The 56,562-nt window shown below is 73.9% G+C and carries 48 protein-coding genes and 2 pseudogenes (2 of these 50 only partly in view); 24 read left to right on the plus strand and 26 right to left on the minus strand.

Annotated elements, in window-relative coordinates:
- A protein-coding gene (locus ACH4K1_RS22450; protein WP_398091049.1) for a HEAT repeat domain-containing protein crosses the window boundary here: on the plus strand, positions 1-631 show its 3' portion. Its footprint begins 44 nt before the window's first position; only the last 631 of its 675 coding nucleotides appear in the window; its start codon lies beyond the left edge, outside the window; its stop codon occupies positions 629-631.
- 33 nt (positions 632-664) lie between these two features.
- Here the strand turns inward: ACH4K1_RS22450 and ACH4K1_RS22455 are convergent.
- Positions 665-1,158, minus strand: a pseudogene (locus ACH4K1_RS22455) (class I SAM-dependent methyltransferase); the annotation flags it as partial.
- 1,185 nt (positions 1,159-2,343) lie between these two features.
- On the opposite strand from ACH4K1_RS22455, the gene ACH4K1_RS22460 reads away from it, so the two are divergent.
- The gene (locus ACH4K1_RS22460; RefSeq protein WP_398091050.1) at positions 2,344-2,865 is read left to right on the plus strand and encodes a hypothetical protein; all 522 of its coding nucleotides are present in this window, start codon (positions 2,344-2,346) and stop codon (positions 2,863-2,865) included.
- Between the two features lie 127 nt (positions 2,866-2,992).
- Here the strand turns inward: ACH4K1_RS22460 and ACH4K1_RS22465 are convergent, their stop codons facing one another.
- The 3 genes and pseudogenes from ACH4K1_RS22465 to ACH4K1_RS22475 form a co-directional block, all read right to left on the minus strand.
- The gene (locus tag ACH4K1_RS22465; RefSeq protein WP_398091051.1) at positions 2,993-3,811 is read right to left on the minus strand and encodes an SAM-dependent methyltransferase; all 819 of its coding nucleotides are present in this window, start codon (positions 3,809-3,811) and stop codon (positions 2,993-2,995) included.
- A gap of 83 nt (positions 3,812-3,894) precedes the next feature.
- A pseudogene (locus ACH4K1_RS22470) lies at positions 3,895-4,143 on the minus strand (DUF397 domain-containing protein); the annotation flags it as partial.
- Entirely contained in the window at positions 4,140-5,006 is an 867-nt protein-coding gene (locus ACH4K1_RS22475) for a DUF5753 domain-containing protein (protein WP_398091052.1), read from the minus strand. The gene ACH4K1_RS22475 and the pseudogene ACH4K1_RS22470, both read right to left, overlap by 4 nt.
- Before the next feature lie 377 nt (positions 5,007-5,383).
- Between ACH4K1_RS22475 and ACH4K1_RS22480 the strand changes: the two genes are divergently transcribed.
- The 3 genes from ACH4K1_RS22480 to ACH4K1_RS22490 all read left to right on the plus strand — a co-directional run bounded on the left by ACH4K1_RS22480 (position 5,384) and on the right by ACH4K1_RS22490 (position 8,259).
- The gene (locus ACH4K1_RS22480; protein WP_398091053.1) at positions 5,384-5,782 is read left to right on the plus strand and encodes an ATP-binding protein; all 399 of its coding nucleotides are present in this window, start codon (positions 5,384-5,386) and stop codon (positions 5,780-5,782) included.
- Positions 5,783-5,846: 64 nt separating this feature from the next.
- Positions 5,847-6,227: a hypothetical protein gene (locus ACH4K1_RS22485; RefSeq protein WP_398091054.1), complete on the plus strand. Its 381-nt coding sequence runs from the start codon at positions 5,847-5,849 to the stop codon at positions 6,225-6,227.
- Positions 6,228-6,291: 64 nt separating this feature from the next.
- Positions 6,292-8,259, plus strand: a complete 1,968-nt coding sequence (locus ACH4K1_RS22490; protein ID WP_398091055.1) for an acyl-CoA dehydrogenase — start codon at positions 6,292-6,294, stop codon at positions 8,257-8,259.
- Between the two features lie 96 nt (positions 8,260-8,355).
- Here the strand turns inward: ACH4K1_RS22490 and ACH4K1_RS22495 are convergent, their stop codons facing one another.
- A complete protein-coding gene (locus ACH4K1_RS22495; RefSeq protein ID WP_398091056.1) occupies positions 8,356-8,952 on the minus strand; it encodes a TetR/AcrR family transcriptional regulator in 597 nt (198 codons plus the stop codon).
- 205 nt (positions 8,953-9,157) lie between these two features.
- Here ACH4K1_RS22495 and ACH4K1_RS22500 point away from each other — a divergent pair, with 205 nt between their 5' ends.
- Together ACH4K1_RS22500 and ACH4K1_RS22505 are read left to right on the plus strand one after the other, a co-directional pair.
- Complete coding sequence (locus tag ACH4K1_RS22500) at positions 9,158-10,129, plus strand: oxygenase MpaB family protein (protein ID WP_398091057.1); 972 nt, start codon at positions 9,158-9,160, stop codon at positions 10,127-10,129.
- Between the two features lie 218 nt (positions 10,130-10,347).
- A complete protein-coding gene (locus tag ACH4K1_RS22505) occupies positions 10,348-12,627 on the plus strand; it encodes a PQQ-binding-like beta-propeller repeat protein (RefSeq protein WP_398091058.1) in 2,280 nt (759 codons plus the stop codon).
- Positions 12,628-12,786: 159 nt separating this feature from the next.
- On the opposite strand, the gene glpK is transcribed toward ACH4K1_RS22505, so the two are convergent.
- The 4 genes from glpK to ACH4K1_RS22525 form a co-directional block, all read right to left on the minus strand.
- On the minus strand, positions 12,787-14,304 hold the full coding sequence (glpK, locus tag ACH4K1_RS22510) for a glycerol kinase GlpK (protein ID WP_398091059.1): 1,518 nt from the start codon (positions 14,302-14,304) through the stop codon (positions 12,787-12,789).
- A 28-nt stretch (positions 14,305-14,332) separates the two neighbouring features.
- The gene (locus ACH4K1_RS22515) at positions 14,333-15,178 is read right to left on the minus strand and encodes an MIP/aquaporin family protein (RefSeq protein WP_398091060.1); all 846 of its coding nucleotides are present in this window, start codon (positions 15,176-15,178) and stop codon (positions 14,333-14,335) included.
- A 241-nt stretch (positions 15,179-15,419) separates the two neighbouring features.
- Positions 15,420-16,520 carry a hypothetical protein gene (locus ACH4K1_RS22520; protein ID WP_398091061.1) on the minus strand — a complete coding sequence of 367 codons (1,101 nt, stop codon included), beginning with the start codon at positions 16,518-16,520 and terminating at the stop codon, positions 15,420-15,422.
- A gap of 105 nt (positions 16,521-16,625) precedes the next feature.
- On the minus strand, positions 16,626-17,207 hold the full coding sequence (locus tag ACH4K1_RS22525; protein WP_398091062.1) for a TetR/AcrR family transcriptional regulator: 582 nt from the start codon (positions 17,205-17,207) through the stop codon (positions 16,626-16,628).
- A gap of 175 nt (positions 17,208-17,382) precedes the next feature.
- On the opposite strand from ACH4K1_RS22525, the gene ACH4K1_RS22530 reads away from it, so the two are divergent.
- The 8 genes from ACH4K1_RS22530 (at position 17,383) to ACH4K1_RS22565 (ending at position 24,890) form a co-directional block, all read left to right on the plus strand.
- On the plus strand, positions 17,383-17,961 hold the full coding sequence (locus ACH4K1_RS22530) for a 2Fe-2S iron-sulfur cluster-binding protein (protein WP_398091063.1): 579 nt from the start codon (positions 17,383-17,385) through the stop codon (positions 17,959-17,961).
- Positions 17,958-18,950: an FAD binding domain-containing protein gene (locus ACH4K1_RS22535; protein ID WP_398091064.1), complete on the plus strand. Its 993-nt coding sequence runs from the start codon at positions 17,958-17,960 to the stop codon at positions 18,948-18,950. Before ACH4K1_RS22530 ends, ACH4K1_RS22535 begins: the two co-directional genes overlap by 4 nt.
- Positions 18,947-21,097 (plus strand): xanthine dehydrogenase family protein molybdopterin-binding subunit, encoded by a 2,151-nt coding sequence (locus tag ACH4K1_RS22540; RefSeq protein ID WP_398091065.1) that lies wholly within the window; start codon positions 18,947-18,949, stop codon positions 21,095-21,097. Before ACH4K1_RS22535 ends, ACH4K1_RS22540 begins: the two co-directional genes overlap by 4 nt.
- Positions 21,090-22,247 carry an XdhC family protein gene (locus ACH4K1_RS22545; RefSeq protein ID WP_398091066.1) on the plus strand — a complete coding sequence of 386 codons (1,158 nt, stop codon included), beginning with the start codon at positions 21,090-21,092 and terminating at the stop codon, positions 22,245-22,247. Before ACH4K1_RS22540 ends, ACH4K1_RS22545 begins: the two co-directional genes overlap by 8 nt.
- Positions 22,248-22,623: 376 nt before the next feature.
- Entirely contained in the window at positions 22,624-22,848 is a 225-nt protein-coding gene (locus ACH4K1_RS22550) for a hypothetical protein (protein ID WP_398091067.1), read from the plus strand.
- A gap of 41 nt (positions 22,849-22,889) precedes the next feature.
- Positions 22,890-23,606 (plus strand): HemK2/MTQ2 family protein methyltransferase, encoded by a 717-nt coding sequence (locus tag ACH4K1_RS22555; RefSeq protein ID WP_398091068.1) that lies wholly within the window; start codon positions 22,890-22,892, stop codon positions 23,604-23,606.
- A 13-nt stretch (positions 23,607-23,619) separates the two neighbouring features.
- Positions 23,620-23,853 (plus strand): CDGSH iron-sulfur domain-containing protein, encoded by a 234-nt coding sequence (locus tag ACH4K1_RS22560; protein WP_398091069.1) that lies wholly within the window; start codon positions 23,620-23,622, stop codon positions 23,851-23,853.
- Positions 23,850-24,890 carry an iron-containing redox enzyme family protein gene (locus ACH4K1_RS22565; protein ID WP_398091070.1) on the plus strand — a complete coding sequence of 347 codons (1,041 nt, stop codon included), beginning with the start codon at positions 23,850-23,852 and terminating at the stop codon, positions 24,888-24,890. Before ACH4K1_RS22560 ends, ACH4K1_RS22565 begins: the two co-directional genes overlap by 4 nt.
- A gap of 51 nt (positions 24,891-24,941) precedes the next feature.
- Here the strand turns inward: ACH4K1_RS22565 and ACH4K1_RS22570 are convergent, their stop codons facing one another.
- From ACH4K1_RS22570 to ACH4K1_RS22595, 6 genes are all read right to left on the minus strand, one after another.
- Positions 24,942-25,478: a cysteine hydrolase family protein gene (locus ACH4K1_RS22570; RefSeq protein ID WP_398091071.1), complete on the minus strand. Its 537-nt coding sequence runs from the start codon at positions 25,476-25,478 to the stop codon at positions 24,942-24,944.
- Positions 25,479-25,509: 31 nt separating this feature from the next.
- Positions 25,510-26,304 (minus strand): SigB/SigF/SigG family RNA polymerase sigma factor, encoded by a 795-nt coding sequence (locus ACH4K1_RS22575; protein ID WP_398091072.1) that lies wholly within the window; start codon positions 26,302-26,304, stop codon positions 25,510-25,512.
- Positions 26,305-26,549: 245 nt separating this feature from the next.
- Positions 26,550-27,218: an HAD family hydrolase gene (locus ACH4K1_RS22580; RefSeq protein WP_398091073.1), complete on the minus strand. Its 669-nt coding sequence runs from the start codon at positions 27,216-27,218 to the stop codon at positions 26,550-26,552.
- 49 nt (positions 27,219-27,267) lie between these two features.
- Positions 27,268-27,729 (minus strand): DUF5709 domain-containing protein, encoded by a 462-nt coding sequence (locus tag ACH4K1_RS22585; protein ID WP_398091074.1) that lies wholly within the window; start codon positions 27,727-27,729, stop codon positions 27,268-27,270.
- Positions 27,730-27,779: 50 nt separating this feature from the next.
- Entirely contained in the window at positions 27,780-28,106 is a 327-nt protein-coding gene (locus ACH4K1_RS22590; protein ID WP_398091075.1) for a plasmid stabilization protein, read from the minus strand.
- A gap of 373 nt (positions 28,107-28,479) precedes the next feature.
- Positions 28,480-29,217: a GAF and ANTAR domain-containing protein gene (locus ACH4K1_RS22595; RefSeq protein WP_398091076.1), complete on the minus strand. Its 738-nt coding sequence runs from the start codon at positions 29,215-29,217 to the stop codon at positions 28,480-28,482.
- Between the two features lie 559 nt (positions 29,218-29,776).
- Here ACH4K1_RS22595 and ACH4K1_RS22600 point away from each other — a divergent pair.
- The 5 genes from ACH4K1_RS22600 (at position 29,777) to ACH4K1_RS22620 (ending at position 37,264) form a co-directional block, all read left to right on the plus strand.
- Positions 29,777-30,505, plus strand: a complete 729-nt coding sequence (locus ACH4K1_RS22600; protein ID WP_391770742.1) for a GAF and ANTAR domain-containing protein — start codon at positions 29,777-29,779, stop codon at positions 30,503-30,505.
- A 204-nt stretch (positions 30,506-30,709) separates the two neighbouring features.
- Complete coding sequence (locus ACH4K1_RS22605) at positions 30,710-31,966, plus strand: cation:proton antiporter (protein WP_398091077.1); 1,257 nt, start codon at positions 30,710-30,712, stop codon at positions 31,964-31,966.
- A 180-nt stretch (positions 31,967-32,146) separates the two neighbouring features.
- Positions 32,147-32,716: a PadR family transcriptional regulator gene (locus ACH4K1_RS22610; RefSeq protein ID WP_398091078.1), complete on the plus strand. Its 570-nt coding sequence runs from the start codon at positions 32,147-32,149 to the stop codon at positions 32,714-32,716.
- Between the two features lie 88 nt (positions 32,717-32,804).
- Positions 32,805-34,541, plus strand: coding sequence for an acyl-CoA dehydrogenase family protein (locus ACH4K1_RS22615; protein WP_398091079.1), 1,737 nt, complete (start codon positions 32,805-32,807; stop codon positions 34,539-34,541).
- A 152-nt stretch (positions 34,542-34,693) separates the two neighbouring features.
- The gene (locus ACH4K1_RS22620) at positions 34,694-37,264 is read left to right on the plus strand and encodes an ATP-dependent Clp protease ATP-binding subunit (protein WP_398091080.1); all 2,571 of its coding nucleotides are present in this window, start codon (positions 34,694-34,696) and stop codon (positions 37,262-37,264) included.
- 67 nt (positions 37,265-37,331) lie between these two features.
- Here ACH4K1_RS22620 and ACH4K1_RS22625 read toward each other — a convergent pair whose 3' ends face one another.
- On the minus strand, positions 37,332-39,674 hold the full coding sequence (locus ACH4K1_RS22625; protein WP_398091081.1) for an FdhF/YdeP family oxidoreductase: 2,343 nt from the start codon (positions 39,672-39,674) through the stop codon (positions 37,332-37,334).
- Between the two features lie 256 nt (positions 39,675-39,930).
- Between ACH4K1_RS22625 and ACH4K1_RS22630 the strand changes: the two genes are divergently transcribed.
- Together ACH4K1_RS22630 and ACH4K1_RS22635 are read left to right on the plus strand one after the other, a co-directional pair.
- Positions 39,931-40,575 carry a DUF1345 domain-containing protein gene (locus ACH4K1_RS22630; RefSeq protein WP_398091082.1) on the plus strand — a complete coding sequence of 215 codons (645 nt, stop codon included), beginning with the start codon at positions 39,931-39,933 and terminating at the stop codon, positions 40,573-40,575.
- Positions 40,576-40,762: 187 nt separating this feature from the next.
- A complete protein-coding gene (locus ACH4K1_RS22635) occupies positions 40,763-42,631 on the plus strand; it encodes a protein kinase (RefSeq protein ID WP_398091083.1) in 1,869 nt (622 codons plus the stop codon).
- A gap of 50 nt (positions 42,632-42,681) precedes the next feature.
- Here ACH4K1_RS22635 and ACH4K1_RS22640 read toward each other — a convergent pair whose 3' ends face one another.
- From ACH4K1_RS22640 to ACH4K1_RS22680, 9 genes are all read right to left on the minus strand, one after another.
- Positions 42,682-43,452, minus strand: a complete 771-nt coding sequence (locus ACH4K1_RS22640) for an FkbM family methyltransferase (RefSeq protein WP_398091084.1) — start codon at positions 43,450-43,452, stop codon at positions 42,682-42,684.
- The gene (locus ACH4K1_RS22645) at positions 43,449-43,667 is read right to left on the minus strand and encodes a Trm112 family protein (RefSeq protein ID WP_398091085.1); all 219 of its coding nucleotides are present in this window, start codon (positions 43,665-43,667) and stop codon (positions 43,449-43,451) included. Before ACH4K1_RS22645 ends, ACH4K1_RS22640 begins: the two co-directional genes overlap by 4 nt.
- Positions 43,668-43,731: 64 nt before the next feature.
- Positions 43,732-44,625 (minus strand): hypothetical protein, encoded by an 894-nt coding sequence (locus ACH4K1_RS22650; RefSeq protein ID WP_398091086.1) that lies wholly within the window; start codon positions 44,623-44,625, stop codon positions 43,732-43,734.
- 4 nt (positions 44,626-44,629) lie between these two features.
- Positions 44,630-45,355, minus strand: coding sequence for a class I SAM-dependent methyltransferase (locus ACH4K1_RS22655; RefSeq protein ID WP_398091087.1), 726 nt, complete (start codon positions 45,353-45,355; stop codon positions 44,630-44,632).
- Positions 45,352-46,680, minus strand: a complete 1,329-nt coding sequence (locus ACH4K1_RS22660; protein WP_398091088.1) for a condensation protein — start codon at positions 46,678-46,680, stop codon at positions 45,352-45,354. Before ACH4K1_RS22660 ends, ACH4K1_RS22655 begins: the two co-directional genes overlap by 4 nt.
- Entirely contained in the window at positions 46,680-51,095 is a 4,416-nt protein-coding gene (locus tag ACH4K1_RS22665; protein WP_398091089.1) for an alpha-(1->3)-arabinofuranosyltransferase family protein, read from the minus strand. Before ACH4K1_RS22665 ends, ACH4K1_RS22660 begins: the two co-directional genes overlap by 1 nt.
- Positions 51,092-51,811 (minus strand): class I SAM-dependent methyltransferase, encoded by a 720-nt coding sequence (locus ACH4K1_RS22670; RefSeq protein ID WP_398091090.1) that lies wholly within the window; start codon positions 51,809-51,811, stop codon positions 51,092-51,094. The genes ACH4K1_RS22665 and ACH4K1_RS22670 overlap by 4 nt, the downstream gene beginning before the upstream one ends.
- Positions 51,808-52,998 (minus strand): glycosyltransferase family 4 protein, encoded by a 1,191-nt coding sequence (locus tag ACH4K1_RS22675; protein WP_398091091.1) that lies wholly within the window; start codon positions 52,996-52,998, stop codon positions 51,808-51,810. Before ACH4K1_RS22675 ends, ACH4K1_RS22670 begins: the two co-directional genes overlap by 4 nt.
- 228 nt (positions 52,999-53,226) lie before the next feature.
- The gene (locus tag ACH4K1_RS22680) at positions 53,227-54,210 is read right to left on the minus strand and encodes a DUF3068 domain-containing protein (protein ID WP_398091092.1); all 984 of its coding nucleotides are present in this window, start codon (positions 54,208-54,210) and stop codon (positions 53,227-53,229) included.
- Between the two features lie 183 nt (positions 54,211-54,393).
- On the opposite strand from ACH4K1_RS22680, the gene ACH4K1_RS22685 reads away from it, so the two are divergent.
- Both ACH4K1_RS22685 and ACH4K1_RS22690 read left to right on the plus strand, forming a co-directional pair.
- Positions 54,394-54,546 (plus strand): hypothetical protein, encoded by a 153-nt coding sequence (locus ACH4K1_RS22685; RefSeq protein ID WP_398091093.1) that lies wholly within the window; start codon positions 54,394-54,396, stop codon positions 54,544-54,546.
- The gene (locus ACH4K1_RS22690) at positions 54,543-55,748 is read left to right on the plus strand and encodes a helix-turn-helix domain-containing protein (protein WP_398091094.1); all 1,206 of its coding nucleotides are present in this window, start codon (positions 54,543-54,545) and stop codon (positions 55,746-55,748) included. Before ACH4K1_RS22685 ends, ACH4K1_RS22690 begins: the two co-directional genes overlap by 4 nt.
- Positions 55,749-55,807: 59 nt before the next feature.
- On the opposite strand, the gene ACH4K1_RS22695 is transcribed toward ACH4K1_RS22690, so the two are convergent.
- Positions 55,808-56,562, minus strand: partial view of a 3-oxoacyl-ACP reductase gene (locus ACH4K1_RS22695; protein ID WP_398091095.1) — the 3' portion only. Its footprint extends 31 nt past the window's final position; 755 of the gene's 786 nt are visible here — the last part of the coding sequence; its start codon lies off the right edge, out of view; it ends in the stop codon at positions 55,808-55,810.

Below are 56,562 nucleotides of genomic sequence, written 5' to 3' on the forward strand. Positions count from 1 at the left end.
GGCCGACGCCCTGAGCGCCGAGGACCCGTCGGTCCGGCTCAAGGCCGCTATGGCGATCGGCTCGGCCCCCGACCCCGCGCTCCTGGAGACGCTGGTCGAGCGGTGCGGGGTCGAACCCGACCTCTTCGTACGGGACACCCTGTCCTGGGCGCTGATGCGTTACGCGCCCGAGGTCACCCTGCCCCGGATCCGCCGGGAGCTCGACTCCGCGTCCGCCCAGGCCCGCAGCCAGGCGATGCACACGCTCTCCAAGATCGGCGACAAGGCCGCGTGGGACTGGATCACACGCGACATGCTGCACGACGTCGACGACGAGACCGCCCGGACCGCGTGGCGCGTCGCGGTCTCCCTCGTACCCGAAGCCGAGGAGAGGTGGCTGACCGCCGAACTCGTCAAGGAGCTGGGCCGCGGCAACCGCAGTCTGCGGATGAGCCTGAGCCGGGCCCTGGTCGACCTCGGCGACGTGGTCGAGCCCGCCCTGGCGAAGGCCGCGGCCGCGACCGACCCGGCGGTGGCCGAGCACGCCGCCGCGACCGAACAGCTACTGCGGAGCCGGCGGGCCGACCTCGAAGCCGCCGCCGAGCGGGCGAAGCGCGTGGCGGCACCCGCCGAGGGCGCCATGGAGCGCTGACCGGCGCTCCGCCCGCCGTGTATGCGCCGGCGGCTACCGCCGGGTCCTGCTCGCGAACACCCAGCGGTTGCCGGCCAGCGCGTCGTTCGGCTCGGGCAGCGGGCCGCGCCCGTGCAGACGGGTGAAGTCGAACGGCGTGCGGACCTGGACCAGCCGTGGTCCGTCAGCCGCCCCGCCGAGTCGGGCCGCGGCTCCAAGTCGGACAGCTCCAGCAGATCGATGCCGATCTGCTGTTTCGTGGCGGTGTGGAGCGGGCTGTCGCGATACATCAGCAGGTCCTTCTCCAGCTTGACTTCGAAGGCCGGCGCGCTGCCCGTGGTGCTCAGCCGGTCCACCGTGTCGATGAGATACGTCTCCGCGGCGGGCGGCAGATAGAACAGCGGCCCCTCGACCAGCCAGATGCTCGGCGCGGCCGGATCGAAGTCCACGCCGGGCAGGGCGCCGGCCCAGTCGTCGCGCAGATCCATCGGGGCCGGTACCCGGGCCGCCTCCGAGGTGGCCGAGAGGCCGCCGAGCACCTGGTGCTTCCGCCCCGCACCGGCGGGGCACTACTACCGGCCGCTGTGGTTCCGGGTCCGGGTCCGGAAGATCGAGGACCGCTCCACCGGCCCGCGCGACGTCCCCTGGATGCGCGCCCAGTGGGCCGGTGGCACTCTGTCAGGGATTTACTTCACCAGCGTCGTCGCCATGAGGCGGGCTACCGACCAGGACCTGTCGCCATGGGCCCCGGTCCCCAGCGAACTCCTGCGGATGCCCACGATCGAGGACTACTCTTCGCCTTTCGATGAAGCCCCCGAAGAGGACCGAAGCGTCCGACTGGCGAACACACGGAACTCCGACCTCCGGCAGGAGGATGTCGTTGGTCGGTGCCGGGCAGTAGCACTCGAGCAGGAGCCGCATTCCTCCTGGGCACGGTCGCGGCGGCGGCCGTCGGTCACGACGGTGCCCCGGTCCCCGCAGTCCCGTCACCGGGGCAGGCTCCGGCAGGTCGTCTATCTCCCGCACCCACGCGCAGCGCCTGGAGGTCGACGGCCGTGAGCCCGGCGGCCGCATCGACTCCGTACGGCAGCAGGGGCCCGACCGTGTCGTACGTCCTCCTCGCTGCGCTGCGGACCGCCTGCGCGTGGTGGTCCCCGGCCCGCACCCAAGCCACCGGACGGTCGTGGGTCTGTGCCCACGACGCGATCTCCTCGGCTCGCCGGCCAGGTCGTCCTCCGCGTACGCGGGGCAGAAGGGCCGGGGTTGCCCGGTCGGCACCAGGATGCCAGGTGGCCGCCGCTCGCGAGGTCCCTTTCGTGCGCATTCCGGCCCCGGCGATCCAGGGCTCGGACGGGTCCGCCTGCATGCCCGCCGCCGCACCCGCAACGCGCTCGTGCGGCGAGGGACGCCGACGCTTCCGGCGCCCCGCGCCACCGTCGGGGCGTCCGGCCCTGATCCGCCGGCCGTCCTCCGGGGCCGGGAATCCCTCTGGCCCCCAGCGCCCGGCGGAGTCTGGCCCGGCCGCGGGACGCGTGGGCCCGCCCTCACCGCCGGACCGGCTGAGGGCCGGCTCGTGGGGTCTCCTCCGTCGCACGGGCGACCGACGCGCCTGTGTGCCATCCGCCGCTCCCTCGAACGCCCGTGACCTGCTAGGTCGTTGATCGTTTCTGTAGCCGTCGGGCGTTGAAACGGCGCCCGGACCGCCCCGACCCCCGTGCAAGGAGCCCTGCCCCATGTCTCTTTCGCGTACCGCCCGGCGCGCCGCCGTCACCGCGGCCCTCGTCTCCGTCTCCGCGCTGGCGCTCCCCTCCACCGCGCAGGCGGCCCCGCTGCCGCCCGCGTGTCAGGAGGCGCTGCTCGAAACGCTCGACAAGTTCCCCGTCGTGGACTTCACGGTCCCCGACAAGGTCAAGAACACCATGATGGGCCAGGTGCTGGGGCTGAGCGAGGCCGAGCAGGCGGTGTTCACCGAGGTGGCGTGCGCGGCCTGGAACACCTGGGCGACCCAGAACGGCCAGGCCGTCGCGGCCGACCTGGACACCCGCTACCGGAACGCCGCCGGGCCGGTGTGCAACAAGTTCGCCAGGTCCTCGCTGGCGACGCTCAAGAAGTACGCCCCCAACGTCCCCGCCGAGACCCGGGAGCTGGAGAAGCTGGCCAAGAAGGTCTGGCGCGACTCCATGGAGAAGCTGGTCGCGGAGGCCACCAACGCCGACTGCCGTACGGCCTACGACGCGGTGAAGGCCGGCTGGTAGCGGGGGGCGCCCTCGTTCGGCCCGCACCCGCCCGAAGGCCCCGCACGCCCCCCTGGGGCCGCACCCGCCCCAAGGCCCCGGTTCCGGCTTTCCGACGCCGTGACCGGGGCCTTTCGCGGAGGAGCCCTCAGCGCTTGATGCCGACGCCCGCCAGCAGACTGATCTGAGCGTCCGGGATCTCCTTCCCGTCCGCGTCGAGCCCGGCGGACCGCCAGCGGTGGCAGCAGGTGATGCCGGGGTCGATCAGGGCCAGCCCGTCGAAGAAGCGCGCGACGTCGCCGTGCGAACGGAACTCCACCGGGGTTCCGGACTTCGTGTACGACTCCGCGACCCGGTTCCAGGTGGCGGGGTCGAAGTCCGGGGTGCAGTGGTTCATCGCGAGAGCGCTGCCCGGCGGGAGCGGGTCGAGCAGCCGGCGCACGATCTCGTACGGGTCGTGCGGGGCGGTGACGAAGTGCATGAGCGCGTTGAGCGTGAGGGCGACGGGCCGGTCGAAGTCCAGCACCTCCGTGTCCTCCACCGCCCGCAGCAGGGCGTCGGGATCCCTGGCGTCGGCCTCGACATAGGCGGTGCGCCCCTGCGCCGTACTGCGCATGAGGCGTTCGGCGTACTTGAGGACGAGGGGATCGTTGTCCGCGTACACGACACGGGCGTCGGGCGCCGCCGACTGGGCGATCTGGTGCAGGTTCGGCTCGGTCGGAATGCCGGTGCCGATGTCGAGCCACTGGCGTATGCCGTGCTCCTGGGCCAGCACCCGGGTGGCCCGGTGCATGAACGCACGGTTCTCCCGGGCGGTGACGTAGAGACCCGGGTGCGCCTCGGCGGCGGCCCGAGCCGCCTGCTCGTCCACCGCGAAGTGGTCCTTGCCCCCGAGGAAGTAGTCGTACATCCGGGCCGAATGCGGTTTGCTCGTGTCGAGGCCCTGGCCGGCCTGCCTGGTGGTCATGTTCTTCCTTTCACACGTGTGTCCGCCGCCCGCGGGGCCGGGATCGGAACCCGCGGCGTCGTCCCTTCGCCGCCGCTGGGTCGCCCGGCGGCCAGATGGTCGGCCAGCCCCGCCTTGACGCCGCGGACGAACGCCGCGATCTCCTCCGGTGCGTAGATCAGCGCCGGTCCGGCCGGATCGGTCGACTGCCGGAAGGCGACGCGGCCGTCGGTGAGCTGTTTCGTCTCGACGCACTGGCCGCCGTTGGGTCCGCTCCAGGGGCGTTCCCAGCCCTGTTCCCCCAGGTCGGTGGCCGGCATGCCGTTGTAGACGCTCTTGCCGTCGGCCGTCATGAGTACTCCTTGCGCATGCGGTTCAACAGCGCGGTGCTGTCCTCGGACGACGTCAGCAACGCCATGCGGGTGTGCGCCTCCAGATGGGAGACCACGTCCTCGCGCCGGTCGAGGTAGACACCGGCGGACAGGAGTTCGCTGTAGACGATGTCGGGCAGCTCCGGTTCCTCGAACCGGAAATACGTGAACGGGGCGCATGCTCCGCTGTGCGCCCCGGCGGAGAAGGGCACGATGTCGATGCTGACGTGCGGGAGTTCGGAGACTTCGAGGAGCCGCTCGACCTGTTCGCGCATCATGTCCGGGCCGCCCACGGCCCGGTGCAGGACGGCCTCCTCCATGACCACCCACAAGGTGGGGGCGTCCGCGCGCTCCAGCAGGACCTGGCGGCGCAGGCGCAGCTCCACGCGGCGGGCCAGCTCCTCTTCGTCGCCGTTCGGCAATCCGCCGCGCAGCACGGCGCGCGCGTAGTCGGGGGTCTGCAACAGGCCGGTGACGTACTGGGGTTCGTAGGTGCGCAGCGTCTTCGCACCCGATTCCAGGCTGACGTAGGCGGTGAACCAGTCCGGGACGGCGTCGCGGTAGGAGTGCCACCAGCCGGGCTTGTTGGCCTGCTCGGCCAGTTCGACGAACTCGTCGATCTCCCGGCGGTCGGCTCCGTAGGTCTCCAGCAGCTTCTCGACGTAGAGGGGCTTCAGCGCGACTTCGGCCTTCTCCAGCCTGCGGATCGTCAGCGACTTCACGCGCAGTGCCCTCGCGGCGTCCTCCAGCGAGGCGCCGGCTCCCAGGCGCCTGTCCCGCAGCCGCCGGCCCAGGATCATGCGCAGGACCGTCGGCGCGCTGGTGCCGGAACGGGCTTCGCTCACGCCCCACCTCCTGAGGAGCCGTCAACAGCGCCATTGTGGCATCGACTTGACGGGGGCACCAGGCTGATACAGCTGCTGCTGAAATTATCAGGGAGTCGGTTGCAGCATGAGTGTGATCACGCGCATAGTGGTCGCGTGAGCGGTCATGTCATGGCTCCGGCGCTGGTTCCGGACCGGAGGGGACGCGCGATGCCGACGGCGTCGCCGACGCCCCCTCGCCGGGGACCTGTCCCGGCGCGCACCGTGCACCGATCGAGCGGCAGCCCTCATCCCCTCACCGCGCCCACCCCCCTGAACGGCGCTGGAAGGCGAAACCCGTGACTCTCTCCCCGTCCGCAGCACCGCCCTCTCCCCCCGCCTTAGCCGGAGCCGTCCCGTTGCGGGAGCACTGGTTCGGGCTGCCCGCCCTGCGGACGAGCGTGAGATCCGCCCGCGACACCGCGCGCGACCTGCTGCGCGCCTGGCGGCTGCCCGGCGACACCTGTTGCGACGCGGTACTGCTGATCTCCGAGCTGACCACCAACGCCGTGCTGCACACCGGCACGGGGCAGGTCCTGTGCGGCCTCACGCTGACCGGTGACGGCAAGCGCCTGCGCATCGAACTGCACGACGAGGACAGCACCCCGGTCAGGCCGCCCGAGCACGAGGCCGGCCCCGACGAGGAGAGCGGGCGGGGGCTGCTCCTGGTCAGGCAGCTCGCGGAGAGCTGGGGCTCCACACGCTCCACGAGAGCCGGCGGAAAGGTCGTCTGGGCGGAGCTGACGGCGCACCCGTGATGCCGTGTCCCCTCGCCCTGACCGCGGAACGCTTCCTCCCGACCCGACCGCCGAAGGGGTGCCCATGACCTCCCCGGGCGGTGGCGCGCCCCCCGTCGTGCTGTACGTGTGCGCCGACCGGGGACCGGGAGCGCCCGGTGACGCGACGCGCCGGGCGGAGGCGGAAGGCTACGCGTTCGCCCGGGAGCGCGGACTGGCGATCGCCGAGGTCGTCACCGATGCCTACGGCGAGCCCGACCCCGCCCGGCGCAGCGGCTGGCGGCGGGTGCGGCGGCTGGCCCGGACGGGCCGCATCACCGCCGTGCTCGTCCGCTGGCCCAGCGCCATCGCCCCGGAGTCCGCGTGCGAACTCCGGCACCGCGAGGCCGCCTGGCTCCGCGACCAGGGCGCGCCCGTGCGCTACACCTGGGCGCCGTTGTCCGCGCGGAGCTCCGAGGTGCGGTGAACCGGCCCGGGGCGCACCCCGGCCGACACCGCTTGATCGTCCACGGGCGGGGTAGCGAAACGGTATGACCACCGACAGAACACCGCCCGCACCCGGCGGACCCGTACCGCCGGAGCTGGACGTCAAGGCGCTGAGCGCACTCCTGGACGGCGAGTACGCCGAGGTCCGCGACCTGGTCCGGGCCAACCTGACGGCCCACGCCGCGGTCCTCGACGAGGCCGAGGAACTCGACATCGACGCCTTCCGCGAGCGGGTGCGCGACCACGTGGTCGCGATGGCGGCGACGGGGCAGACCGGCATGGGGTTCCCCACCCGGTACGGCGGAGGCGGTGACGTCGGGGCCTCGATCGCCGCGTTCGAGACGCTCGCCCTCGGCGATCTGTCGGTGCTGGTGAAGGTCGGCGTGCAGTTCGGCCTCTTCGGCGGCGCGATCCTGCACCTGGGCACCGAACGCCACCACGAGGCCTACCTGCCCGACCTGATCACCGGGAAGCTGATGGGCTGCTTCGCGATGACCGAGACCGGGCACGGCTCCAACGTGCAGGCGCTCGGCACCGTCGCGCGCTACGACGCCGCCGCCCGGGAGTTCGTCATCACCACCGAGGGCGACCAGGCGCGCAAGGACTACATCGGCAACGCGGCCCGCCACGGCGAACTCGCCGTGGTGTTCGCCCGGTTGGAGGTGGAAGGGCAGTCCGAGGGCGTCCACGCGTTCGTCGTGCCGATCCGGTCCGGCGGCGAAGCCGCCCCGGGCGTCGACATCGAGGACGACGGCCGCAAGATGGGCCTCAACGGCGTGGACAACGGACGCCTCCGGTTCGACGGGGTGCGGGTGCCCCGCGAAGCGCTGCTCAACCGCTTCGCCGACGTCACCCCGGAAGGCGTCTACGAGAGCGCGATCGACAACCCCCACCGCCGCTTCTTCACCATGCTCGGCACCCTGGTTCAGGGCCGGGTCAGCGTCGGCGGCGCCGGAGTCGCCGTCTCCAAGGTCGCCCTCGCGATCGCCACCCGGTACGCGCTGCGGCGGCGGCAGTTCGCCACCGGCGCGGACGGGGAGGAGCAGCTGCTCCTCGACTACGGGCTGCACCAGCGCCGGCTGCTGCCGCTGATCGCGCGCACGTACGCGCTGCACTTCGCGCAGGACGTCGTACGCACCCAGCTGCACGACGTCTTCTCCGGAGCCGAGGACGACCCGCAGGCGCGCCGTCTGCTGGAGGCCCGGGCCGCCGGCACCAAGGCGCTCGCCACCTGGCACGCCACCCGCGTGGTCCAGGAGTGCCGGGAGGCGTGCGGCGGCGCGGGTTACCTGGCCGCCAACCGGTTCGCCGCGCTCAAGGCCGACAGCGACATCTTCACCACCTTCGAGGGCGACAACCACGTCCTGCTCCAGCTCGTCGCCAAGGGGCTGCTGACCCACTACGCGAGCGAGTTCGAGGACCTGGACCAGCTCGGCACGGTCCGCCACGTCGCCGGCCTCGCCGTCGAGACGCTCATCGAGAAGACGTCGGCCCACAAGCTGCTGGAGCGGGTGCGCGACCTGCTGCCCGGCGGCGACGAGTGGGACCAGGAGGCCGGTCTGCTCGACTCGGAGTACCAGCTCGCCATGGTCCGCTACCGCGAGGAGCACATGCTCGCCGGGGTGGCCCGCAGGCTCAAGCGCGGCATCGATCAGAAGCGCGGTCCCGGCGCCGTCTTCTCGCAGGTGCAGGACCACGTCATCGCCCTCGCCCACGCCCATATGGAGCGGTTGGTGCTGGAGGCGTTCGTCGACCGGGTCCGCGCGCTGCCCGAGGGCGGCGAGAAGGCGGCGCTGGGCCTGCTGTGCGACCTGTTCGCCCTGACGACGATCGAGGCGGACCGGGCGTGGTTCATGGAGCACGGCCGGCTGACCGTCCAGCGGTCCAAGGCGATCACCCGTGAGGTGAACGACCTCTGCCGCAGGGTCCGGCCGCTGGCGGGCGGCCTCGTCGACGCCTGGAACATCCCCTCCGCGATGCTGCGCGCCCCGGACCTGGTGGGCGGAGCCTGAACGCGGTGGTGGCCGCTCTCCCGGCCCCGGCTCTCCCGGCCGACCGGGCCGGGGGCGCGGCCGCCCGCCGGTGCGTGCGCGTCGGCCGCCGGACCCCTACCGGGACATCGCCGCGAGGACCAGCTCCACGCAGTGCGCCTCCAGCCGTTCGCGCGGTACGTCGAGCGTGCCGCGCAGCCATCCCGCGAAGAGGCTCGCCACCCCGCCGACCAGGGCGTGTGCGGCCATCCGGCGGTCGGCCTCGTCCACCGTTCCGGGGAGCTGGCCGCCGACGAGTTCCGTGAAGACGGCTAGGAGCCGGTGGCTGCGGGCGCCGAGAGCGGGGTCGGCGAAGGGTTCGAGGAGCAGCAGCCGGCCCTTGTGCGGGGCGTCCAGGACCAGGGCGACGAACGCGGAGACGGCGGCGCGGGCCCGGACGTCGGCCTGCGGGGCGCTGACCGCCACCGCCTCCTCCAGAGCGCTTCTGGCCTCGTCGGCCACCCGCTCGAAGGCGGCGAGGAGCAGATCGTCGCGGCCGCCGAAGCTCTCGTAGAAGTAGCGGTCGGTCAACCGTGCCCCACGGCAGACGGACCGGACCGTGACGGCCGCGGCCCCCTCCTCGCCCGCCAGCCGCTCGGCGACGTCCAGGAGGGCCTGCCGACGGGCGGCGCGGCGATCGGCGAGCGTGGTGCCGCCCCAGCTCCGTTCCGTCAACTCCCGTTCCCCCGTATTGCGTTGAAGTAATTGACGACGCCTGTCCGCACATTCTAACCTGAAGACAGGTGTCCTCAGATCGCTCTCGTCGCCACCGTGCGGGACGCCTTCCCGACCACCGCCACGCACAGCGCCACGAGCCGTGTCCTGAACAGCTCCGCCCGCGGAGCGCCCCGCACCGGAACCCCAGCCAGCGGAGGTACACGTGACACCGTCAGCCCCCGGACCGGAACCGACCGGCCCGAGAACCCCCGAACCCCTCGGCCCCGACTCCCTCACCTGGCGATGGTTCGGCGACTGGAGAGGACTGCTGCTGGCCCCCTGGGCCGGATCGATGCAGAACATGCACCCCAAACTGGGCGCGGCCGTCGCCGAGCACTCGCGCTTCTTCGAGGAGCGGTGGGAGCGCCTCTTCCGCTCGCTGTACCCGATCGGGGGAGTGGTCTACGACGGCCCGCTCGCCGCCCGGACCGCCCGCGAGGTGCGCGGCTACCACGACTCGATCAGCGGGGTCGACGCACAGGGCCGCCCGTACCACGCGCTGGACCCGGGCACGTTCTACTGGGCCCACGCCACCTTCTTCATGCTGACCGTGCACGTCGCCGAGCGCTTCGGCGGCGGCCTCACCGAGGCGCAGCGGCACACGCTCTTCGACGAGCACGTCCGCTGGTACGCGCTCTACGGCCTCTCGATGAAGCCCGTACCCGGCAGCTGGGAGGAGTTCCAGGCGTACTGGGACCACATGTGCGCCCACGTTTTGGAGGACAACCGGCCCACCCGGGACGTCCTGGACATGCGCCGGATCGCCCGGCCGCCCCTCCTGCGCCTGCTGCCGTCGCCCCTGTGGGCCCTCCTCCGCGTCCCGCTCGTCCGCTCGACGCGGTGGCTCACGGTCGGCCTGTACCCGCAGACGGTCCGGGACCGCCTCGGCCTGAGCTGGACGCCCCGCGACGAACGGCTGCTGCGCCTGGCGGGCGGGCTCGTCCACCACGGCTGGAGGTACGTTCCGGAGCGGTACCGCTTCCACCCTCGCGCCCGCGCCGGGTGGGACCGCGAGCGGGGCCGGGCGGCGGCCCCGGTGGAGACACCCGCCCGGAACCTCCCGCCCGAGGAGCGGCGGGGCCTTCCTCAGCACTACGTGCCGGTGGCGGGCCGGGCCGCGCCGCCACCGCGCTGACCGAAGCCGCCCGCGTCGGCCCGCCCGGGCCGGCCGCGCCGTCGGCCGGCGCCCTCGCACCGCCGAAGAGGGCCGCCGGTTTCCGGCATAGGCTGTCCCTCCCCGCCCCGGGCCGCCACCCGCTTTGCCCGGCCGTACTGCCCTACGACTAGTTTGTGTGCAGGACGGATGAGCGGGCCCGATGCGGCGGAGACGCACGGGGGACGGGAGGGGGGAGCGTGTCGCTGCGCGGAGGTGATCCGGCCGAGATCGGCGGCTATCCGCTGGAGGAACGGCTCGGCTCGGGCGGCATGGGCACGGTCTTCCTGGCCCGTACCAGTTCGGGGCGGCCCGTCGCGATCAAGCTGATCCATCAGCACTTCGCGGGGGACGACGAGTTCCGCATCCGGTTCCGACAGGAGGTGGCGGCCGCGAGACGGGTGAGCGGCGCGTTCACCGCGGCCGTGGTCGACGCCGCTCCCGAGGCGGAGCAGCCGTGGATGGCGACGACGTACATCGAGGGGCCCACGCTCGCCCAGCGCATCGCCGAGGGGGGCCCGCTCGGCGGGGCGGAGCTGCGGAGGCTGGCCATCGGACTGGCGGAGGCGCTGCGCGACATCCACCGGGTGGGCGTCGTCCACCGCGACCTGAAGCCCTCGAACGTCGTGCTCTCGCCCGAAGGCCCCCGCGTCATCGACTTCGGCATCTCGCGCGCGGCGGACCAGGAGACGCTGACGATGACCGGGCGGGTCATCGGCACCCCGCCCTTCATGTCGCCCGAGCAGTTGCGGGCCCCGCGCGGGGTGGGGCCGCGTTCCGACGTCTTCTCGCTGGGGACGCTCCTGGTGTACGCGGCGACGGGCCGCGGGCCCTTCGACGCGGACAGCCCCTACATGACCGCGTACCAGGTGGTGCACGAGGAGCCGTCGCTGGACGCCGTTCCGCCGGTCCTGCGCGCGGTCGTCGAGCCGTGCCTGGGCAAGGAGCCCGAGGAACGCCCCTCGGCCGACGAGCTCCTGGTGCTGTTGAGGGACCTGCCGGCGGACGGGTTCGGCGGGGTCGACCCGGCCTCCGGCGGGCCGGGCGCCGGCCGCACCCGCGACATGGTCACCCAGCATCACCTGGAGACACCGGCCACCCCCTCGCCCGCCCCCGCCCTGCCGGCCGCCTCGAAGCCCTCCGATCCGGCCCCCGCCGCCCCGGCGCCCTCCGACGGGGGGAGCACCGGCGCGTCGGCCGGCGGCCGTCTGCGGAGCCGGTGGCGGCCCGTCCTCGCGGCGGCGGTCGCGGTGGCGGCGATCGGCGGGGGAGTGGCCGCGCTGACCGCGGGCGGCGGAGACGGGGACGGCGGCGGGGGCCCCGCCCCCGCCGTGCCGGGCGGCACCCTCCCGGCCGGCTTCGAGCCGTGGCGTACGACCGTGCTCGGCGGCCGCGAGGACATCCCCGACGAGCTGCGCTGCGTCACGCGCCAGGAGGCGCTGTTCTGCGGGGGCGGCGGCGTCGTGGCGAGCCGTGTCGACCCCGGGGACGGAACGCAGGTGTGGACGGTGAAGAGTCCGGGCGTCCCCACCCAGGGCATGCACCTGGTGGGCGCCACCGACGACACCGTGGTCGGCTACCGCATCGCCGACCAGGACGCCCCGCAGGGACCGCCGGAGGAGGTGGTGGCCCTCGACGCGGACAGCGGCGAGGAGCTGTGGTCCACCCCCTCCGGAGCACAGTCGACGGCCGTCACCGGCCGGACCCGGGACGCCGTCGTGGCCGGCTCCGCCGTGGTGACGGTCGACTCCTCCAACTCCCGCTTCGAGGCCCGGGACGCCCGCAGCGGCGAGGTCGCCTGGACGGCGCCGTTCCCCGAGGGCACGCAGTGCGCCCCCGTCCCCGACGGCCCGCGGCTCCTCGCGATGTGCGCGACCGACGCCGAGGTGGACGGCCTCGGACCGCGCCGCCCCACCCTGCGCACGCTCGACCCCGGCTCCGGGGAGCTGGGCGCGGCCGTCGAGGTCGAGGGGCCCGTCGAACCGGTGGGCGGAGCCGGAGGCTCCCTCGTCCTCCTCTCCCCGCACTACGAGGGGGCCGCGCGCACCGGGTACGACGGACTGGCCCGGTTCGACCCGGCCTCGGGGAAGGTGACGTACTCCCGGCTGGACAAGGTGTACGACGGCACGCCCGGCATGGCGGACGGCACCGTCTACCTGAGCGGGCGGACCGGTCTCGTCACGGCGTTCGACTCCGCGACCGGACGGAAGAGGTGGGCGCGGCAGACGGGGGTGGAAGGCGCGTCGGGGCCCGCCACGGGGGACGGCGCGGTGTACTTCAGCTCGGCGTCCGGCCGGGTGGTCGCGCTGTCGCCCGACGACGGGAAGACGCTGTGGGCGACGGACCCGCGGGCCGACGGGCTCACGGGCCAGGAGGGCGCGAGCCCGCGCGTCACCGTGGCCGGACGGGCGGTGTTCGTCGCGGCGGCCGAGAACACCCTCTTCGCCTTCGACGCGGGGAAGCCGCCGAGGGCGCACTGACCCCGGCGGGGCGCCCCCCTGGTGCCGCTGGTACGGCAGTCCCGCCGGGACCGGCGGGGCGCGTGATGCCGGCCCGCCCGCCGCCCCGCTCACTCGCCCAGGACGCGCTCCCACAGCAGCCCGTCCCGCCCCTCCCCGTGCCCGACCCGCGCGAGGGCGTCAGGGCACCTTCACCCAGTCGAGGGTGCGCTCCACCGCCCGCTTCCAGCCCTCGTACCCCTCCGCCCTCTGCTCCTCGGTCCACTGGGGCTCCCAGCGCTTCGACTCGTGCCACTGGCTGCGCAGTTCGTCGGTGTCCTGCCAGAAGCCGGTGGCGAGGCCGGCCGCGTAGGCGGCGCCGAGCGCGGTGGTCTCGGCGACGACGGGACGGCTGACCGGGACGCCGAGGACGTCCGACTGGATCTGCATGCAGAGGTCGTTGGCGGTGACGCCGCCGTCCACCTTGAGCACGTCCAGGTGGACCCCGGAGTCCTGCTCCATGGCCTCCACCACGTCGCGGCTCTGGTAGCAGATGGCCTCCAGGGCGGCCCGCGCCAGGTGGGCGTTGTCGTTGTACCGGGAGAGGCCGACGATCGCGCCGCGGGCGTCGGAACGCCAGTACGGGGCGAAGAGGCCGGAGAAGGCGGGGACGAAGTAGACGCCGCCGTTGTCCTCGACGCTCCGGGCCAGCACCTCGCTCTCCGGCGCCGACTTGATGATCTTCATCTGGTCGCGCAGCCACTGCACCGCGGAGCCGGTGACGGCGATGGACCCCTCCAGCGCGTAGACCGCCGGGCTGTCGCCGAACCGGTAGGCCACCGTGGTGAGCAGGCCGTTCTGCGAACGGACCAGCTCGTTGCCGGTGTTGAGCAACAGGAAGTTCCCGGTGCCGTAGGTGTTCTTGGCCTCGCCGGGGGAGAAGCAGACCTGGCCGACGGTGGCCGCCTGCTGGTCGCCGAGGACGCCCCCGATGGGGATGGCGGCGCTCAACGGCCGGGAGGTGCGGGTGGAACCGTAGGCCTCCGCGTCCGAGGACGGGTTGATCTTCGGGAGCATCGACCGGGGGATGCCGAAGAAGCCGAGGAGTTCGTCGTCCCAGTCGAGGGTCTCCAGGTCCATCAGCATGGTCCGGCTCGCGTTGGTGACGTCGGTGGCGTGGATGCCCCCGTTCGGTCCGCCGGTCAGGTTCCACAGGACCCAGGCGTCGGTGTTGCCGAAGACCGCGTGGCCGGCCTCCGCCGCCTCCCGTACGCCGTCGACGTTCTCCAGGATCCACTGGATCTTGCCGCCGGAGAAGTACGTCGCCGGCGGCAGCCCGGCCTTGCGGCGGATGACCTCGCCCTTCCCCGAACGCTCCAGCTTCGCCGCGATGGCGTCCGTACGGGTGTCCTGCCAGACGATGGCGTTGTAGTAGGGCCGCCCGTTGCGCCGGTCCCAGACCACCGTGGTCTCGCGCTGGTTGGTGATCCCGATGGCCACCAGGTCGGTCGGCGACAGACCGCCGTACCGCAACGCGTTCTGCATGACCGAGTTGGTGCGCTCCCAGATCTCCACGGGATCGTGCTCCACCCAGCCGGAGCGGGGCAGGATCTGCTCGTGCTCCAGCTGGTGCTTGGCGACCTCGTTGCCGCCGTGATCGAAGATCATGAACCGGGTGCTGGTGGTCCCCTGGTCCACCGCGCCGATGAAGTCCGCCATGGTGTGCCGCCTCTCCGGGCCGGTGTGGTCAGTCCTTGCCCGCGGGGACGCGGCCCGGCGGTTCGGGCTCCGCGGACGGCAGGAAGCGTCCGATGAAGACCTTGTAGAGGCCCGCGCCCAGCAGACCGCCGATCAGCGGGCCGAGGATGGGCACCCAGAAGTAGAGATTCCCGTACTGGTCGCGCCACGCCCCGCCGTACCCGGTGAGGAAGCTCGCCAGCCGGGGGCCGAAGTCACGGGCCGGGTTGATCGCGTACCCCGCGTTGGTGCCCCAGGCCATGCCGATGGCGACCACGATCAGACCGATGACGAAAGGACCCAGGTTCGAGCCGGGCGGGGTGTTCAGCAGGTCGGTGACGGCCAGGATCAGCAGCAGGAGAAGGGCGGTGCCGATGATCTGGTCGCGGAACGCGCCCCACTCGTGCACCGGCAGCGCCGGGTTGCCGTTGGCCGGCAGCGTGGAGAAGACCGACTGCGTCTTGATGGTGTGCCCGGGGTCGGCCTTCGCCAGCGCCTCGCTGTAGTTCCAGCGGACGAGGAGCGCGGCCACGAAGGCGCCGGCCGTCTGCGCCAGCGCGTACGGGGCCACCTTCTTCCAGGGGAACCCCTTGAACGCGGCGAGGGCGACGGTCACCGCGGGGTTGAGATGCGCCCCGCTCAGCCGCGCCGCCACGTAGACACCCAGCGTGACGCCGAGCCCCCACGCCCAGGCGATGCTGTCGTGGTCCCCGAGCCCGCCCGCCGGGTCGGTCAGGGCTCCACCCGCCGCCACCTGGGCCACGACACCGCATCCGAAGAGGATGAGGATCAACGTGCCCGCGAACTCGGCGGACAACTCACCGAGCAATCCGGACTTCTTGCGTAGTTCGGCCATGGAAGCTCGCCCTCCGCCGACGGCGCCGGCTGTCTTCTGCCCGAGCAGTGTCAGCAGGCTAAGCCGATTCACGTAAAGCGGCATATCGGAGGAATTCGGCCTCTTGGGGGCGGGGTTCGGAGGTGGGCCGATCGGGTGAGCTCCGGAAACGGCCGCCGACCGGCCGGAGCGGCCGCCGCCTCCGTGGAGCGAGGGGGCGGCCCCGGGAGGCGGTGGCCGGGTGGGGCGGGCCCGGCCACCGTCAGGAGCGGGTCGCGGTGTCGCAGCGCCGGTCGCCCGGCTTCCGCTTCCGCTCCTCGATCGGCCTGCTCCGGTCGTAGGGGTCGACGGCCCGGCCGTCGTCCGTGTCGGCGCCGGTGCGATCGGAGAGGAAGGCGGGGTGGAGATAGCCGTCGTGGACGCCGCAACCGGCGTTGGTGGTGTCCAGCTTGTAGGAGACGACGGAGAACGTTCCCGGCTCGGTGATGATCTTCTTCGGGTCGTCCCAGCTCACCACCGTCTCGCGGCGCACGATGGTGCGCGCGACCTCGTCGCTGTTCCCCGAGGCGCGCCTGACCGGGTACACGTAGGTGACGTCCGCGGAGACCTCCACCGCACCCTTCTCGCCCTCCCGGAAGGCGATCCGGCCGCGCGTCCTGACCACGTCCCCGACCGGCCGGACGTCGGCGGGCCGGAAGCGGCTGAAGAGCAGGAGGGGGTCGTTCTCGCGGTCGGGCGCGCTGAACGCCTTCTCGAGGTAGGCCCGCACGTCCGACTGGTGCGGGTTGACGAGCGCCAGGGCCTTCTCGGGCTTCTCGCCGCGCAGTACGGCGGGGTCGAGGCTGGAGGCGACGAGGAAGTCCCGGGTCCGGTCGAGCGCTCGCGCCACCTCCGCCCGGTCCATCCAGCCGGTCGCGCGCGCCTCGGGCAGATGGATGCCCGCGGCGCCGTCGCTCCAGCGCGCGGCCGGCGATCCCCTGAACGGATCGTCCGGGGTGGGCTGCCGGTCCGACGCCCCGGAGTCCGGCGGCCCGTCCGGACGCCGCGACTCCGCGGCGAGCGGGGCGGCGTCCCCCGCTCCGCCGCCGAACAGGCCGAGGACCCGCCCGGGGGCGACGGCCACCGCGATCAGCGCCGCCACGACGGCCGCCAGGCCGAACGCGTACCAGCCCCTGCCGCGCCGACGCGGGGCGGGAGCGTACGTCCGCCACCCTTCCCCGCCTCCCGGCTCCTCCTGGAGCCGCCGCGACACCATCCGGGCCCGCGCCGACGGCTCCTCGGGCGCGCCCGGGCTTCCGGCCTCGGACTCCTTGAGGAAACGCTCCCACTCCTCGTCCGGTATGGACGTCCCGCCCCGGCTCACCCCGCCGCTCCCCTCGCTCGCCGTGCTTCCCGGCCCCTCCCCGGGCCCGGAGGCTGTACGGGGGCATCATCACACGGGGCTCCGCCGCCGGCGGGGGCGGTCCGGTCACCGGCCGGGCGCCCCCGCCCGCAGGCCGTCCATGACGAGGTCCAGGAGGCGGCCGGCCCGCGGTTCCCAGTCCTCGCGCGGATCGATCTGCCACAGACCGGCGATGGCGAGGAAGAAGTCGTCCGGAGTCACCCCGGGGCGGACGGCGCCGACGGCCTCACAGGCGGCCAGGAGGGTTCCGGCCGCCTCCATGAGCGGGGTGGGGCCGGGCTTGGCGGGGCCGCCGGGTGCGCCGGTGACCAGCCGGATCGCGTCCGCCAGCCCTGCCTTCGTCATGGCGAAGCGGGCGAGGCGGTCCATCCACTCGCGCAGGGCCCGCTCGGGCGGGCGGGACTCCAGCAACTCGCGGGCGGCGTCCGCGACCTGGCGCATCTCGTAGCGGTAGACCTCCAGGACGAGCGCTTCCCGGTGCGGGAAGTTGCGGTAGAAGGTGCCCTGGCCGACGCCCGCCTTCCTGGCGATGGCGCTCAGCGGGACGTCCGCGCACACGGTCAGTTCGGCCGTGGCGATGCGCAGGATGCGCTCGCGGTTGCGCTGTGCGTCCGAACGCAGAGGGGGGTCCTTCTTCGGCTCGGGCACGGTGCCTCCTCGCGGGTTCGTGGCCGAAACCCGTCCTTGTTAACCGGACAACTGTCCGTTACGTTCTTCAGATAAGCGGACAACGGTCCGGTTAGGGCTACCTTACCGCCGACCGGCCCGTCGGTCACCGTCGACGGCCCGGCCCCTCGTCACCCGACACCAGAGAAGGCTGAACATGGCCCCAGCGACCTCGTCGACGTCCAGCGTGATCACCCTGAACATCAACGGCGAGAAGCACCACCTGCCCGTCGACCACCGCACCACCCTGCTCGACGCCCTGCGCGAGCGCCTCGACCTCACCGGCACCAAGAAGGGCTGCGACCAGGGCCAGTGCGGCGCCTGCACGATCCTGGTGGACCGGCGGCGCGCCGTCGCCTGCCTCACCCTCGCGGTCGCCGCCGAGGGACGCGAGATCACCACCATCGAAGGCGTGGCCGAGGGCGACGAACTGCACCCCGTCCAGCAGGCGTTCCTCGACCTCGACGGCTACCAGTGCGGCTACTGCACACCCGGCCAGATCTGCTCCGCCATCGCCGTCATCGAGGAGCACGCGGCCGGGCTGCCGAGCGCCGTCACCGAGGACCTGAGTCCCGACGCCGCGCCCCAGCCGCTGACGCCCGAGGAGATCCGCGAGCGGATGAGCGGCAACCTGTGCCGCTGCGGAGCCTACGTTTCGATCGTCCAGGCCGTCGCCCGCGCCGCCGGGGCCCACGCCGAGACCCGCACCGCGGGCGCGAAGGAGACCACCGCATGAGGGAGTTCGGCTACCAGCGGGCCCACGACGTCACCGGGGCGGTCGCCCTGCTCGCCGCGGACCCCGACGCCCGCTACCTCGGCGGCGGCACCAACCTCGTCGACCTGATGAAGACCGGCGTGGAGCGCCCCGCCCGGCTCGTGGACGTCCGCGGACTCCCGCTGGACCGCGTCGAACCCGCGGCCGACGGCGGCCTGCGCATCGGGGCGACCGTCACCAACAGCGACCTCGCCGCCGACCCCGAGGTCCGCCGCCGCTACCCGGCGCTCGCCCAGGCCGTGCTGGCCGGAGCCTCCGGCCAGCTGCGCAACATGGCCACCGTCGGCGGCAACCTCCTCCAGCGCACCCGTTGCGGCTACTTCACCGACCTGTCGGCGCCCTGCAACAAGCGCGCCCCGGGCACCGGCTGCTCCGCCGTCGCGGGCGAGCACCACAACCACGCCGTCCTCGGCGCGAGCGACCACTGCGTGGCCGTGCACCCCTCCGACATGGGCGTCGCCCTGACGGCCTTCGACGCCCGGGTCTCCTACGAGAGCCCCGACGGGCCCGGTGAAGTCCCGATCACCGACTTCTACCTCCCCGTCGGCGACACCCCGCACCGGGAGACCGCCCTGCCGCCCGGCGCGCTGATCACCCACGTCACCCTGCCCGCCGCGCCCGTCGCCGCCCGCTCCCGCTACCGCAAGGTGCGCGAGCGCGCCTCGTACGCCTTCGCCATCGGCTCCGTCGCCGCCGCGCTCGCCATCGAGGACGGCGTCGTACGCGAAGCGCGCCTCGCCCTCGGAGCCGTGGCCTCCCGGCCCTGGCGCGCCCGCGCGGCCGAAGCCGCCCTGACCGGCGCACCCGCGGACGGCACGGCCTTCGCCGCCGCCGCGGACGCCGAACTGGCCGCCGCCCGCCCCCTGCCCCGCAACGGATACAAGGTGACCCTCATGCGCAACCTCGTCGTCTCCGTCCTGACCGAACTCGCCGGGGAGGACGCCCGATGACGACCACCGCCCCGGGCCGCCCCGCGCTCCGCGGAGCCGTCGGCGTCGCCCGCACCCGCGTGGAGGGCCGCGACAAGGTCACCGGCGCGGCCCGCTACGCGGGAGAGATACCGTTCGCGGAGCTGGCCCACGGCTGGCTGGTGCTGTCGACGGTCGCCCGCGGCCGGATCCGTACGGTGGAGACCGGCCCGGTCCTGGCCGTGCCGGGCGTGCTCGCCGTACTGCACCACGGCAACGCCCCCCGGCTGAACACCGACTACATCGGCATGCTCGGCGTCCCGCCGGACCCGACCTCCGCCGTCTTCCAGGACGACCGGGTGCCGTTCGCCGGCTGGCCGGTCGCGCTCGTCGTCGCCGAGACCCCGGAGGTGGCCCGCGAGGCCGCCGAAGCGCTCGTGGTGACGTACGACCGGGAGCCGCACGACACCGTGCTCGTCCCCGGCCACCCCGGCGCCTACCCCGCCGCCGGCCACATGCCGGCCGAGACGGAGAAGGGCGACCTGGAGGCACGGCTCGCCGAGTCCGCGTTCGTCGTGGACGAGGAGTACACCACCCCCGAAGAGCAGCACAGCATGATGGAGCCCCACGCCGCGACCGCCCGGTGGGACGGCGGCCGGCTGGAGGTCGTCGACTCCAACCAGGGCGCCGGCTGGGTCCAGAGCGAGCTGGCCGCGATGTTCTCGCTCGACGCCTCCGCCGTGCGGGTGCGCTCCGAGCACATCGGGGGCGGCTTCGGCAGCAAGGGGCTGCGCGCCCACCAGGTGTCCGCCGTGATGGCCGCCACCGCCCTGCGGCGCCCGGTACGCGTGGTCCTGACCCGGCGACAGGTGTTCTCGCTGGGCGGCTACCGCAGCCCCACCGCCCAGCGGGTCAGGCTCGGCGCGGCCCCCGACGGCCGGCTGCTCGCCCTGGAACACCGCTCGCTGAACCAGACCTCGACGGTGTACGAGTTCGTCGAGCCCAGCGCGGGCGTGGCCCGGGTGATGTACGACGCCGAGGCCCACCGCACCGCCAACCACGTCGTACGGCTGGACGTGCCGTCCCCGACCTGGATGCGGGCGCCGGGGGAGGCCCCGGGGTCGTTCGCCATCGAGGCGGCCCTCGACGAACTCGCCGAACGCGCCGGCCTCGACCCGATCGACCTGCGTCTGCGCAACGAGCCGGAGGTCGGCCCGGTCTCCGGTCTGCCGTTCAGCAGCCGCAACCTGGCGGCCTGCTTCCGCGAGGGCGCGCGCCGCTTCGGCTGGGCGGACCGCGACCCGCGCCCGGGCGTCCGGCGGGACGGGCGGTGGCTGCTGGGCACCGGCACGGCGGCGGCCTCCTTCGGCGCCGGCGCCGCCCCCTCCACGGCCCTGGTCACCGCGGAGGCGGACGGCTCCTTCACCGTGCGCATCACCGCGGCCGACATCGGGACCGGAGCCCGCACCGCGCTCACCCTGATCGCCGCCGACGCGCTGGAGACCGCGCCCGACCGCGTCCGGGTCCGCATCGGCGACAGCGACTTCGGCCCCGCGATGATCGCCGGCGGGTCCATGGGCACCCGCTCCTGGGCCTGGGCGGTCACGGCGGCCGCCGCCGAACTGCGCGAACGGCTCGCGACGACCACGGGCATCCCGCCGGAGGGCATCACGGTGCGGTCCGACACCACCGAGGCCCTGGGATCCCTCGCACGGAAGGAACGGCACTCCTACGGGGCCCAGTTCGCCGAGGTCGCCGTCGACACCGCCACCGGCGAGATCCGGGTGCGCCGCATGCTCGGCATCTTCGCGGCGGGCCGCATCGTCAACCCGCTCACCGCCCGCAACCAGCTCGTCGGCGGGATGACGTGGGGCATCTCCATGGCCCTGCACGAGGAGGCGGTCCGCGACCGGAACACCGGCGGCCACTACGCCCCCGACCTCGCCGGCTACCACGTCGCCACCCACGCCGACGTCCCGGACGTCGAGGCGGACTGGGTGGACGACCACGACCCGGACGACCCGGTCGGCATCAAGGGCGTCGGGGAGATCGGCATCGTGGGCGCGGCGGCGGCCGTCGCCAACGCGGTCCACCACGCCACCGGCGTACGCCACCGGCACCTGCCGATCCGCCCCGACCGGGTGATCGAAGCGGCGGCGGGTTCCGCCGGAGGAGCGGTGGATGCTTGACATCGCGGGCGAGCTGCACCGATGGATCGAGGAGGGCCGGGAGTTCGCCGTCGGCACCGTCGTCTCCGTCGGCGGCAGCGCGCCGCGCGGCCCCGGCGCCGCCCTCGCCGTGGACAGCGAGGGTACGGCGATCGGCTCGGTCTCCGGCGGCTGTGTGGAGGGCGCGGTCTACGAACTGTGCGCGCAGGCCCTCCGGGACGGCCGCACCGTGGGCGAACGGTTCGGCTACAGCGACGAGGACGCCTTCGCCGTGGGACTGACCTGCGGCGGGGTCCTCGACATCCTGGTCACTCCGGTACGGGCCGACTCACCGCAGCGGAGCGTGCTGCGGGGAGCGCTGGCCGCCGCTGCCTCCGGCGCCTCGGCGGCCCTCGCCCGGGTGGCGAGCGGCCCGGAGGAACTTCTGGGGCGCTCGCTGCTCGTCCGCGCGGACGGCTCCCGCGAGGGCGGGCTCGGCGGCCATCCGGAGCTGGACGACACAGCGGCGGCCGAGGCGGCGGCCCTGCTCGACGTCGGCCGCACCGGCACGGTCGCCCTCTCCGAGGACGGTTCGCACTGCCCCGGCGGGCTCACCCTGCTCGTCGAGTCCAGCGTGGAGCCGCCCCGGATGATCGTCTTCGGCGCGGTCGACTTCGCCGCGGCGCTGGTACGGGCCGGCAAGTTCCTCGGCCACCATGTGACGGTGTGCGACGCCCGGCCCGTCTTCGCCACCCCCGCCCGGTTCCCCGAGGCCGACGAGGTCGTCGTCGACTGGCCCCACCGCTACCTCCGGCGTACCCCGACCGACGGGCGCACGGTCCTGTGCGTGCTCACCCACGAGGCCCGGTTCGACGTGCCGCTGCTCACGGAGGCGCTGCGGCGGCCCTCCGCCTTCGTCGGAGCGATGGGATCGCGCCGTACCCACGCGGACCGGGTCCGGCGGCTGCGCGAGGCCGGTCTGGGCGACCGCGAGCTGGCGAGGCTGCGGTCGCCCATCGGGCTGGACCTCGGGGCCCGTACGCCGGAGGAGACGGCCCTGTCCATCGCGGCGGAGATCGTCGCGGCCCGGCGCGGCGGCACGGGCCGGCCGCTGACCGGGGGAGCGGAGCCCATCCACCGGCAGCCCCGCCCGGACCCCCGGACGGAGGTGCGGGCCGTCGGTCGGCGCTGAGGCCGCACCGGCCGCGCTGTTCGCCCGCCCCCGCGCCCGCCGCCGGCCGCCGCCCGCCGCCGGCCGCCGCCCGCCGCCGGCCGCCGCCGTCCCGGCGAGCCGGACCGGCCCGCAGGGGTGTGCGGCCCGTGGGGCGGGGGCCGACCCGCCCGGGCCGCGGTCCCCCCGCGGCCGGGGCCGCGCTTCTCGTCCACGGCGCGGGCCGCCGGCCGGGGAACGCCGCCCGGGCGGCCCATGACGGCCCATGGCGGCCCACGAAAGACGGATCGCACGTTTGGCGGAGCCGTACCGGGTCACTCCAGTACAGCGGCGTGATCCCGCCCGGGCACCGGACCGGCCGGTGACGGACTCGGGCTCGCCCCGCGGACGAGGAGACATGAACCGCTCGACGGTGGAACAACTGCTGACCGCACAGGAGGACACGATGCGTGACGTACGCAGGCTCCTGCGGGCCAAGGTCCTCAAGGCCCGCGGGCTGGCCAGGGAGTCGGACGGCAAGGCGCTCGACGACCAGGCCCGCAAGGACGAGGGCCGGCGCCGCCAGGACGAGGCCCGCCGCCTGGAGCGGCGGGACCGCCCCGACGGAACCTCCGGCCGTTGAACGGGCGAGGGGTACGGGTTCCCGAGGGCGAGGACGACCCGATGACGAGGGAGGCCCCGCCGGAGTTCTCCGCAACGCTTCCTCCGGCCGGGGAAAGCCCGGGGCACCCCCGGATCGTGCGGCTTCCCGGCGTGTACCGGCCGCAGACGGACACGCTGCTGCTCGCCCTCGCCATGCGTCGCGAGGGGATCGGCGCGGGCACGGAGCTGCTGGACCTGTGCACCGGGACCGGCGCGCTGGCCCTGCACGCCGCCCGGCTCGGCGCCCGCGTCACGGCGGTGGACATCAGCCGCCGGGCGGTGGCCTCCGCCCGGCTGAACACCGCACTCGCCCGCCTGCCCGTCACCGTACGCCGGGGCGATCTGCTACGGGCCCTGCCGGGCCGTACGTTCGACGCCGTCGTCAGCAACCCCCCGTACGTCCCGGCCCCCGGCCTGACGGCGCCGCGCCACCGCGCCGGCCGCTCCTGGGACGCGGGGCCCGACGGCCGGATGGTCCTCGACCGCATCTGCGACGACGCCTTCGCCGCCCTGCGCCCCGGTGGACTGCTCCTGCTCGTCCAGTCGGGGCTGAGCCGCCCCCGGGAGACGGTCGACCGGCTCTCCTCGGCCGGGCTGGACGTGTCCGTGACCGACCGGGTCACGATCCCGTTCGGCCCCGTCACCCGGGGCCGGGCCGCCTGGCTGCGGGCACGGGGGCTGCTGCGGGACCGGCTCGACAGGGAGGAACTGGTGGTGATCCGTGCCCGGAAGAAATGAGACGCCCCGCCGCGTGGTGCTGAACCGGGAGGGCCCGGTCCTGGTCGAGGGCCCGGTCGAGGTGGTGGGCGACGACGGCACGACGGCCCGGTCCGACCGCTTCGTCGTCGCCCTCTGCACCTGCCGCCGCAGCCGCGCCTACCCCTGGTGCGACACCAGCCACCGCCGCCGCAAGCCCGCCGGCTCCCCGCAGGGCAGCCCGGACGGACGACCGCCCCGGGAGGGCGAGGAGGAGTCCCGAACGTGACGACCCAGGCCACCACGGAGCCGCCGGTGAGCGACAGCCCCGCCGCGTCCCCCGCGCTCCCCGCGGCGCGCGGCCCCCTGAGCGAGAGCGTGCTCCACGTGCTGGCGGGCGGGGCCGCCCGGCTGCCCGACGCCGACGCGGTACGCCGCTGCGACCCGTACGGGGACGACCTCCACCTGCTCCTGTACGTCCTGTACGAGCTGCACTACCGGGGGTTCGCCGGGGTGGACGAGCGCCTGGAGTGGGATCCGGCCCTGCTCGGCGTGCGCGCGGCGGCCGAGGACGTCTTCCTGGACGCGGTACGCCGCGACGGCGGCTCCGGCGGAAAGGACGTGGCGGGGGCGGTGGACGCGCTCCAGCTGGAACCCGTCGGGGACGACGGCCGCAGCGTCAGCCACCACCTCCAGCGGGAGGGCGAGCTGTGGCAGCTGCGCGAATACGCCGCCCTCCGCTCCCTGTACCACCTCAAGGAAGCCGATCCGCACCTGTGGGTGGTGCCCCGGCTCCGGGGGCGCGCCAAGGCGGCGATGGTGGCCGTGGAGTTCGACGAGTTCGGGGCGGGGAGGGCCGAGGACGTCCACGCCCAGCTCTTCGCCGACCTGATGGCCGACCTCGGTCTCGACGTGCGGTACGGCCGCTACCTCGACGCCGCGCCCGCCCCGGCCCTGGCCACGGTCAACCTGATGTCCCTCTTCGGCCTGCACCGCCGGCTGCGCGGCGCGCTGGTCGGGCACTTCGCCGCGGTGGAGATCACCTCGTCCCCCGGGTCGCGGAGGCTGGCCGAGGCGCTGCGCCGCGTGGGCGCCGGCCCCGCGGCCCAGCGGTTCTACGACGAGCACGTGGAGGCCGACGCGGTGCACGAGCAGGTGGTGCGCCACGAGGTGGTCGACGGTCTGCTGGAGGACGAGCCCGGCCTGGCCGCCGACGTCGTCCTGGGCATCGAGGCGACCGGGTACCTGGAGGACCGCCTCGGCGACCACCTGCTGACGGCATGGCGCGAGGGCCGCTCCGCCCTGCGCACACCGCTGACGCCCTGAGAGGCCCGGGCCTGCCGGGCCGGGGCCTCCCCGGCCTGCCGGGCCGGGGCCTCAGAAGGAGACGTCGTCGGCGTCCGGGATCGCCGCTCCCATGTTGCGCTCCATCATGCGCAGCGCGGCCTCCGCGAGATCGCCGTGGATGTGCGCCACGGCGTCCCTCGGCACCGTCACGCTCAGATGCCGGATGTGCGCGTCGAGCGCCGAGTACAGCACGCACTGCTCGGTGACCTGACCGCACAGCACCAGGTGGTCGGCCCCCAACTGGGAGAGCAGGTAGGGGAGGGGGGTCTCGTAGAAGATGGAGTGCCGGGCCTTGACGACGAACAGGGAGTCGTCGTCCGGAAGCACGGGCTTCACCAGTTCGGCGTTGTTCCCCGCGAGAGCGGTCTCGATGATCTCCCCGTGGTGGGAGCGCCACTCCCCGAAGTTGTCGTTCGCGTAGACGACGGGGATCCGCTCGGAGCGGGCGCGGTCGATCAACCGCTCGATCTGCGGAAGCGCCGAGCGGACGGACGGCACGAGCAGGTCGGCGTCGGGGTGGTCGTAGGAGTTGATCATGTCGATGACGATGAGAGCGCTGTTTCCCATGGCTGCTTTCCCGGGCGGCTGTGCACGCCCGTCAGAGGGCTCCTTGGAGGACCCCGTCGCGTACGCGTTCGCATGACTGGCTGAGCAGACGGGACACGTGCATCTGCGAGATGCCGAGCCGTTCGGCGATGCGCACCTGCGTCATGTCCTGGAAGTACCGGAGGTACAGGATGGTGCGCTCCCGCTCGGGGAGCCCCCGCAGCCCCGGTTTGACGGCCTCCCGGTCGACGGCGACCTCCAGCGCCCTGTCGCAGGCCCCCAACCGGTCGACCAGCGGCATTCCTCCCTCGGCGCCCGCGGGCTCGGCGTCCAGGGAGAGGGCGCTGTAGCTGTCCAGGGCCTCCAGCCCCAGCAGCACATCCTCCTCGGTGAGCCCGGTGGCGGAGGCGATCTCGGCACAGGTCGGGGTCCTGCCCGACGTGGTCTGCGCCAACTCCCGGCGGGCCGCCCGCACCCGGTTGCGCAGATCCTGCACCCGCCGCGGGACGTGCACGTCCCAGGTGTGATCGCGGAAGTGCCGCTTCAGCTCCCCGGTGACGGTGGGCACGGCGTACGTCTCGAACGCCTTGCCCCGCTCCGGGTCGTAGCGGTCCACCGCCTTGACCAGCCCCATCGCGGCCACCTGCCGCAGGTCGTCCATCGTCTCCCCCCGGTCGCGGAACCTGGTCGCCAGCCGGTGCGCCATCGGCAGCCAGGTGCAGATCGTCTCGCTGCGCAACGCGTCCCGCTCCGGCCCCGGCGGAAGCGACCGCAGCCTCCGGAACGCGTCGGTGCTCGCCCGGTCGGCCGGGCGGGGGCCGGGCTGGGGGGAGAGGGGGTCCTGCATGGCGGTCACTCCTCGACGGCGCTACGACGATGCGTTCGGGTTGCCGCGGGAGGCGCAGGGACGGACAGGCGCCGCCCGGCATCCGCGGGCGTACCTCCTGTCCGAAGCACGAATAGCCTCATACCCGGGCATAAAGGAACTAAACCTGATGAAGGTCCGACCGGCATCTCGAGTGCGTCCCTTTCCGGCCTGCCGGAGGCGGCTTCACCGGGTCCGCCGGCCCCGCCCGGCCCGACGGACCCGTATCATCCGGCTCCCGGGCCGAAGGGGCTCTCGTCGAGGCGGGCGAGCAGGTCGCCGACGTCCCGGTAGACCGTCCGGGCTCCCGCCCGCTCCAGGTCGGCGCGCGGGATGCCGCCCGAGAGGACGGCCACCGCGCCCACCCCGGCCCGGGACGCCGCCTCCATGTCCCACACCGTGTCGCCCACGAACACCGCCTCCCCGGGGTCGACGCCGGCCAGCCGGCAGGCCAGCTCCACCGGCTCCGGGGCGGGCTTGCCCCGCTCGACGTCGTCCGAACTCGCCGTGGCGAGAATCGCCTCGTCGGCGTCGATCGCCCGCCGCAGCGCCGTGAGTTCCGCGCCGTCCGCCGAGGTGGCGAGAACCACCCGCCAGCCGCGTTCGTCGAGTGTGCGCAACAGGTCGCCCGCGCCCCGGAAGGCGGGGAGGCGGTCGAAGTACGTCGCGTAGAGCACCGAGTGCGCGGTACTGATGGCGTCGTCCTGGCCGCGGTCCCGGTCGGCGCCCAGCAGCCGCTCGATCAGATCGCCCGAACCCAGGCCGACCGACCGGTGGACGTCCGGCATCGGCACGGTGTGCCCGGCCTGCCGGAACGCCTCCCACCACGCCACCACATGAAGGTGGTTGGTGTCCGTGAGCGTGCCGTCCACATCGAAGATCGCCGCGCCTGCCATGGTCTCCCGCTTTCTCGCTCTCCCGCCGCTTCGCCCCTGGAGGGCCTCGTCAGAGGGCGTCGTCCTCGTCCCTCACGTGGACGGCGGCCTCCTCGGCCGACGCCGCGCCGCCGTCGATGCCCACGTCCCGGGCGAAGACGTCGGTCTCCCGTCCGGTGGGGTCGTCCGCCGGGCTCAGGCGGCCCGCCCGGGGTTCGCGCTCGCTCCCCTCCACGGGCTCGCCCTCGCCTCCCGGCAGGTCGCCGATGCCGTCGCCCGCGGGCGGCTCCACGTCGTCGACCTCCTGGGCGAGCCGCTGGTCCAGGGACTCGCCGCGACGCTCCTCCGCCCCCGTCGTGCCGAACTTGTCCACGCCGAGGGGGCGTTCCGGAGGGGAGTAGCCCTCTTCCATCTGGTCGTCCAGATCCCGTTCGCCGAGCGTGTTCTCCAGGTCGAGATCGTCGTTCGGCGGATCCTGTCCGTCGTCGTGCTGCGGCTGGTACACATCGTCGCCGCGTGCGTCTGCGGGCATCTCTTCTTCTCCTCCGTCTACGGGCCGTCCGCTCCGAGCGCCGCGGTGCGTCAGCGGCCGAGGGCCTTGCGGAGCTCTTCCTTGTTCATGGAGGAACGCCCGTCGACGTTCTTCTTCCGCGCCTCCGCGTACAGCTGGTCCTTCGTGGGACCTTGCGCACCCCGGTGGGAGCGCTCGCCGCCCCGCTGGTAGGCGGACTTCTTGTCCTGCGTGGACGTTTTGCTCGCCGTCCTCGACTCGCCGGAGCGGGCGCGCTCCTTGTTCACGGTCCGGGCCGCGATCTCCTTCGCGCGCCCCTCCGAGGCGCCCTGCGCCTTCTCGCTCTCCTTGATGTGCTCGTACTGCCGCTCACGCTTCTTGCTGGATCCAGCAGGCATGATGTGCTCCTCCGCTTCGCTCCGGGGGCCCGGGGTGCGACGGCGTCACCGGTGCGATGACGTCCCGTACCCGGTGGACGCCCACCGCCTTTCCCGTACGGATCCCACTAAACAACGCACCGCGGGAGGGCGCTCCCTCAGACGGGGGCGGGGGTGACGTTCCGAGGCCGGGGCCGGCGGCACCGACGGCTGTTTTCCCAACCGGCCGGCGCCTCGGTTCCGCGTACGCCGGATACCTGGTGTCGGGGTACCCCTGCAGCGGATGCCAAACATCTCCCCGAGCGGTCGTTTCCGGCGCTGCTCGCCGTCCTCGGGCCACCAGGGGGCGCGGAAGATCAGGAGCGGGGCACGGGCGCCCCGCGAGCGGGACGCGTCACGGACGGGGGCGCAGCCGGGGGCCCTCCGCCGGGGTCTCGCCCGAGACGACGCCGACCAGCTGCGCGCACACGTCGCGGAGCTTCACGTTGCGGTGCTGCGACGCGGTGCGCAGGATCCGCAGCGCCTCCTCGGAGGTGCAGCGGCGCTGCTGCATGACGATCCCGGCCGCCTGGTCGATCACCGCGCGTGACTGGAGGGCCGCTTCCAGGTCGGCGGTGAAGGTCCGGGCGTCCGCGAGCCGCTGCGCCAGCTCGACGGCCCCCGTCGCCTGTGCGGCGAGGGCGCGCAGGGCGCTCATATCGGCGTCCGCGAAACCGTTCGCCCGGGGCGAGTACAGATTGAGGGCGCCGGCCGTGTGGGAGTGCGCGGCGATCGGCAGCGACAGCGACGAGAGGGTTCCGGAGGCGACGGCGAAGGCGGGGTAGCCGTTCCACCGGCGCTCCTCGCGCATGTCGCCCACGCTGACCTCGTGCCCCTCGCGCAGGGCCTCCAGGCAGGGGCCGGCGTCCTGCCCGTACTGGGCCTCGTCCAGCAGCGGCGCGCTGGTGCCCGCGCTGGCCACGGTCAGGGGCCGGTCCTGACGCTCCAGTGTGATCCCGCAACCGTCCGCGGTGGGCGACATGAGCAGGGTGCTCTGCACCAGTGCCTGCAGGAAGTCGTCCAGGGTGTCGGTGTCCAGCAGGAGCGACACGAGGTCGGGCGGCTCCGGAGGGAGGGCTCCGTCGTCGGTCATGGTCGTTCCCTTCCGGGCGTGAACCCTGTGACCAGCATCGCACTATACGGGCCGTCTCGCGCCGCCCTGCCGGGCGGCGTCGGAGAACGGGCGCCGACGCCCGGCGGGGCGGGCGGAGCTGACGAGCGCTCGGCTTCGCCGGGCCGGGCCGACCTTCGCCGGGCGAGGGGGCATAATGAACGGCTGGAGGTCAGGAAACGGCCCGTGAAGATCCTTCCTGTCTCCGTGGAGTGCCCCGTGAACCTCTGTCCTCGCCGCGCCGCCCCTCCGGCCGCGCGCGCCCCGCGCCCCCCTGGACGCGCGGCCCTGGGCCGACCACCCGTGACGAGGCTTCACCCCGCAGGTGTACCGCCGACCGCCACCGCGCCGGTGCCCGGTGGTACGCCCGCCCCGCAGCGGCCCTCCCACGCCAGCGTCTGATCCCCTTCACCGCCCCGCGCCCGGCGCCGCTCGGCCCGTCGCGTAGGTGGCGGCTGCCCCTGTCCCGGCGGCCCGGACCGCCCCGCCCAGCTCTGTTCCGCCCGTCCCCGAGGCGGCCTACGCCCAGAACGAGATGATCATGACTGACAGGCCCGTGGCCGAGGCGCCGGACACGACCGCACTGCTCCTGGAGACCTCGTCGCTCGACGAGTTCCTGCACGCCCTCGCCGCCGGCGCCCTCGCGCTGGTGGAAGCGGCCGACGGCTGCGGCATCACGCTGGAGCGGCAGGGGCGCCCCGTCACCGTGTCCAGCGTGGGGGCCAGCGCCACGAAGCTCGACGAGGCCCAGTACGGGCAGGACGACGGCCCGTGCCTCCAGGCGATGCGCACGGGCCTGGAGGTCAGCGTCCCCGACACCCTGCGGGAGACCCGCTGGGCCGACTACCCCGCCTACGCGGCGGTCTGCGGCGCCCGGTCCTCGCTCTCGCTGCCCATCGCGCCCCGCAGCCACACCTCCGGCGCCCTCAACCTCTACGCGCCGCTCCCGCACGCCTTCGACACCGCCGACCTGACGGCGCTGCGGCTGCTCACCGCCCAGGCCACCGGAGCCATCGCGCTGGCCCAGCGCATCGCGGACACCGAGGAGTTCGCCGCCGATCTGGAGGCGGCCCTGCGCTCGCGGACGGTCATCGACCAGGCGATCGGGGTGGTCATCGGCCAGCAACGCTGCTCCCCGGAGAAGGCGTTCGACGTCCTGCGCACCGCCTCGCAGCACCGCAACATCAAACTGCGCGACCTCTGCGCCGAGTTGATCGCCAGCATCACCGGCGAGGTCCCGCCCGAGGGCCGGATCCAGCCCCGGGGCTGAACGCCGCCGCTCCCGGCCCGCGGGGCGTTCGTTTGGACGGGCGCAGCGGGGTACACGGCGCGCGGAACCTTTCAGCGTCGGGGAGTCGCGGGGGAGCACGGCGTCACCGCCGGACCACCTCCCGTACCCGGAACGGGCCCGCACCCCTTTCCCGGGGCGGGGCCGGACCGGCCCGGCGACCCGGCGAGGAGGCTGAGCGCGGACGTGTCGATCACCACCGAAGGTGCGGTGTACGGATGCCTCGGCATCGGGGCCTTCCTCGCCGCGGCGCTGCCCCGGCTGCTCTCCCGGCGGCCGGTCTCCGTGCCGATCGTCTTCCTCGCCGCAGGAGTGGTCCTCTACCTGACCCCGCTGCCGCTGCCCGAGGTCGACCCGGTCGACAGCCGGATCTGGGTGCACCACCTCACCGAGCTGTGCGTGATCGTCTCGCTGATGGGCGCGGGCCTCGCCATCAACCGCCCCTTCGGCCTGAGGTCCTGGGCCGCGACCTGGCGGCTGCTCGGCATCGCGATGCCGCTGACGATCGGCGCGACCGCGCTCGCCGCCTGGGCGCTCCTCGGCTGGCCGGCCTCGGCCGCGCTCCTGGTGGCGGCGGTCCTCGCCCCGACGGACCCGGTGCTCGCCGCCGAGGTGCGGGTGGGGGAGCCGTCCGCCGAGAAGGAGGACGAGGACGAGGTCCGCTTCGCACTGACCAGTGAGGCCGGGCTCAACGACGGGCTGGCCTTCCCGTTCGTCCTCGCGGCCGTCGCCCTGGCCGCCGCCGGGGAGAGCTGGACCGGGGGGTGGGCGGGCCACTGGCTCTGGAGCGATGTGCTCGTCCGGATCGCCGTGGGCGTCGCGACCGGCCTCGCCATCGGCCTCCTGCTGGGGCGCGTGCTCTTCCGGTCCCGCGCCAGGTCGCTGCGGCTGGCCGAAGAGGGCGAGGGGTTCGTGGCGCTGGCGGCCACCTTCCTGGCCTACGGGGTCGCCGAGGCCCTGCACGGCTACGGCTTCCTCGCGGTCTTCGCCACCGCGTGCGCCCTGCGCAGGTCGGAGCACAGCCACGGCTACCACCGGGTGATGCACGGGTTCGTGGAGCAGATCGAACGCCTGCTGATGGCCCTCCTCCTCTTCGGCGTGGGCGCCTTCGTCGCCTCCGGCGGCCTGGCCGCCCTCACCTGGCGCGGCGCGGCGGTCGGCGTGCTGCTGCACTTCCTCATCCGCCCGGTCACCGGCGTGCTCGCCCAGCTCCGGGGCCCCGGCCGCCCGAACGAGCGCGCGGCCGTCGCCTTCTTCGGCATCCGGGGCATCGGCTCGCTCTTCTACCTCGCCTACGCCTTCGGGGAGGGCGGCTTCGGGCCGTACGAGCGGGAGATGTGGGCGGTCGTCGTCTTCGCCGTCCTGATATCCGTGGTCGTCCACGGGGTCGCGGCGGCCCCGGTGACCTCCTACCTCGACCGGCGCTCGGCGAAGGCCCCCTGACCCCACCACGTTCCCCGACCCCGCACGTTCCCCGACCCCTCCACGCCCCGGCCCTCCTCTCCGCGCCCCTCGCGCGGCAGCCGCCCGGCCGAGGCCCCCGCCCCCCAGCCCCGGGTGAGCCGCGTCTCACCGGGCCGCCACGCCTTGCCTATGCAACGAGTTGCATACAAAGATCGCGGCATGGCCCTCGACCACGCGATCCTCGTCTCCCTGCTGGAGCGTCCCGGCTCCGGCTATGAGCTGGCCCGGCGGTTCGAGAGGTCCATCGGACACTTCTGGACCGCCACCCACCAGCAGATCTACCGCGTGCTCGGACGGATGGTGGCCGACGGCCTCCTGCTCGTACGCGAGGTGGAGCAGCAGGGGCGGCCGGACAAGAAGGAGTACTCCGTCACCGGCCCCGGCCGCGCCGCCCTCGCCGCGTGGCTGCACAAGCCGATCGAGCCGGAGAGCCTGCGGCACGACCTCGCCGTGAAGATCAGGGGCGCGGCCTTCGACGACCCGGCCGCTCTGATCCACGAGGTCGAGCGCCACCACCGGGCGCACCGGGAGCGGCTCGCGCACTACCTCGCCGGGGAGCGGCGCGACTTCACCGGCCCCGACGCCCCCGCACCCCCGACCCCGGGCCAGGAGCTCCAGCACGTCGTCCTGCGCGGCGGCATCGCCTACGAGCGCATGACGATCGCCTGGCTCGACGACGTGCTCGCCACGCTCCACCGGCTCGCGCCGCCGCCGGAGCCCGGCGCCTGACCGGCGGCCCCGCCGAGCCCTCGGCACCGGTGGTCAGCCGCCCCCCGTACCACCCACGACCCCCTCACCCTCCCCGGAAGGCGACCTCATGGCCGAGTCCACCTCCCTCCTGTTCAACCCGCGCACCTACGACCCCCACCACTTCGACCCGGAGACCCGCAGGCTGCTGCGCGCCACCGTCGACTGGTTCGAGGCGCGCGGCAAGCGACGGCTCATCGAGGACTACCGCTCCCGCGCCTGGCTGGGCGACTTCCTCGACTTCGCGGCGGCGGAGGGCCTGTTCGCCACCTTCCTCACCCCCGCCTCCGCCGCCCCCGACGGCGGAGGCGACCGGCGCTGGGACACGGCCCGCATCGCCGCCCTCAACGAGATCTTCGGGTTCTACGGACTCGACTACTGGTACGCCTGGCAGGTGACCATCCTCGGCCTCGGCCCGGTCTGGCAGAGCGACAACACCGCCGCCCGCGACCGGGCGGCCGAACTCCTGGCCCAGGGCGAGGTGTTCGCCTTCGGCCTCTCCGAGAAGGCCCACGGCGCGGACATCTACTCCACCGACATGCTGCTGGAACCGGACGGCGACGTGCCCGGCGGCTTCCGGGCGACGGGCTCCAAGTACTACATCGGCAACGGCAACGCCGCCGGACTCGTCTCCGTCTTCGGGCGCCGCACCGACGTCGAGGGGCCGGAGGGGTACGTCTTCTTCGCGGCCGACAGCCGCCACGAGGCGTACCACCTGGTGAAGAACGTCGTCGACTCCTCCAAGTTCGTCAGCGAGTTCCGGCTGGAGGACTACCCGGTGGCCCCCGCCGACGTCCTGCACACGGGCCGCGCCGCCTTCGACGCCGCGCTCAACACCGTCAACGTCGGCAAGTTCAACCTCTGCACCGCCTCCATCGGCATCTGCGAGCACGCGATGTACGAGGCCGTCACCCACGCGAGCAACCGCATCCTCTACGGCCGTCCCGTCACCGCGTTCCCGCACGTGCGCCGCGAGCTGACCGACGCCTACGTCCGGCTCGTCGGGATGAAGCTGTTCAGCGACCGGGCCGTCGACTACTTCCGCTCCGCCGGCCCCGACGACCGCCGCTACCTGCTCTTCAACCCGATGACGAAGATGAAGGTGACCACCGAGGGCGAGAAGGTCATCGACCTCATGTGGGACGTCATCGCCGCCAAGGGCTTCGAGAAGGACAACTACTTCGCCCAGGCCGCCGTCGAGATCCGCGGGCTTCCCAAGCTGGAGGGCACGGTCCACGTGAACCTCGCGCTGATCCTCAAGTTCATGCGGAACCACCTCCTGGACCCGGTCGACTACCCGCCCGTCCCCACCCGCCTCGACGCGGCCGACGACGCGTTCCTCTTCCGGCAGGGCCCGGCGCGCGGCCTCGGCTCCGTACGCTTCCACGACTGGCGCACCGCGTTCGACGCGTACGCCGCGGTGCCGAACGTCGCCCGCTTCCGGGAGCAGGCCGACGCCCTGTGCACCTTCGTGGAGACCGCCGCCCCCGGCGAGGAGCAGAGCCGCGACCTCGACCTCCTCCTCGCCGTGGGCCAGCTGTTCGCCCTGGTCGTCCACGGCCAGCTGATCCTGGAGCAGGCCCGCCTGACCGGCCTGGACGAGGAGCTGCTCGACGAGCTCTTCGCCGTCCTCGTACGCGACTTCTCCGCCCACGCCGTCGAACTGCACGGCAAGGACTCCGCCACCGCGGCCCAGCAGGAGTGGGCGCTCGGCGCGGTCCGCCGTCCCGTCGTCGACGCCGCCCGTTCGACCCGGATCTGGGAGCGCGTCGAAGCGCTGTCGGGGACGTACGAGACGGCGCCGTAGCCTCACCGCCGGCCGGTGCGCGACGGGCCGGAGGGAGCGGGTCCGGCTCCGGGCGAGCCGGGCCCGCCGGGGCGGGACCTCCGTTTGCGGGGTGGTGGACATCGCGTTTCAGTGAGAGAGGCCCTGTCCCCGCCCTTTTCCCTGGAGCTGGCATGTCGATGGCGTTCGGTTCTTCGCCCCTCGGTCCGTCCGATCCGTTCAGCGACCTGCTGAACCGGTTCTTCGGGATGTCGCCCGCGTCGTCGCCCCCCGCCGTGCAGCGGGTTCCGATCGGGCGGCTGCTGACGGAGTCCTCCCACGAGCTGCTGGGGCGGGCCACGAGCAGAGCGGCCCAGGACGGCACGGCGGACCTCGACACCGAGCACCTGCTGTGGGCCGCGACCCAGGTCGAACCCTCGCGCGGCCTGCTGTCCCGGGCCGGGGTCGATCCCGACGCGCTGGCGGACCGGCTCGACCAGGTGCTGCCCCGCGAGTCCGCCGAACCGTCCGCCGAACCCGGCCTCACCCCGGCGGCGAAGCGGACCCTCACCGCCGCCTACGCCCGTTCGCAGGCGGCGGGGGTGTCCTACATCGGACCCGAGCACATCCTGGGCGCGCTCATCGACGACGCGGACTCCGGGGCCGGCCGCTTCCTCGGCTCGGACGACCTGGGCGTGGACAGGCTCCGGGGCGCCGACCGGGCGGCCGGCCCGGACGGCGCGTCCGGCGGCGGGAAGCAGCCGTCGACCACCCTGGACGAGTTCGGCCGGGACCTGACGGAAGAGGCGAAGGCGGGGAAGCTGGACCCGGTGGTCGGGCGGGCCGAGGAGATCGAGCAGACCATCGAGATCCTCTCGCGGCGCTCCAAGAACAACCCCGTCCTCATCGGCGAACCGGGCGTCGGCAAGACCGCCATCGTGGAGGGCCTCGCGCAGAGCATCGTCGCCGGCGAGGTCCCCGACACCCTCAAGGACAAGCGGGTCGTCTCCCTCGACCTCTCCGGCATGGTGGCCGGCGCCCAGTACCGGGGCCAGTTCGAGGAACGCCTCAAGAAGGTCATCGAGGACGTGCAGAAGGCCGAAGGGGAGATCATCCTCTTCATCGACGAACTCCACACCGTCGTCGGCGCGGGCGCCACCGGCGAGGGCTCGATGGACGCGGGCAACATGCTCAAGCCCGCCCTCGCCCGCGGCGAACTGCACGTCGTCGGCGCGACGACGATCGACGAGTACCGCAAGCACATCGAGAAGGACGCCGCCCTGGAACGCCGCTTCCAGCCCGTCCTGGTCCCGGAGCCGACCGTCGAGGAGACCGTGCAGATCCTCGAAGGGCTGCGGGACGCCTACGAGGCCCACCACCAGGTCCGCTTCGCCGACGGGGCGCTGACGGCGGCGGCCGAGCTGTCCGACCGCTACATCAGCGACCGCTTCCTCCCCGACAAGGCCATCGACCTGATGGACCAGGCCGGGGCCCGGGTACGGCTGCGGAGCGCCAACCGCTCCACCGAGGTCGTCAGCCGCGAGGACCGCCTCGCCAAGCTGCGCCGCGAGAAGGACGAGGCCGTCGCCGGCGAGGAGTTCGAGAAGGCGTCCGCGCTGAAGCGGCAGATCGCCGAGGTGGAGGGGGAGCTGGCGGGGATCGAGGAGCGCCGCGAGGGCGTCGTGTCGGTCACCTCCTCCGACATCGCCGACATCGTCTCCCGCCGCACCGGCATCCCGGTCTCCCAGCTCACCGCCGGCGAGAAGGAGAAGCTCCTGAGGCTGGAGGAGGAGATGCACGCCCGGATCGTCGGCCAGGACGAGGCGGTCACCGCCGTCTCCGAAGCCGTACGGCGCAACCGTGCGGGCATGGGAGACCCGGACCGGCCGGTCGGCTCGTTCCTCTTCCTCGGTCCGACCGGCGTCGGCAAGACGGAGCTGGCCAAGACGCTGGCCGAGCTGCTGTTCGGCGCGGACGACCGCATGATCCGCTTCGACATGAGCGAGTTCCAGGAGAAGCACACGGTCGCACGGCTCGTCGGAGCGCCTCCCGGCTACGTCGGCTACGACGAGGCGGGCCAGCTCACCGAGAAGGTGCGGCGCAACCCCTACAGCGTGGTCCTGTTCGACGAGGTCGAGAAGGCGCACCCGGACGTCTTCAACACGCTCCTGCAGATCCTCGACGACGGCCGGCTCACGGACGGGCAGGGCCGCACCGTCGACTTCCGCCACTGCGTCGTCATCATGACGTCCAACATCGGCGCCCACCGCATCCTCGCCCACCAGGGCGACGCCGCCGAACTCAAGGACGAGCTGATGGAGGAGCTGCGCGGCCGGTTCCTGCCCGAGTTCCTCAACCGCATCGACGACATCATCGTCTTCCACAGCCTCACCGAGGACGACCTGTCCACGATCGTGGACCACCTGCTGGACCGCAGCAAGCACCGCGTCCACGCCCAGGGCATGACGCTGGAGGTCACCGAGGCGGCGAAGAAGCTCCTGGTCGCCCACGGCCACCAGCCCGAGTTCGGCGCCCGTCCGCTGCGCCGCACGATCCAGACGGAATTGGACAACCGCGTCGCCTCCCTGCTCCTGAGCGGCGAAGCCGACCCGGGGGACACGATCGTCGCGGACGTGGAGAAGGACACGCTGCATTGCTCGGTCCGCAAGGGCGGGGCCGCCCCGGAGGCCTCCGGGCCCGGGGGCGGGCAGGAGACGGCGGAGAGCGGCGGGCGGGCGACGGGCAGCACCGAGGCGACCGGCTGAGCCGTACAGGAACGGAGCGGCGGGCCCGGGGCTCGGTAAAGCCCCGGGCCCGCCGTCGCGTGTCCGCTCAGGCCGCTGCCGGGACGATCGTCACCTTCACGTGTTTCATGATCGGCTGGTCGCTCTGGGTGCTGTAGTCGCCCAGCGCGCACAGCACGTTCATCTCCGGCATGTAACCGGCCGCGCAGCCGCGCGGAATGTCGTACGGAACGGCCGTGTAGCCCTTCAGATACCGGTGGCTGCCGTCCTTCGCCGTGCTGGTGATGTCGACCGGGCCCATGTCCGCGATGCCGCGCTCGCGCATGTCGGCCCGGTTCATGAAGACCAGCGTGCGCAGGTTCTTGACGCCCCGGTAGCGGTCGTCGTCCGAGTAGATCGTGGTGTTCCACTGGTCGTGCGACCGCATGGTGCCCAGCGCCAGGGTGCCGGGCTCGGGCACGACGTCGGGCAGGGCGGCCGAGGAGAACTCGGCGCGCCCGGACGGGGTCAGGAAGACCAGTTCGCGGGCGGGCTGCTTGATCCGGAAGCCCAGGGGCAGCCGGACCCGGCGGTTGAAGTCCTCGAAACCGTCCAGCGCCAGGGCCATCGTGTCCCGGATGCGGTCGTAGTCCTCGATGTACCAGTCCCACGGCGTCCTGCTGTCCGGCAGGGCGGCGCGCGCCATCCCGGCGACGATGGCCGGTTCGGACAGCAGGTGCGGGGAGGCCGGCCGCTTCATCCCGACGGAGAGGTGGACCATGCTCATCGAGTCCTCGACGGACGTGCTCTGGACCCCCTTGCGCTGGTGGTCCTTCTCCGTGCGGCCCAGGCACGGCAGGATGAGCGCCGCCCGGCCGTGCACGACGTGGCTGCGGTTCAGCTTGGTGCTCACCTGCACGGTGAGGTCGCACGAGCGCAGCGCCGCGTACGTGGCCGGGGTGTCGGGCGCGGCGAGCGCGAAGTTGCCGCCCATGGCGACGAACACCTTCACCCGGCCGTCCCGCATCGCCTGGATCGTGCGGACGGTGTCCAGCCCGTGTTCGCGGGGCGGGTCGATCCCGCAGGCGTCGGCGAGCCGGTCCAGGAACGCCTCGGAGGGGTGGTGGTCGACACCGCAGGTGCGGTTGCCCTGGACGTTGCTGTGCCCGCGCACGGGGGAGGGGCCGGCCCCCTCCCGCCCGATGTTGCCGCGCAGCAGCAGGAGGTTGACGATCTCGCGGACCGTGTCGACGCCGTGCTCGTGCTGGGTGAGGCCCAGGCACCAGCTCACGATGGAGCGGTCGGCCTCCGTGTACACCCGCGCCGCCTTGAGGATGTCGGCGCGGCTCACGCCGGACTGGTGCTCCAGCTCCTCCCACGGGGTGGCCTCGCACACCGCCCGGTACTCCTCGAACCCGGTGGTGTGCCGGTCGATGAACGGGGTGTCCACCGCCCTGGGGTCGCTCGCCGACTGCTCCAGGACCGCCTTGGCCATGCCGCGCAGCAGCGCCATGTCGCCGCCGATGCGCGGCTGGAGGTTGAACGTGCTGGTCCGCGTGGACCTGAACAGGGCCATGTCCAGGAAATCGTGCGGCACGATGGTGCGGGTGGCGGCCGCCTCCACCAGCGGGTTCACGTGCACGATCTGCGCGCCGCGGCGTTCGGCCGCGGCGAGCGCGGTGAGCATCCGGGGCGCGTTCGAGGCGGCGTTGACCCCGAGGATGAACAGGGCGTCGGCGGACTCCCAGTCCTTGAGGTCGACCGTCCCCTTCCCCGTGCCGAGGGAATCCTGGAGGGCGCGCCCGCTGGCCTCGTGGCACATGTTGGAGCAGTCCGGCAGGTTGTTCGTGCCCAGCTCCCGGGCCATCAACTGGTAGAGGAAGGTGGCCTCGTTGCCCAGCCGGCCGGAGGTGTAGAACGCCGCGCGGTTCGGGTCGTCGAGCCCGCGCAGGGCGGCTCCGACCATCTCGAAGGCGTCCTTCCAGCTGATCGGGGCGTAGTGGTCGGACGCCGGGTCGTACACCATCGGCTCGGTCAGCCGGCCCTGGTCCTCCAGGTCGTGGTCGCTCCACCCGGCCAGCTCGGTCACCGAGTGCGCGGCGAAGAACGCGCGGTCCACGCGCTTGCGGGTCATCTCCCAGGTGACGTGTTTGATGCCGTTCTCGCAGATGTCCAGGCGCAGGCCCTTGGTGTCGTCCGGCCACGCGCACCCCGGGCAGTCGAACCCGCCGTCCTCGTGGTTCATCCGCATGACGGCCCGCGGGCCGTCCACCGGCTCGCGCTCCTCCACCAGGACGCGGGCGACGCTCTTGGCCGCTCCCCAGCCCGCGGCGGGGTGACGGTAGGGGCGGACCCGCGGGGCGGCGCCGGGAGCGGGCCCCGTCCGGGACTCGACGGGCCCCTGCGGTTCCTGCGGCTCTTGGGGCTCCTGCGTTGCGTTGTCGGTGCTCACGGCACTTCCACCCTTTCACCGGTGGGGACGGCGGACCCGAGGGGCATGATGGGGCGAAACGGGCTCTTTCGGCAGGCTATGCCGGGTGATTCCCGGCTGCCAGTCGTCGCGCGGCTCGTACCCGCGGCCCCTCCCCGCCCCTGCCGGACTGCGGCCCGGAGCGCCCGCGCCTACGCTGGCAGGGCCCGGCCCCGGCCCCGGGGAACCCGCCGCGGAACACGGTTCAGACTTTCGCCGGGCCGCCCCGGGAGGCCCCATGAGCACCTACCGCCGGTTCCTGCTCCCCGCCGTCCCCCGGCTCACCGGCTCCGTGCTGGCCGGGGCCGCCGCCGGGGTGCTGGCAGGCGTCCTGGTCGGCAACGCCCCCCTCGGCCTCCACGTCGGCATCGCGGCCACGGACACCCTCTTCGTCGTCGCGGGCTGGCTCGTCCTGTGGCCGATGGACGCCGCCGCCACCCGGGCCAACGCCCGGCGCGAGGAGTTCCGCCCCGTCGCCGAGGAGCTCGTCGTCGTCACGGCCGCCCTCTCCGGTCTGGTCGGCATCGTCGTGCTGCTCCTGGTCGGCCACACCGACCTGAGCCACGCGGTGGCCGCCCTGGCCCTCTGCGGCGTGTTCATGTCCTGGGCGGCCCTCCATCTGATGTACGCCGCCCGTTACGCGTACATCTACTACCGGGCGCCCGGCGGCGGGATCGACTTCAACACGGAGGAACCGCCGCGCTACATCGACTTCCTCTACTTCAGCTACAACCTGGGCATGACCTACCAGGTCTCCGACACCGACGTCTCCACCTCCGAGATCCGCGCGGTCGCCCTCCGGCACTGTCTGATGTCCTACGTGTTCGGCGCCACCATCCTGGCCACCACGATCAACCTGATCGCCGGCATCGTCACCGGTTGAGCCGCCCGTTGCCGCGAAGGCCCCTCAGCACCTCCGCCGGCGGGCCGGTCCCCGCGAGGCCGGCCCGCCCGCGCGGTACGCCTTCGACGCGGCCGGTCCCCGGTCCGCTCCGGGCTTTCGGTACGCTCTCGTCTGATCTTCGGGGCGCGTGCGGCTCCGGACTGCCGTGACCAGGGGGATGGTTTCCATGAGCAGCGCGTCTTCGAGCGATCCGTTCCAGCCGCTCAAGGCCGACGATCCGGCGGTGGTGGGCGGCTACCGGCTCGCCGCCGTGCTGGGCGCGGGCGGCATGGGCAAGGTCTACCTCTCGTACACCCCGGGCGGCCGGCCTCTCGCGATCAAGGTGATCCGGCCGGAGTTCAGCGAGGACCCCGAGTTCCGGCGGCGCTTCCAGCAGGAGGTGCGGTCCGCGCAGCGGGTGCAGGGGCTGTACACCGCGCCGGTCATCGACTCGGACACCGAGGGCCCGCAGCCGTGGCTGGCCACCGCCTACGTGCCCGGCCCCTCGCTCGCGCACGCGGTCGCCCGGCACGGCGCGCTGCCGCTGCGCAGCGTACTGCTGCTGACCGTCGGGGTTGCCGAGGCGCTCACCGTCATCCACGGCGCCGGCATCGTCCACCGCGACCTGAAGCCCGCCAACGTCCTGCTGGCCTCGGACGGACCGCGCGTGATCGACTTCGGCATCGCCCGCGCCGCCGACTCGACCGCCCTGACCGGCACCGGTGTCAGCGTCGGCACCCCGGCGTTCATGGCGCCGGAACAGGCGGCGGTCGGCGCCGTCACCCCGGCCACGGACGTCTTCGCCCTCGGGCAGATCGCCGCCTACGCCGCGATCGGCGCGCCCGCGTTCGGCGACGGCCCCTCGCACGCCGTCCTCTACCGGATCGTGCACGAGGACCCCGACCTCAGCCGGCTGCCCGCCGAACTCCGCACCCTGGTCACCCGCTGCCTCAGCCGCGACCCCGCCGACCGCCCCCCGCCGGCCGACGTCATCCGGATGTGCCACGAGGTCTCGCCCGAACCGCTGCGCCAGGGCGAGGACTGGCTCCCGCAGGCGGTCGCGGGCGCCATCACCGAACGGCACCGGCTCCCCGCGCCCGCCCCCACCCCGCCGCCCGCCGCCCCGCCGGCCCCCACGCCCACGCAGTTCTCCCCGGGGCCCCAGGGGCCGGCCCACCCGCCCGCCCCGACCGGCCACGCCATGGCGGCCGCCCCCACCCGGACCGGTCCGGGCGCGCCGGGACTCCCCGGGGCCCCCGGGGTTCCGGGCGTGCCGGGGGCCGTGCCGCCCGGTCACTGGCAGCAGAACGCCCTCCCCCAGGGCTACTCCACCCCACAGCCCCACCTCCAGCCGGGGTTCGCCCAGCCGGGCCGGCAGGGATTCGCCCAGCCCGGCTTCCAGCAGCCCGGCTGGGGCGGGCCCGGGGGGTTCCAGCCCGCCGCGCCGCCCCGCAAGCGGCCGGGGCTGGTCGTCGCCGCTTCGGTCGTCGGCGCGCTGGTCGTCCTCGGCGTCATCGGGGCCCTGGTGCCGGACGATTCCGACACCTCCCGCACGGGCGACCGCACCACCGCGTCCTCCGGCAGCGGTTCACGCGGCGACGGTTCGGCGGACAAGGCCCGCACGAAGCCGGTCGACCCCCGGCCCGTCTCGTACAAGGGCATCGACGTGACGGCCGGCTACGAGCTGCTGTTCGCCGACAACCCGCCCCGCCCGACGAAGGACGAGGACAGCGACGTCAGGTACGACGACGGGGATTTCTACTTCTACCGGGACTCCGTCTTCGGCGACGAGGAGGTGGGCACCGCCACCGGGAAGCTCGTCGTCCTGAAGAACTCCCAGGAGGGCTCGCTGAAGCTCTGCCGCGAGGAGACCCGCTACACCGAGAAGGTCGGTCTCGACCAGCTCACGCCCGGGTCGCAGGTCTGTGTGCTCAGCAAGGCCGGCCACATCGCCGTGCTGACCTACCGCGGCAAGTCCGGCGCCGACGACCCCAGCCGCTACATCACCGTCGACCTGACGATCTGGCGCAACGCCGAGGAGGCCCGGCAGGACTGACGGCCCGCCGGGCGGCCCGGGCCGGGGCGGATCCGCCCCGGCCCGGGCTCTCAGGCCGCGCCCGGCGTCCGGCCGTCCGGCAGGAAGAGCACCGAGTTGAGGTACCGCTCGCGGTGCGGGACGAACGCCCGGCGCAGCAGGCCCCGGTGCACCAGGTGCTCGGTCCGTGCCTGATGGGCCACCAGGTCGAACCCGTCGAGCGGAACCCAGCGCCGGCCCGTCAGGAGCCAGCCCGCGTACCCCTGGCCGGTCAGCAGCTCGACGGCGGGCGCGACCGGGCCGAGCCGGCTCTCCAACTCGACGAGCACCGCCGGCCGGTCGGTGCGCAGCAGCTCCGCCGCGCCGAGCAGCGCCGCCCGCTCGCCCCCGTCGACGTCCATCTTCACGAAGCCGACCCCGCGCAGCCCCAGGCCGTCGACGGTGATCGACGGCACCTCCAGGCAGTGCGCGTGGAGGGCGCGGCGGGCCAGCGAGGAGACCCCCCGGTCGCCCCGGTCGCCCGCCGGGAACCACAACCGCGCCGTGCCCTCCCGGTCGCTCGCCGCCCCCTGGACCACCCGGGCGTTCGCCGGGAGGGTCCGCCGCAGGTGCTCGGCCAGATGCGGCACCGGCTCGACGGTCACCACCCGCTCGCAGCGGGCGGCCAGCCGCCGCGACCAGGGCCCGTACCAGCCCCCGATGTCGAGGGCGACGCCGTGCGGCGGGCAGAAGTCCGCGAGCCGCCGCAGCTCGGGCTCGAAGCGCGGATACAGGGCGACGGCGGCCGAGCCGACGAGGCGCCCGGGCAGCCGGGACGCCACAGCCGAGGCGAACGTGGTCACGTGGCCGAGCCCTCGATCCGGGTGAGCAGGCTCTCGTGGTCGTCGGCCGAGACCTTCCGCCCCGAGGAGGGCAGCAGCTGCGGAATACCGTCCACGATCGGGTAGCTCAGCCGCAGCCGGGGGTTGTACAGCGCCTCACCTTCGGGCAGCAGGGACAGCGGGCCCTTGTCGAGCGGACAGGCCAGCAGGGCGAGCAGGGGGTCGTCGGGGTTCATCGAAGGCTCCTGGTGGGGTGGGGGACGGTGTCGTGAGGGACGGAAGACGGGGTCGGGGCGGCGGTCAGGGGGAGGCGGCGGGCGGCGGGTCGTGGCGCGGCATGGCCAGCAGGACGGAGAGCGCGAGCGCCGTGCCGCCCACCCGCAGCGCCAGCAGCAGCGGGTCCTCGGGCAGCGACTCGCCGAACGCGAGCGTCCCGAGGACCGCGGTGAACAGGCAGGTCACCGTCGTGCACACCGGCACGATGAGGGAGGCCCGGCAGCGTTGCAGCGCCGTCTGGGACATGACGAGACCGGCCACCGCGGTGAACAGCAGCAGGTAGGGGTAGGGGGAGGCCAGCAGCGACAGCGCCACCCCGACCGGATCGGCGCCGCCCAGCCGGCTGGAGGTGCCCTTGACGGCCAGCGAGCTGACCCCGTAGAGCAGGCCCACCGCCACCCCGTACCCGATGCCGCTGGTCGGGGTCCGGTGCCGTCTGGCCGCCCGGCCCTCCACCCGTACGTACAGCCAGACGCCCGCCGCCAGCGCCGGTACGCAGACCAGGAGCACCAGCGTCCACGGCGCGCCGCCGCTCACCACGTCCTCGCCCTCGCGCACCGAGGCCACCACCATCAGCAGCGCGACCAGGACCCCGCCGAGCGCATAGCGTTCCCGGCCCGTGGACTCCTCGCCCAGCACCGCCGAGGACAGCAGCAGGAGCAGCACCAGACCGGAGACGAAGATGCCCTGCGCCGCCGCGATCGGCAGCGCCCGGTAGACCACCAGCTGCGCCCCGAACCCGGCCGCCAGCGCCAGCGCGCCGACGATCCACAGCGGACTGGTCGCCAGGACCCGGATAACCTGCAGCGGCCGGCCGGCCGACAGCGCGGGCAGGGAGCCCAGGGCCCGTTTCTCCACCACGAACCCCACGCTGTACAGCGCGTTGGCGACCAGCGCCGCGCCCACACCCCACCACACGCGGCTACCTCCGCCGCGCGTGGGCCAGCAGGATGGAGGCCGCGCCCGGCACCGCGCACGCCGCCCGGTCCAGCAGCCGCAGCGGACGCGGCACCCCGTGGAAGGGGGCGCCCTTGATCGTCACGTCGGTGAAGCCGGAGGCCGTCAGGAACGAGCGCAACGCGCGGGCGGTGTACAGCCGCAGGTGGCCGACCACCTCCGAACCGGGGCGGCCGTGGATCCCGCGCAGACTGACCTCCGAGAACACCGGCTGCACCCCGGCGAGCAGCAGCCCCCGGTTGTACCAGGCCGCCAGGTTCGGGGTGGACAGCATCAGATGGCCGCCGGGCCGCAGGACCCGCCGCAGCTCGTCCAACGCCTGGTCCGGGTCGACCAGGTGCTCCAGGACCTCGCTGAACAGCACCGCGTCCGCGCACCCGTCGGCCAGGGGCAGCCCGCCGTGCTCCAGCTCCCCGCGCACCACCGCGCCCATCCGGGGGAGGGCCCGGCGCAGCGCGTCCTGCGACCAGTCGACGCCGATCAGCCGGTGCCCGGCGAGGACCGGGGCCGCCGTGGCCGCCGCCGTACCGTCGCCGCACCCGATGTCCAGGATCACCCGCCCCGGCGTATCCAGCGCCTTCGCCAGCAGCCGGGCCTGCCGCAGGGTGCGGCCGTCCCCCGAGGCGACGGGGACGGCGGGGTTCTCGTAGAAGTCCCGCAGCCCGGGCGGGGGAGCGGTGGTGTCGGTCATGCGGTCTCCGAGGACGTCGAGGCCAGGTGCCGGGTGAACAGCTCGCGCAGCCGCTCGCCGTCCGCGTCCCCCAGCAGGGTCCGCGACCAGCGCAGCGCCAGATGCAGCCGGCCGCCCGTGGACGCGGTGGTGAAGGTCAGCCCCCGGGGCATCCGGGCGGGCGCGGAGAACCACACGGCCGTGGCCCGGCCCGCCTCCCCGAAGTCCAGCGGGTACGGCAGCCGGCCGATGTTGCTCAGCAGCGTCGTCGAGGTCCACGGACCCGCCAGCACCCGCAGCCCCCGGGTGGCCGCCGCGCGGGCGGCCACCGGCAGCACCGGCGCGGTCAGCAGGGAGGCGGAACGGCCCAGCGGAGGCCGCCGCACCGCCTTGAGCGCCCGCGTGCGCTCGGCGGTCGTCCGCAGCAGGGCGGCGACATCCGTGCCGGGCCGCAGTTCGGACGCGCCGAAGCCGACCTCCACCAGCCGGGTGCCGTTCCCGATCGGCATCTCGGGCCCCCGGGGCCGGTCGTCGACCGGCATGGTGATCCGCAGCGGCCGGCGGTCGGCGCCCGGTGCGTCCTGCGCCCGGTTCCAGTCGGCCACGGTGAGCGCGGTCGCCACCATCAGCTGGTCGTTCACCGTGTACGGTGCCCCGGACTCCCGCCGGGGCACCGGGAGTTCGACCACCAGCAGCGAGTTGCCGGGCGCCGCGCCGGGGCCCGGCGAACCCGCCGCGATCCGGGCGGGACGCGCCGGCGGAGCCGCCGGGGAGGCCCCGGCGGACGGCCCGGAGGCGGGGCGCGCCGGAGTGGGGGCCGCCGGTGCGCGGTGCGCGCCGTAGACCTCGGCGGCCGTCGCCGCCAGCCGCATGCACGCCGGGCCGTCGAGAGCGGTGTGGTGGACGGCGAACACCAGCACACAGCCGCCCCTCCCCGGCTCCCGGACCACCTCCAGCCGCAGCGGCGGCGACGCCGTCAGCGGCGGGGCAGCCTCCAGCGCCCGCCTCCGCGCCCGGTCCAGCGCCCCGGGTGCGGGCGGCGGGAAGGAGACCGGGTCCACGTCGGGGCTCCCGGTCAGCTCCCACTCGTAGCGCCGGGCGAACGGCCCCCGGGGCCGCTCCCGCATCAGCGCCCGGGGGTGCCGGGCGAGCGCTTCGGCCAACGCGGTGCGCAGCCGCCCCTCGTCCACCGGGCCCGGCAGATGGATCTCGATGTGCACCGTGTTCGGCTCGGCGTCCTGGGCGCAGTGCCGGGACACCTCGTCGACCACCGGGAACGGCACCCGGGCCGGCCCCCCGGGGCCGGGCGCGCCGCCCCGGGCCCGGGGGTGCTGTGCGGTCGCCATCAGGCGCCCCCTCCGGGCCGGGACGGCGGTTGCTCGCCGCCGGACCGCCCTGCCGGGTTCCCGTCGCCGTGGCCGCCGCCCGGCCTCGACGCGTGCCCGTCGCCCGCCGCCGACCCGTATCCGTGCCCGCTGCCGGGCGCGGGCGGCGGGTCGCCCTGCGGACGCTTCGCGTCGGTGGAGACGGTCCGGCCGGAGGCGACCGCCCGCGCCGGAACCGTGGGGGCCCCGTCGTCCGCCGCTGCGGGCGGGGCCGCGCCTCGGCCCCCGGCGGCCCGCTTGCCGAGCGGTCCGCGCCCGGCCGTGACCAGGGCCGCGAACAGCCCGATCAGCGCCAGGAGTTGGGCCGTCGCACTGAACGCGCCCTCGTCCGCCGCCGTGGCCTCCCCGGTGCCCACCGCCGCGACCGCGCCCGCGGCGGCCATCGCCGCGAACGCCACCGGCGCGAGCAGACGGGGCCGGAAGTGGGCGAGCACGGCGAGAACCGGCACCGCCAGGGCGAGGGGCCCGGCGATCACGGCCCCCACCAGGGTGAGCGCCACCGTGCCGAGGACCAGGCCGGGGCCCGGCGGCGGGGGCCGCTCCTCGTCCGCGTACGGTTCCGTCTTGCGCCGCCGTCCGAAGGCGAGGCCCACCAGCACCAGGAGCAGCACTCCGGCGCCGATCAGGCCCGCCCGGTAGATCCGGGACGGTCCGTACTCCAGTGTGACCGTGCCGCCCTCGCCCTCCGGGACCAGGAACGCCTGCTGCCAGCCGTCGATCCGCAGCGGCGTCAGCTCCTCGCCGTCCAGCGTGGCCCGCCAGCCCTTGTTGTGGTTCTCGTGGAGCTGGAGGTAGGACGCCTCGCCCGCGCCGACGGCGATCGTGCGCCGGTCGCCGTCGCCCTGCTCGACCTCCACCGTCCGGGGCGTGCCCGCCCCGGCGTCGGGCGTGCCGTTGCCCAGCGTGACGTCGGTGATGACGAGCGGTCCCGCGTCCCCGGCCTCGACGGTGGTGGACGAGGCGGCCAGCTCCACCGAGCCGCCCTTCGTGCACGGCGTCACCTCGATGGGGCGGCGCTGTGTCAGATCCCGCACCCGGCCGGCGGCCCGGGTCTCCAGGAACGTACCGCCGACCGACAGCACCGGGCCCTTGCCGCAGGCCAGGGCGAAGGTCTTGTCCGGCTTCGGCTGCGGGGCGCGGTACTCCTCCAGGGCCGGGATGTAGACCTCGCTGAGACCGACCGGCAGCTGCAACCGGTCGTCGGCCACCGGGTTGTGGACGGTCAGCGGAGCCTGCCGCGAGACGGTGATGTCCAGCCGGTCGGTTCTGATCGGTGAGAAGCGGGCCATGCCGTTCTCGTCCACGGCGGCCACCGCCGTCCCGTCCGGGGAGCTGATCTGCACCTGCTCGGGGCGGGTGGACAGGCCGCCGGCCGCGGCGAAGACGATCTCCCCGATCTCCTTCTTCTCCGGCCACGACAGGTGCAGTACGGGGTGCTCGCCCGCGATCCACGCCGTGGTCAGGTCGCCGTCCGTCAGATTGCGGGGGCTGAGGTCGGTGCCCAGCCGCGCCGTGGAGTCGGCGCTCACCTCGATCCGCTCCCGCTCGCCCGTCAGCTCGAACAGCAGCTTGTCCAGGGCGTCGCCGGGCACCGGCACCGCGCTCGCGGACACCTGGTACGCGCCCGCCTCCCGCGGGGTGAACTGCCGGTGCAGCCCCACTTCGGCCGCCACCGACGACAGACCGCCCGGGTCGCTGCCCCGCCGCAGCGAGTAGACCGTGGAGTCGGCGCCCTCCCGCGGTGCGTCGGTGGGCAGCTCCAGCATCCGGGTCACCTGCACCCCGGGGACGGCGATGTCGGTGAAACCGGCGCCGGTCAGCCCGGGGCGCCCCTGCTGGGACTCCAGGATCGTCACCTTCAGCCAGGCCGCCCGCCCGACCGGCGCTGCCACCGTCTGCGCCGAGCCGTCCGCCCGCAGCGGGCTGTCCTTGGAGCCCCGGTCGGTCTCGACCCGCACGACGGTCGGCACGGCGCGCATGTCGGCGCTCGGGAGCGGCGTCACCTGGAGCGAGCCGGGGATGTCCGTGGGGCCGGTGAAGTCGATCCGCACCCACTCGTCCTCGGGCGATCCCGGCGACCCCTCGGCCCAGCCGGTCTCCGGGTTGCCGTCGAAGGCGTTGACCGGGTCGTACTGCGGCAGATGGAACAGCCAGTTCCCCACCGAGGAGGCGCCGACCTTCTTCGCGCCGCGCAGCACGGCCGTCGTCTGGTGCTCCGTACCGGCCGACGGCAGGATCTGCCGGGGGGCGCGGTCCGGATCCTGCGCGGCCTCCACCGCGTTGCGCTCGTCGGCGGTGTACGTGTACGAGGTGTTGGAGTTGACCAGCCCGAACCGGGTGTCGGCGCGCCGCAGCCCGTCGCCCGCCGCGTACAGCGACGGCCGCCCCAGGCCCGGATGCGCGTCACCTGCCAGCACGGCCGGCCTTCCGTCCAGCGCCCCGCTCGCCGACAGCGGGAGCAGGGACTCCGGCCCGCCGCTCACCACGGCCGTCGAGGCGACCGGCGCCGTGCCGGCCCGCCCCGGACGCTCCGTCCCGGCGGGGGGTTCGTAGATCTCCACGGCCCGCTGCCGGGGGTAGAGCCCCTCGACCTGGACGGGGGTGTCCGCCGCGATCCGGCCGCCCGTCATCACGGGCCCGAAGCCGGTGACGCGCCGGTAACCGGACGCCTCCAGCGTGCGCTTCACCGTGGTCGTCGGCACGTACCCCACCTGGTCGGGGTCCAGGTCGTTGCGGACCACCACGTGGTGCAGCCCGGCCCGGTTCAGGAACGCGCTCAGTCCGGGCACCTCGCTCCCGGTCGTCAGAGCCTGCTCGACCGCGTCCATCACCCGCCGGTTGCCCGGCGTGCCGAACGGCACGTAGTCCCGCTGCCCCCAGGGCGAGTTCGCCAGCACGTCGAGCGGCTGGTCGATGGGGGAGCCCCAGGTGTAGATGCCGTGCGCGGTCGCGGGGACCACCAGGGCCCGGTCCTCGGGCGCGTTCTTCTCCAGCCACTCGCCGGTGGTCTCCCAGTACGCGGGCAGCTTCTGGAACGAACCCGGCTGCAGGATCGAGCCGTTGACGTACGGCCAGGCCAGGCCCGGCAGCACCATCACGGCGGCGGCCACCGGGGCCAGCCGCCGCAACCGGGCCGCGTTCCGCCCGCCGCGCGCCGCGGCGGCGGTGGAGGCCACCGCCGTCAGGTGCGCGAGGCCCAGGGCCAGGGCGAGCGCCGCCCCCGTCTGGAACTTGTAGATGTTGCGGAACGGCACCAGCGGGCCGTCCAGCCACTCCTGCACGGTCCCGTGGAACGGCCCGCCCAGCGCACCGCCGTACCCGGCGAGGGTGATGAGGGCGACGCTCAGCACCGTCAGCACCAGCCAGCGGCGCTCGGGCAGATCACGCCGGGCCAGCCCCGCCAGGCCGAGGGCGGCCGCGAGCGCCGAGCCCAGAATGGTGACGGTCGCGGTGGCGACGGTCCAGCCGGCGGGCAGCCAGGCCTCGCCGAAGTTCAGATAGCCGACCCAGTTGCCGCCGCCGCGCAGCATCTCCGTCGCCGACATGGTCGACGTGGTGGTGTACGAGGACTCCACGTACGGCATGAAGTTCTCGCCGAACGTCCCGAGCAGCAGCAGCGGAACGATCCACCAGGCGGTAGCGAGGACCACACCCGGAATCCACCAGCCCAGCAGCGCGCGCCTGCGCGGCCCGCCCGGCCGGGACAGCAGGTACAGCCCCACCGGCAGCAGCGAGGCCAGGGTGGAGGCGGCGTTGACCCCGCCCATCAGCGGGATCAGCAGGGCGGACCGGGCGGCGGCGATCCTCGGCGTCAGGCGCGGGTCGGTCAGCGGCAGCAGCACCCACGGCAGCAACGCGCCCGGCAGGGCCGCGGCCGAGGTCGAACCCACGACGATCGTGTACGTCGGCCACAGCGCGTACGCCACCGCGCCCAGCAGCCGGGTCGCCGGGGAGCCCACGGCCAGCCGCTCGGCCAGCCGGAGCGCACCCCAGAACGCGGTCGCCACGATCAACGACAGCCACAGCCGCTCCGCGAGCCACACCGGTACGTGCAGCAGGTCGGCGGCCCCGTAGTACGGCAGCATCGGGACGGCGTAGCCCACGTACTGGTCGGCGATCCCGCCGAACCCGGCGCGGCTGTGCCACAGTTCGCCCAGGTCGCCGAGGAACCGCCACGGGTCCACGACGACGCCGAGCTTGGTGTCGAACGTCATCCGGCCCGGCGACACCGCGAGGAACGCCGCGAACACGGTGGCCCAGAAGCCCAGCAGCCACCACCGGGAGCGGGGCGGGGGCGGGCCGTCGGCGGAGCCGGGCGGCACGGGGCCCGCGCCGTCCGGCGCCGTGGACCGGGGTGGGAGGACAGCGCTGGTCATGAACACCGCCGGAGGATGAGGAGGAGGTTCCAGGTGGCGAACTCCCGCAGGACGGGGATCCGCGGCACGAGCTGGGGAAGGACGGGCCAGTAGCGCGACCGGGCGGACACGACCGCCACGTCGGAGCGGCCCCGGACGTGGCGCAGCGTCCCGCCGACGCCGATCTTGAACAGGTTCTCGCCGAGCCGGTGTTTGGCGGGCCTCCCGGTGCGCCGCTCGTAGCGGCTCCGGGCCCGCTCGGCACCGAGGTAGTGCCAGGGCGCCCACTCGTGGCCGCCCCAGGGGGAGAGCCAGTTGGTGTACGAGAGGTAGATGAGGCCGCCGGGACGGGTCACCCGCGCCATCTCGCTGAGGAAGGTGTGCGGGTCGGCGACGTGCTCCAGCACGTTGGAGGAGAAGCAGACGTCGGCCGCGCCGTCGGCGAGCGGCAGCAGATAGCCGTCGGCGACGACGGTGTCCGCGCGCTGCCCGGGGCCGATCTCCGCCGGGTCCGGTTCGAAGAGGTAGCCGTGCGCGCCGCGCCGCCGGAACTCGCGGGTGAAGTAGCCGTCGCCGCCGCCGATGTCCACCACGACCTTGCCCCGGAGCGGGCCGTGCCGTTCGAGCTGGTCGGCCGCGTCGCGGGCGAGCAGGGTGTACGCGGTGGCGGGGTCGCCCTGTTCGCGCAGGAAGGCGCGGAACAGGGCGGCCGACCGCCGGAACGAAGGGTCCTTCACGCGCTCACGCCCATCGCCGGGGCTTTCGGGCGGTCCGCGGCGCCGGCCGACGGGCCGGCCACCGCCTCGGCGGCCACCGCCGCGAACCGGCGCACGCTGGAGCTCCACCGGTAGTCGGCGGCGCGTTCGCGGGCCGCCTTCCCCATGGCCTCGCGCCGCCCGTCGTCCAGCGCCAGGGCGCACCAGGCGGCGGCGAACGAGGAAGCGCCGCGGGCGAGGACGCCGGTGACGCCGTCCTCGACGGAGTCGCGCAGCCCCGGCACGTCGAAGCCCAGGGTCGGGGTGGAGCGGGCCGCGGCCTCCGTGACGACGAGTCCCCAGCCCTCGACGGCGGCCGGGTGCAGCAGCAGCCACGAGGCGCAGAGCAGCCGGTGCTTCTCCGCCTCGGTCACATGGCCGGCGAACTCAACGCCCGGACCGGCCAGTTGCTCCAGCCGGGCGCGCTCGGGACCGTCGCCGACGATCACGAGCCGGCCGCCGGCGACCGGCCGGACCCGCTCCCAGAGCTGGAGCAGCAGATCGATGCGCTTGTAGTCGACGAGCCGGCCCAGCGCCACGAACAGCGGGGTGGTGGAGCGTGCGCCCTGCGGGCCCGGCTCCTGGACCCCGTTGTGCACCACGCGGATCCGGCCGTCCGGTACGCCCAGGTCGCGCAGGGCGCCCGCCGTGGACGGGGAGACCGCGATCATCAGGTGGTCGCGGTAGGCGCGGGACAGCGCCCAGTGCTCCAGCCTGCGTCCGGCACGGGCCACCGGCGTCGGGAACCGCATGTCCCACAGGTCGGTGTGCACATGGTTGACCAGGCACACGGTGGGCCCGCGGTGCCACAGCGGGGCCAGGTACGGCATGCCGTTGCAGACCTCGACGAGCAGGTCGCACGAGCCGATGTGCCGGGCGAACGCGGAGCGCGCGCCGATGTAGTGGCCCAGCGTGGAACCCGCCGAGACGACCCGGTAGGGGCGGCGGGCGGCCTGTCCGCCGCAGAGCAGCGTGACGTCGTGGCCCCGCTCGGTGAGGCCGAGGGCGAGTTGGTCGACCAGCAGCTCGGAGCCGCCGGCGGCCGGGTTGCCCAGGTCGCGGTGGGCGAGGAAGACGATGCGTCCGGGGGCCGCGGGGACCGGGGCGGGCGCCGGGTCCTGACCCGGGCGGGCGGCGGCGAGCAAGGGGGGAGGTACGTGCCGGGGCATGCGTGCTCCAACTCGGCTCAGGGGACGGGGAGGCGGCGGCCCGCGAGAGGCGGGGGCCGTGCGGGGCCGGAGGGGACGGGGTGGGACGGAAGCGGGGAAGACGGACGGGAAAGGGAAGGCGGGCGGCGGACAGGGACGAGACCGGGGGGCCGTGCTCTGGTGGGGATAGACAGTTTTGGGGACGGGTACGCCCCCGGCTACTCACCGGAGCAACAACTTGCCGGTAACTCAGGTGCGCGGAATCGTCATCATGTGAGTATTCGGCGCTTCCGGTTCCGTCCGGCGGCCCCGGACGAGGAGGGCGACGCCCGCCAGGGCGAGCACCCCGCCCACCCCCGCGGCCCCGGCCGGCGCGGTCGTGCCGAGCATCGCGAGCCGGTCGCTGTCCGCCGACGCCAGCTCGACCTGCTTGCGCTGGGTCTCCTCGGTGAACTCCACCCGCCTGCTCTCCAGCAGCACGACGGCGTCCTTCTTGGAGCCCGGGGCGCGCAGCGTCTTCTTCGGGCCGATCGCCGCGTTGATGATGCGGCCGGTACGCCGGTCCACGACGAGTTCGATGCCGCTGTTGGAGTACCACTCCTCGGCCAGCACCTGGGGCGTCTTCTTCCGGCCCACCAGGACTCCGGGCACCTGGCGCACCCCGGTCCTCGCGGGCTCCACCTCGCCCTTGAAGAGGTAGCCGGAGTAGCCCTGCACCTCCCGCTCACCGGCGTACGCGAGGCGCACGACACCGCCGAGGGTGCCGTCCCACCAGCGGTAGGAGCGCTTCTCGACGTCGAAGGGGAACTTGAGGTACGCCTCCCCGTCGAACCGCGGGGACTCCTCGCAGCAGTGGACCGGTTCGTTGGTCGAGCGGTCGGTCACCCAGCGCTCCAGGGTCCACTGGAGGGCGTCGCGGGGGTCCGAGGCCGGCAGGGTTCCGTCGTGGTCGACCGAGGTGGAGACGTCCCACACGGCGTTGCCGCTCTTCTCGCTGTCGGCCACGTCGCCGCGCACCTGCCGGGTGATCGTGATCGTTCTGTCCTCGACCGTCTCCACCTCGGACGTGTCGAAGTAACTGCCCGTCCCCGTGAAGACGGTGGTGGTGTCGATGTCGGTGGGGGTGCGCTTGGCGTGCGGCTGGACGTACCAGACGAGCAACGGCGCCAGTACGAGCAGAAAGACTCCCGCCCCCAGCAGGACGAGCGAGAAGGGTGAAGCGTTGTGGCGCATCCGGGCACTCCTGGGTCGAATCTCTTCGCGGAGGTGCACGGGCCCCGGGCCGGTCAGCCCTTGATTGGCGTGAACAGTAAGCAAAGCCTTGACGGAAAGTCAATGTGCTGTCGACACTGTGTTCCAGCCGGAGAGCCGCGCTGAAGGGGTGGGGACCATCTTCAGCAAGGAGCTGACCCGACCATGCGCAGAATCGTCGCCGCCGCTGTCACCACCCTGGTGGCCGCCCTGCTCGCTGTGGGTGCGGCGGTCGGTGCCGTGGCACTGCTCGACGCCACTCCCGACCAGCCCAACACGCCTCTGATCAGCTACGACACCTCCCCGGCAGCCCCATGACCCGCCCGGCCTGGCAGGACGTTCCCCGCTCCAAGCTCGACCGCTTCGAGGAGATAGCCCGTTCCGAGGCGCCGGAGCTCGCGCAGACGATCCTCTTCCAGATCCGACAGGAGTACCCCTATCTGCACCTGGTGGAGGACGACTCCGGGGAGCCGCTGGCCCTCGTCGGCATCCGCCGTGCCATCGAGGGTTTCGTCCACAACCTCACCGGCGGCGACCGCCCCCGGGTACCGCCGGAGCTGTTCCAGGAGTTCGGCCGGGGCGAGGGGCTGGAGGGCCGCAGCCTCGACGCGCTCCAGGCCATCTACCGCCTCGGGGTCCGGCTCACCTGGCGCAGGCTCGCCGAGATCGGCCAGGAGGCCGACATCCCGGCGCCCGCCATGTACGAGCTGGCCGAATCGGGATTCGAGTATCTGGACGGGCTCGTGGAGCAGTCGGTACGGGGCTACGCCGAGGCGGCGGCCCGGCGCGCCAGTGAACGGCTCCGCCTCCAGCGCCAGTTGATCGACCTTCTGCTGATGGAACACCGCGGTGACGTCTCCGTGGCCCTGGCCGAGCGGGCCGCCCGCATCGGCTGGGAGCTGCCGGAGACGATCGCGGTGGGCGTGCTGATGCGCCCGGCCCGCGAGGCGGTGGCCCCGGCGGTGGGGCAGGGCATCCTGCTGGAGATGGAGAGCGAGCAGCCGCGTGTGGTCGTCCCGGACCCGGAGACGGCGGGGCGGGCGGAGATCCTGCGGCGCGCGACGGCCGGCTGGTCCGGGGCGATCGGCCCCTCGGTCCCCCTGGCGGCGGCGGCGACCTCGCTGCGCTGGGCGGAGACCGCCGTCCAGCTCATCAAGAAGGGGCTGCTGCCGCAGGGCGAGGTGCTGCACTGCACCGAGCGGACCGAAGAACTCCTCCTGCTGCCCGCCGAGGAGCTGATCGACGCCGCCGCCCGGCGCTGTCTCGCCCCGCTGGACGGCCTCAGCGCCACCCAGGCGCGACGGCTGGCGGAGACCCTGCTCGCCTGGATCGAAACCCCCGGCGGGGCCCCCGAGGTGGCCGCCCGGCTGGGGGTCCATCCGCAGACGGCCCGCTACCGGCTGCGGCAGATCCGCGAGCTGTGGGGCGACGCCATCGACCAACCGGACCAGCGCTTCGAGATGCTCCTGGTGCTCCGTGCCCGGCGGCTGCGGGGCGATCTCGCTCCGGCCGAGGACTGAATCCCCGGCCCGTACGGCGTACGGCGCCCGTCGCCGTTCACCGTACGGGCCGGCCGGCGTCACACCGGGGTGACGTACGCCCCGGCGATCCCGCCGTCGACCAGGAAGTCCGTGGCGTTCACGAACGAGGAGTCGTCGCTCGCCAGGAACGCGACGGCGGCGGCGATCTCGGCCGGCTCGGCGAACCGGCCGACCGGGATGTGGACCAACCGCCGGGCGGCCCGCTCCGGGTCCTTGGCGAACAGCTCCTGGAGGAGCGGGGTGTTGACCGGGCCGGGGCACAGGGCGTTGACCCGGATCCCGTCGCGCGCGAACTGCACACCCAGCTCGCGCGACATCGCCAGCACCCCGCCCTTGGAGGCGGTGTACGAGATCTGCGAGGTGGCCGCGCCCATCCGGGCCACGAAGGAGGCCGTGTTGATGATCGAACCCCTGCCCTGGGCTCGCATGTAGGGGATGGCCGCCTTGCAGCAGAGGTAGACGGAGGTGAGGTTGACCTCCTGCACCCGCTTCCACGCCTCCAGGCCGGTCTCCAGGATGGAGTCGTCGTCGGGCGGAGAGATCCCCGCGTTGTTGAACGCCACGTCGACCGAGCCGTAGGCGTCGAACGCGGCCTTGAAGAGGGTGTCCACCTGCTGCGCGTCGGTGACGTCGGTACGGACGAAGAGCCCGGCGGCCTCCTCGGCGGCGGCCTTGCCGCGCTCCTCGTCCACATCGGCGCAGACGACGTGGGCCCCCTCGGCGGCCAGCCGCCGCACGGTGGCCAGGCCGATCCCGCTGCCGGCCCCGGTGACGACGGCGGTGCGGCCGACCA

Source organism: Streptomyces sp. NPDC017448 (assembly GCF_044330565.1).
Lineage (GTDB): Bacteria > Actinomycetota > Actinomycetes > Streptomycetales > Streptomycetaceae > Streptomyces.

Coding starts and splice junctions, on each gene's coding strand:
- ACH4K1_RS22490 (WP_398091055.1), top strand. CDS start 6,292: ATGACCACCGACAGAACACCGCCCGCACCCGGCGGACCCGTACCGCCG.
- ACH4K1_RS22595 (WP_398091076.1), bottom strand. CDS start 29,217: ATGACCGACGACGGAGCCCTCCCTCCGGAGCCGCCCGACCTCGTGTCG.
- ACH4K1_RS22610 (WP_398091078.1), top strand. CDS start 32,147: ATGGCCCTCGACCACGCGATCCTCGTCTCCCTGCTGGAGCGTCCCGGC.
- ACH4K1_RS22690 (WP_398091094.1), top strand. CDS start 54,543: ATGACCCGCCCGGCCTGGCAGGACGTTCCCCGCTCCAAGCTCGACCGC.
- ACH4K1_RS22645 (WP_398091085.1), bottom strand. CDS start 43,667: ATGAACCCCGACGACCCCCTGCTCGCCCTGCTGGCCTGTCCGCTCGAC.
- ACH4K1_RS22615 (WP_398091079.1), top strand. CDS start 32,805: ATGGCCGAGTCCACCTCCCTCCTGTTCAACCCGCGCACCTACGACCCC.
- ACH4K1_RS22680 (WP_398091092.1), bottom strand. CDS start 54,210: ATGCGCCACAACGCTTCACCCTTCTCGCTCGTCCTGCTGGGGGCGGGA.
- ACH4K1_RS22675 (WP_398091091.1), bottom strand. CDS start 52,998: ATGCCCCGGCACGTACCTCCCCCCTTGCTCGCCGCCGCCCGCCCGGGT.
- ACH4K1_RS22580 (WP_398091073.1), bottom strand. CDS start 27,218: ATGGCAGGCGCGGCGATCTTCGATGTGGACGGCACGCTCACGGACACC.
- ACH4K1_RS22540 (WP_398091065.1), top strand. CDS start 18,947: ATGACGACCACCGCCCCGGGCCGCCCCGCGCTCCGCGGAGCCGTCGGC.
- ACH4K1_RS22600 (WP_391770742.1), top strand. CDS start 29,777: ATGACTGACAGGCCCGTGGCCGAGGCGCCGGACACGACCGCACTGCTC.
- ACH4K1_RS22535 (WP_398091064.1), top strand. CDS start 17,958: ATGAGGGAGTTCGGCTACCAGCGGGCCCACGACGTCACCGGGGCGGTC.
- glpK (WP_398091059.1), bottom strand. CDS start 14,304: ATGGCGGACTTCATCGGCGCGGTGGACCAGGGGACCACCAGCACCCGG.
- ACH4K1_RS22635 (WP_398091083.1), top strand. CDS start 40,763: ATGAGCAGCGCGTCTTCGAGCGATCCGTTCCAGCCGCTCAAGGCCGAC.
- ACH4K1_RS22555 (WP_398091068.1), top strand. CDS start 22,890: ATGACGAGGGAGGCCCCGCCGGAGTTCTCCGCAACGCTTCCTCCGGCC.
- ACH4K1_RS22660 (WP_398091088.1), bottom strand. CDS start 46,680: ATGGCGACCGCACAGCACCCCCGGGCCCGGGGCGGCGCGCCCGGCCCC.
- ACH4K1_RS22655 (WP_398091087.1), bottom strand. CDS start 45,355: ATGACCGACACCACCGCTCCCCCGCCCGGGCTGCGGGACTTCTACGAG.
- ACH4K1_RS22620 (WP_398091080.1), top strand. CDS start 34,694: ATGTCGATGGCGTTCGGTTCTTCGCCCCTCGGTCCGTCCGATCCGTTC.
- ACH4K1_RS22530 (WP_398091063.1), top strand. CDS start 17,383: ATGGCCCCAGCGACCTCGTCGACGTCCAGCGTGATCACCCTGAACATC.
- ACH4K1_RS22515 (WP_398091060.1), bottom strand. CDS start 15,178: ATGGCCGAACTACGCAAGAAGTCCGGATTGCTCGGTGAGTTGTCCGCC.
- ACH4K1_RS22545 (WP_398091066.1), top strand. CDS start 21,090: ATGCTTGACATCGCGGGCGAGCTGCACCGATGGATCGAGGAGGGCCGG.
- ACH4K1_RS22570 (WP_398091071.1), bottom strand. CDS start 25,478: ATGGGAAACAGCGCTCTCATCGTCATCGACATGATCAACTCCTACGAC.
- ACH4K1_RS22550 (WP_398091067.1), top strand. CDS start 22,624: ATGAACCGCTCGACGGTGGAACAACTGCTGACCGCACAGGAGGACACG.
- ACH4K1_RS22590 (WP_398091075.1), bottom strand. CDS start 28,106: ATGCCTGCTGGATCCAGCAAGAAGCGTGAGCGGCAGTACGAGCACATC.
- ACH4K1_RS22665 (WP_398091089.1), bottom strand. CDS start 51,095: ATGACCAGCGCTGTCCTCCCACCCCGGTCCACGGCGCCGGACGGCGCG.
- ACH4K1_RS22575 (WP_398091072.1), bottom strand. CDS start 26,304: ATGCAGGACCCCCTCTCCCCCCAGCCCGGCCCCCGCCCGGCCGACCGG.
- ACH4K1_RS22630 (WP_398091082.1), top strand. CDS start 39,931: ATGAGCACCTACCGCCGGTTCCTGCTCCCCGCCGTCCCCCGGCTCACC.
- ACH4K1_RS22460 (WP_398091050.1), top strand. CDS start 2,344: ATGTCTCTTTCGCGTACCGCCCGGCGCGCCGCCGTCACCGCGGCCCTC.
- ACH4K1_RS22485 (WP_398091054.1), top strand. CDS start 5,847: ATGACCTCCCCGGGCGGTGGCGCGCCCCCCGTCGTGCTGTACGTGTGC.
- ACH4K1_RS22465 (WP_398091051.1), bottom strand. CDS start 3,811: ATGACCACCAGGCAGGCCGGCCAGGGCCTCGACACGAGCAAACCGCAT.
- ACH4K1_RS22585 (WP_398091074.1), bottom strand. CDS start 27,729: ATGCCCGCAGACGCACGCGGCGACGATGTGTACCAGCCGCAGCACGAC.
- ACH4K1_RS22685 (WP_398091093.1), top strand. CDS start 54,394: ATGCGCAGAATCGTCGCCGCCGCTGTCACCACCCTGGTGGCCGCCCTG.